Below are 57,671 nucleotides of genomic sequence, written 5' to 3'. Positions count from 1 at the left end.
TCTCACCGACCAGAAGGCGGGCCGCGTTGCGCGCACTGTGCCGGCGCGTGCCGGAGCAGGACTTCGGGCGCGCCGCGCCGGGGCCGTCGCCCACATGCGGCGTGCGCGCCACATTAGCCATTCGGCTTATGGGCTCGCACGCGCCGACTGGCGTACATTGACGGCTTCGAAGGCAGATCAGGGCACATCGCGGCGCGCATGCGTCCACACAGCCAAGGGCAAGGCCTTTTGAGCAGGCCGGATTCGAGATGAAAACTTCAATTGCGATTGTTGACTATGGAATGGGCAACCTGCGTTCGGTGGCCCAGGCGCTGAGGCAGGCCGCGCCGGAAGCGGACGTGGCCATCGTCGAGCGTCCCGAGGCGATTCGTGCCGCCGACCGTGTGGTGCTGCCGGGGCAGGGTGCGATGCCCGACTGCATGCGCAGCCTTGCCGAGTCGGGCCTGCAGGACGCCGTGCTCGAAGCCTCGCGCACGAAGCCGCTCATGGGTGTGTGCGTGGGCGAGCAAATGCTGTTCGACTGGAGTGCGGAAGGCGACACGAAGGGCCTCGGCCTGTTGCCCGGCAAGGTCGTGCGCTTCGATCTGGAAGGCCAGCTGCAGGACGACGGCTCGCGCTTCAAGGTCCCGCAAATGGGCTGGAACCGCGTGCGCCAGGCTCGCGCGCACGCGCTGTGGGACGGCGTGCCGGACGAAAGCTTCTTCTACTTCGTGCACAGCTACTATGTGGTTCCGGCGGATGACGCGCACACCGTGGGCGAAACGCCGTACGGCGCGCCCTTTACCTCGGCAGTGGCGCGGGATAACATCTTCGCCACCCAATTCCACCCGGAAAAGAGCGCCGCTGCGGGCTTGCGCGTCTATCGCAACTTCGTCCACTGGAACCCCTGATTTCCTGCGGCGCTGACGCTCGCTGCCGTCTTCGCGCACGAGGATTGCGGCATTCGATTTGCGACAGCAAGGCCGCCGAAAGAGTTGTACTAAACTAGCGAAACGGCGTCGGATCGGGCCTTTTTTCCGCCGGCGCTGCAGACTTCAACCTCATTCCCAGATACACCCGAAGCTATGCTGCTGATTCCGGCCATCGATCTCAAAGACGGTCACTGCGTGCGCCTCAAACAAGGCGATATGGACCAGGCGACGATTTTCTCCGAGGAACCGGCGGCTATGGCCCGACACTGGGTCGAGCGCGGCGCGCGGCGCCTGCACCTCGTCGACCTCAACGGCGCGTTCGCCGGCAAGCCGAAGAACGAAGACGCGATTCGCGAGATCATCCGCGAAGTCGGCGACGAGATCCCCGTGCAGCTCGGCGGCGGCATCCGCGACCTCGACACCATCGAGCGTTATCTCGACGACGGCCTGTCCTATGTGATCATCGGCACCGCCGCCGTGAAGAATCCGGGCTTCCTCCAGGAAGCGTGCACCGCATTCGGGGGCCATATCATCGTGGGCCTCGACGCGAAAGACGGCAAGGTCGCGACCGACGGCTGGAGCAAGCTCACCGGTCACGAAGTCGTCGACCTCGCGCGCAAGTTCGAGGACTACGGCGTCGAGTCGATCATCTACACCGACATCGGCCGGGACGGCATGCTTCAGGGCATCAACATCGAAGCGACGGTGCGCCTCGCGCGCGCGGTGAAGATTCCGATCATCGCGAGCGGCGGGCTTTCCAATCTCGGCGATATCGACGCACTGTGCGAAGTCGAGGACGAAGGCGTGGAAGGCGTGATCTGCGGCCGCGCGATCTACTCGGGCGACCTCGATTTCGCCGCCGCACAAACGCGCGCAGACAGCCTGCGCGAATCGGACGACGCGTAAAGCGTCGAATGCCGGCCTCCGTCACTGGAGGCCTTTTGTTTTTGGCGCTGCGCCGCCATCTCGATGGGGACTGGCGCTCGCGCGGGATAATTTCGCCTCGAGGCGCAAGGCAGGGCGCAAAGCGCGCGACAATGGGCTGCGCGCCACGCCCGAACCGGGGCCGGCAGCCTTCTCGCGAAAGGTGCTCGCCGCACACACACCGACTGGCAACTTCGGCAAGATCATGGCTCTACCCAAACGCATCATCCCCTGCCTCGACGTCACCGCCGGGCGCGTCGTCAAGGGCGTCAATTTCGTCGAACTGCGCGACGCGGGCGACCCCGTCGAAATCGCGCGCCGCTACGACGACCAGGGCGCAGACGAACTCACGTTCCTCGACATCACCGCGACCTCCGACCAGCGCGACCTGATCCTGCCGATCATCGAGGCGGTGGCTTCGCAGGTCTTCATTCCGCTCACCGTGGGCGGCGGCGTGCGCGCCGTGGCGGACGTGCGGCGCCTGCTCAACGCCGGCGCGGACAAGGTCAGCATGAACTCGTCGGCGGTCGCCAATCCGCAGCTCGTGCGCGATTCCGCCGACAAATACGGCTCGCAGTGCATCGTCGTCGCCATCGACGCGAAGCGGACTTCGGCACCGGGCGAACCCGCGCGCTGGGAAGTGTTCACGCACGGCGGGCGCAAGGCCACGGGCATCGACGCCGTGGAATGGGCGCGCAAGATGGCCGAGCTGGGCGCGGGCGAAATCCTGCTCACGAGCATGGACCGCGACGGCACGAAGAGCGGCTTCGACCTCGACCTCACGTGCGCGGTGTCCGACGCGGTGCCGATTCCCGTAATCGCCTCGGGCGGCGTGGGCGGCCTGCAGGATCTCGCGGACGGCATCGTCAAGGGCCATGCCGACGCCGTGCTGGCCGCGAGCATCTTCCACTATGGCGAGCACACGGTGGGCGAGGCGAAGCGCTTCATGGCCGACCAGGGCATTTCGGTGAGGATGTAACGCGATGAGCAACACTCAAACCGGCAAACCCGACAACGACCTTGCCAATGCCAACTGGCTCGACAAGGTCAACTGGGACGCCAACGGCCTCGTGCCCGTGATCGCGCAGGAAGCCACCACGGGCGACGTGCTGATGTTCGCGTGGATGAACCGCGAAGCGCTCGCCAAGACCGTCGAGCTGCGCCGCGCCGTGTACTTCTCGCGCTCGCGCCAGCGCCTGTGGTTCAAGGGTGAGGAGTCGGGCCACGTGCAGCACGTGAGCGACATCCGCCTCGACTGCGACGAAGACGTCGTGCTGCTCAAGATCGAGCAGGTCTCGGGCATCGCGTGCCACACGGGCCGCCACTCGTGCTTTTTCCAGCAATTCGAAGGCACCGTCGACGAAGGCCGCTGGGTGGCCGTCGACCCGGTGCTGAAAGACCCCGAACACATCTACAAATGACGCAACTGAACACCAACGACACCCTGCTGCGCCTCGCGGCGGTGATCGACAGCCGCAAGGGCGGCGATCCGGACGCCTCCTACGTCGCGCGCCTCTTTCACAAGGGCGACGACGCGGTGCTCAAGAAAGTCGGCGAAGAGGCGACCGAAGTCGTGCTGGCCGCGAAGGACGTGCGGCAAGGCGGCGCACCGAAGGCGCTGGTCGGCGAGATGGCCGACCTGTGGTTCCATTGCCTCGTCACGCTCTCGCACTTTGATCTGAGTCCCGCCGACGTGCTCGCTGAGCTGGAACGCCGCGAAGGCCTTTCGGGTCTCGAAGAAAAGGCGCTGCGCAAGAGCCGCGAGCGCGAAGAGAACGGCGACTGAGGCACTGCGCCGCGTACATCGTTCTACAGAGGGAGATGAACCACATGTCCACGTCTGGCGACTATCCGCCCCCTTCGTACCGCAACGGCGTCGACGCGGACCGTTTGCGCAGCCTGCGCACTTTCACGCACGTGCTGTACGCGCTCTATGCGGTGTACTGGCTGACCGGCGGCATTTCGGTGCTGGTGGCGATCATCCTGAATTACCTCAAACGCGACGAAGCGCTCGGCACGCCCTATGAGCAGCACTTCACGTGGCAAATCCGCACGTTCTGGCTCGGACTGGCCGGCCATCTGATCGGCGGCGTGCTCATCTTCGTGCTGGTCGGTATTCCAATTTTGTGGGCTGTCGCAATCTGGACGTTGTACCGTATCATCAAAGGCTGGCTGTACTTGTACGACAACAAGCCGCTGCACAACCCGCGCGCCTGGTTTTGAGGGCAACGGGCGCGCTTGCGGCTTTGCTCACCAGGAGCACCATGAGTCACGACCGCAGCACCTGTCTCTTCTGCAAGATCGCCGACGGCCATATTCCAAGCACGCGGGTGTACGAGGACGACGAGTTCGTCGCCTTCCGCGACATCCGCCCAGCAGCCGAAACACACGTCCTCGTGATTCCGCGCCAGCATATTTCCACCCTTGCCGATTGCGGTGAAAACGACGCACCGCTGCTTGGTAGAATGTTTGTATTGGTCGCACGGCTCGCCAAGGAGTTGGGCGTTTCGTACACGGGCGGCGAAACCGGGTTTCGCACGGTGGTGAATACGGGGCCGGGCGGCGGGCAGGAGGTCTACCATCTGCACGCGCATTTGCTGGCTGGGCCGCGTCCGTGGCACCGCATGGGCTGAGTGCCGGCGGCGGTGAAAGTCGGTATAAATGACGGATGGCGTGAGTTTCACTAGAGCGTCGCGCTAAAGGGTTGCACTAAAGGGTCGCACGCCACGTCCATGCAACATCGAACAGGCACAATTTATCGCGTCGCGCACCTCGCGCGGCGGCGGGGTTAAGGAGAGAGTCAATCATGGGTTCGTTGAGCATTTGGCACTGGCTGATCGTCTTGTTGATCGTTGCGCTCGTCTTCGGCACCAAGAAGCTGCGCAATATCGGTAGCGATCTGGGCGGTGCGGTGAAGGGTTTCAAGGAAGGCATGCGCGAGAGCGAAGGCGCCGGTGCCGACACGCAGAAGCGCGAACTCCCGGCCGACGGCGGTGCAGTCGACGTCGAAGCCAAGGACAAGACGCAGCGCTCGAACGACTACCGCTAAAACGCGTGGCGGCCGTTTTCTTCGCCGCCACGTGTTTTTCCGCTTGTTTCCCGCTTGTTTCCACCAAGGCAGCCAAGGCTGACGGAAAACTCCATTCATGCTCGATCTCGGCTTAACCAAGATGGCGCTGATCGGCGTCGTTGCGCTGGTCGTTCTCGGGCCGGAGCGGCTGCCGCGTGTCGCCCGCACGGCGGGCGCGCTGTTCGGACGCGCGCAGCGCTATATCAACGACGTCAAGGCGGAAGTCACGCGCGAGATCGAACTCGATGAGTTGCGCCGCATGAAGACCGAGTTCGAAGCGGCGGCGCAGAACGTCGAGAAGAACGTTCAGGACAATCTGCGCAAGCATGAAACCGAGTTGAACGACGCGTGGAACGCGGGTACGTCGGTGTCGCCGAGCATCGCAGGCGGCGCGGATCCTGCCAGCCTGGAAGGCGCTGCCGCCAATGCCATGGACGGCGTCGCCACGCAATCGGGATGGCGCTCCGGCAACGCGGGCGCGAGCGGCGCGAAACGCAAGAACTGGCGCGTGAAGCAGAGCGCCGCGCCTGTCTGGTACAAACGCGCCACGCTGCGCCGCATGCGGGTGCAATCGGGCGCTGCACGCGTGGCACAGCACACGCCGGCGAGCTTGCGCCGGCCCACGCGGTTCTTCTGACGCGGATCCGCCTTTGCGCATGTCCATTTCCAACAGAGGGCCGGTGTGAGCGACCCCCAGCAAAAACTGGAAGAAGGCTCCGAAGAGACCTTCATTTCCCATCTCGTCGAGCTGCGCGACCGTATCATTCGCGCAGGCATTGCCGTGATCGTCGTGTTCGTCGGGCTCGTCTACTGGGCGCCCGACATATTCCGTCTGCTTGCGCGTCCGCTCATGCAGAACCTGCCGCGCGACGGCAAGATGATCGTCACCGACGTGACCGGCTCGTTCTTCGTGCCCATGAAGGTCACGATGCTCGTGGCCTTCGTGATCGCGCTGCCGGTCGTGCTCTACCAGATCTGGGCGTTCGTGGCCCCTGGCCTATACCAGCACGAAAAGAAGCTCGTCGCGCCGCTCGTGGCGAGCAGCTACACGCTCTTCCTGTGCGGCATGGCGTTCGCGTATTTCGTGGTGTTCCCGACCATCTTCCGCGTGATGGCGCACTACAACGCGCCGCTCGGCGCGGAGATGACGACCGACATCGACAATTACCTGAGCTTCGTGCTCACCATGTTCATCGCGTTCGGCGTGACCTTCGAGGTGCCGATCATCGTCGTGCTGCTCGTGCGCATGGGCGTGGTCACCGTGAAGAAGCTCAAGCAGATCCGCCCCTACGTGATCGTCGGCGCGTTCATCGTCGCGGCCGTGGTGACGCCGCCGGACGTGTTCTCGCAACTCATTCTCGCGCTGCCGCTCATCCTCCTCTACGAGGCGGGCATCATCGCGGCGCGTATCTTCATCGGTACGGGCGAGAAGAAGCCCGCGGACGAGAGCCAGGCGGCGAGCTAGCCCCGCTGGCTTGGCGGAGAAAAGCCGCAGGAAAGCAAAAGGCCGCGAACCCACGTTCGCGGCCTTTTCGTTTTTCCGGTTGTGAGCCCAGACGCGGGCAGGGCGCGATGCCCTGCCCGCGGTGAGATATCAACCGCCGTCGTCGTCGCCTTCGCCGTCTTCCTGTGCCGGCTGCTTCGGCGGCGGCGGGCGCTTGCCGATCAGCACGTCGAGATCCATGTCCCTGTTCTTGCGCACGAGGTGGATCTTCGCGTCCGTGCCCGGCTTGATCTGCGCGATGACGTTCAAAAGGCGCGTGGTGTCGGTGATGGCCTCACCGTTCACCGAGGTCAGGACGTCGCCCGGCTTGATGCCGGCCTTGTCGGCGGGGCCGCCCTGCAGCACGCCCGCGACGATCGCACCCGACTTCTCCTTCAGCCCGAACGAATCGGCGATCTCCGGCGTCACGTCCTGTGGCTCCACGCCGATCCAGCCGCGCGTGACCGAACCCGAAGTGATGATGCTCTCCAGCACGCTGCGCGCCGTGGAAACGGGGATCGCGAAGCCGATGCCGAGCGAGCCGCCCGAGCGCGAGTAGATGGCCGTGTTGATGCCGAGCAGGTTGCCGTTCACGTCGACGAGCGCGCCGCCCGAATTGCCCGGATTGATCGGCGCGTCCGTTTGGATGAAGTTCTCGAACGTGTTGATGCCGAGGTGATTGCGGCCCAGCGCGCTGATGATGCCCATCGTGACCGTCTGGCCCACGCCGAACGGGTTGCCGATGGCGAGCACGACGTCGCCCACGCGCGTCTGGTCCATGCGGCCGAGCGTGATGGTGGGCAGGTTCGGCAGATTGATCTTGAGCACCGCGAGATCGGTTTCCGGGTCGATGCCGATCACCTTGGCGTTGGTGGTGCGGCCGTCGGAAAGCGCGATTTCGATCTGGTCTGCGCCGTCGATTACGTGCTGGTTCGTTAGAATGTAACCGTCCGGACTGACAATGACGCCCGAACCGAGGTTGGCGGCAGGCTGCTCCTGCTGCTTCTGGTTTTTGTTGCGATCGCCGAAGAAGTAGCGAAATAGCGGATCGTTCTGGCGGGGGTCGGGCGGCAGCGACCCATCCTTGCTCGAGAACACGTTGACGACCGCGGGCATTGCCTTCTGGGCGGCGTCCGCATAGGAGCCCTGGGCGGCGCCTCCACCGATGCCTGGCGCCACTTCCCGCAGTGCAACGATCGGCTCGGCAAGCTGTTTGCCGAACTGCCCCTGGTGCTGCAGCCACTGCGGTTTGAGCGTGGCGATGATGAACATCAACGCCAGCAGGACCGTCACCGCCTGGGCGAAGAACAGCCAAAAGCGTCTAAGCATCTGAAGATTAGAGGATTATATGGATCGGATCGAACTGGAATTGTATCTGAACAATCTTCTGGAATCCGCGCGGTTCAAGGACTACTGCCCCAATGGCCTGCAGGTCGAAGGGCGGCGTCGCGTGGAGAAGATCGCCACGGGCGTGACCGCTTCGCTCGCCTTCCTCGAAGCCGCGCTCGAGTGGGGCGCCGACGCCGTGCTCGTGCACCACGGTTACTTCTGGAAGAACGAAGCACCGCAAATTACGGGCCGCAAGTACCGGCGTCTGAAGACGCTGCTCGCGAACGATATCAACCTGTTCGCCTACCATCTGCCGCTCGACAGCCATCCCGAACTGGGCAATAACGCGCAGTTGGGCGCGAGATTCGGCTGGATCGGCGAACAACGCTTCGGCGAGCAGGATCTTGGCTGGATGGCGACGCTGCCAATGCCGATCACGCTCGCGCACTTCACTGCCGAGGTCGAGCAGACGCTCGGCCGCACGCCGCTCGTGCTCGGCGACCCCGATTGGCAACTGCGCCGCGTGGCCTGGTGCACGGGTGCGGCGCAAAGTCTCTTCGAGGCCGCGATCGACGCCGGCGCCGACGTCTTCCTCACCGGCGAGATCTCCGAGCAGATCACGCACACGTCGGCGGAAAGCGGCGTGGCATTCCTCGCCGCGGGCCATCACGCAACCGAGCGCTTCGGTGTCCAGGCGGTCGGCGCGCACCTCTCGGAGGCCTTCAATATCGAGCATCTTTTCATCGATATCGACAATCCCGTTTGATTGCGAATTCGGCGCAAATTGTCGTGGCGCAGCATCGTTTTATTCATGAGGCATTTACAAACTGAAAAGAAAGTGGCCCTCTTTTCTGCGGGAAAACCCCGAGATATCAAGGACTTCCGAGGCTTTTTCGAGAACGCCCCTTGTAAATGCCAACTCCATTCGAGCAAACTAGCGTTCGGCAGCACCGCGGGTAAGCTGGCGTGACGGAAAAATCCAACTCAGAAGTGGGGCGATGTGATGCGAGACAACGAGAATGACCGCGTCGATGGCAGCCGCCGAACCTGGCTGATTGCGACGTCCGTAGCAGGTGGCATTGGAGGCGTGGCCACTGTCGTACCTTTCGTAGGGTCCTTTGCACCATCCGAAAAAGCCCGCGCCGCCGGCGCGCCCGTCGAAGCCGATATCACGAATCTGCAGCCCGGCTCGATGATGACCGTCGCCTGGCGCGGCAAGCCCGTGTGGATCCTCAACCGCACGGATCGCATGATGGCCGACGTCAAGAAGGCCGATCCCGATCTGGCCGATCCGAACTCCGAACATCCGTTCTCGATGCCGATGCCGGAGTACTGCATGAACGAATTCCGTTCGCGCGCCGAGCATCAGAACATTCTCGTGGCGGTGGCCGTCTGCACCCATCTGGGCTGCACGCCGACACCGCGCTTCCAGGAAGGCCCGCAGCCGAACCTGCCCGACAGCTGGCCAGGCGGCTTCCTGTGCCCGTGCCACGGCTCCACCTACGATCTCTCCGGCCGCGTGTTCAAGAACAAGCCGGCGCCGCAAAACCTCGACATTCCCCGCTACATGTTCGCGTCCCCGACGCAGATCGTGATCGGCAAGGACGAAAAAGGAGAAGCGTAATGGCGACGGGAACCGAAAAGGAAGTGGTGGAGACGGCCGGGCTGCAAGGCTGGATCGACAAGCGCTTTCCAATGACGGCGAGCTGGCGCGCTCACGCTTCCGAGTACTACGCGCCGAAGAACTTCAACTTCTGGTACTTCTTCGGCTCGCTCGCATTGCTCGTGCTGGTGAACCAGATCATCACCGGCATTTTCCTCACCATGAACTACAAGCCCGATGCGACGCTCGCGTTCGCGTCGGTCGAGTACATCATGCGCGAGGTGCCGTGGGGCTGGCTCATCCGCTACATGCACTCCACGGGCGCTTCGATGTTCTTCGTGGTCGTGTATCTGCACATGTTCCGCGGGCTTCTGTACGGCTCGTACCGCAAGCCGCGCGAGCTCGTGTGGATCTTCGGCTGCGCGATCTTCCTGTGCCTGATGGCCGAAGCGTTCTTCGGCTACCTGCTGCCATGGGGCCAGATGTCGTTCTGGGGCGCGCAGGTGATCGTGAACCTGTTCTCGGCGATTCCCTTCATCGGCCCGGACCTCTCGCTGTGGATTCGCGGCGACTACGTGGTGTCGGACGTCACGCTGAACCGCTTCTTCGCGTTCCACGTGATCGCCATTCCGCTGGTGCTGGTCGGGCTCGTGATCTGTCACATCATCGCGTTGCACGAAGTGGGCTCGAACAACCCGGACGGCATCGAGATCAAGGCGAAAAAGGACGCGAACGGCGTGCCGCTCGACGGCATCCCGTTCCATCCGTACTACTCGGTGCACGACTTCATGGGCGTGTGCATCTTCCTGATGATCTTCGCGGCGATCGTGTTCTTCGCACCGGAGATGGGCGGCTACTTCCTCGAGGCGAACAACTTCGTGCCGGCCAACCCGCTGCAAACGCCGCCCGAAATCGCGCCGGTCTGGTACTTCACGGCTTTCTACGCGATGCTGCGCGCCACCACCGACCCGTTCAAGATCGTGCTGATGATCGTGATCGCGCTGCTCGGGCTGCTCGCGCTGGTGCGCGCCCGCGGCAAATGGCGCGCCGGGCTGCCGGTGCTGGCGGTGCTCGTGATCCTCGCCATGTACTTCACCGAGTCGAAGTTCTGGGGCGTGGTGGTGATGGGTACGGCGGTGATCTCGCTCTTTTTCCTGCCGTGGCTCGACCGCTCGCCGGTGAAGTCGATCCGTTACCGGCCGTTCTTCCACAAGGTATTTCTCGGCATCTTCGTGCTGGCGTTCCTGACGCTCGCGTTCCTTGGCACGAAGCCGCCATCGCCGGCGGCCACGCTGATCGCCCAGATCTGCGCGCTCGTCTACTTCGCTTTCTTCCTCGGCATGCCGTTCTGGACGCCGCTTGGCACTTTCAAGCAGCCGCCCGAGCGCGTGCGGTTCAAGCCCCATTAATTGACGAGCGAGGAAGATATGACGAAACGTTCTCTTTTTTCGACGCTCGTGAAGGCGAGCGTCCGGGCCGGCTTGGCCGCGCTGGCGCTCTCATGTGCCTTTGGGGTCGGATCAGTGGCGGCGCAGGAAAACATTCCGCTCGACCGCGCTCCCGATAACGGCGAAAATCTTGCTTCGCTGCAACACGGCGCCAAATTGTTTGTAAACTATTGTCTGAATTGCCATAGTGCGAACTTGATGCGCTACAGCCGGTTGCAGGTTCTAGGCATTCCGCAGAAGCAAATCGAAGATAATCTGTTGTTTACGACCGACAAGGTCGGCAACACGATGTCCATCGCGATGCGCCCGGACGACGCGAAGGCGTGGTTCGGCGTAGCGCCGCCGGACCTCTCCGTGGAAGCGCGGGCGAAAGGGCGCGACTGGCTGTACACGTACCTGCGCAGCTTCTACCGCGACGATACGCGGCCGACCGGCTGGAACAATCTGGTGTTCGAAAACGTGAGCATGCCGCACGTGCTGTGGCAGTTGCAGGGCATACGCACGGCGAAGTTCGAGGACACGACGGACGAGGAAACCGGGGAAAAAGTCCGTCGCTTTGCGGGGTTCCAGCAGGTCACGCCTGGAACGCTATCGCCTGTGGATTATGATGCCGACGTGGCCGACCTGGTGGCCTACCTCGGCTGGATGGCCGAACCCGAGCAGAAAACCCGCAGGCAGCTTGGCGTGTGGGTGCTCCTGTTCCTCGGCGTCTTGAGCTTTTTCGCGTGGCGATTGAACGCCGCGTACTGGAAAGATATCAAATAGGCACGTCCTGACCGACGTGGGGCCGGTGCGACGAGATGCCGTCTGACGGTTCAGGGACCGTCAGGCGGTTTTTTCGCCCGCTGGCCTTTTGGGTTTATTGAGGAAATGTAAATCATGATGGTTCTGTACTCCGGCACTACCTGCCCGTTCTCCCAGCGCTGCCGGCTGGTGTTGTTCGAAAAGGGCATGGACTTCGAAATCCGCGACGTCGACCTGTTCAACAAACCGGAAGACATCGCCGTGATGAATCCGTACGGTCAGGTGCCGATTCTGGTCGAGCGCGACCTGATTCTGTACGAGTCGAACATCATCAACGAGTACATCGACGAGCGCTTCCCGCATCCTCAGCTGATGCCGGCCGACCCGGTCCAGCGCGCCCGCGCGCGTCTGTTCCTGCTCAACTTCGAGAAGGAACTGTTCGTGCACGTGAGCACGCTCGAAAACGAGAAGGGCAAGGCGGCCGAGAAGAACCACGAGAAGGCGCGCCTCGCGATCCGCGACCGCCTCACGCAGCTCGCGCCGATCTTCCTGAAGAACAAGTACATGCTGGGCGAAGAGTTCTCGATGCTCGACGTCGCAATCGCGCCGCTGCTGTGGCGCCTCGACCACTACGGCATCGAGCTGTCGAAGAATGCCGCGCCGCTCATGAAGTATGCTGAGCGCATTTTCAGCCGTCCGGCGTATATCGAAGCGCTGACGCCGTCTGAAAAGGTCATGCGCCGTTAAGCAGTATCCTGGCAGTTGCAGGTAACAGAGGCGGCGTACGCAGCGTGGGTGTGGACGCCGCCTCGTGAAAGGATTGTTGATGCAAGAGATTTCCACCAAGCCGTATTTGCTGCGCGCGCTGTACGAGTGGTGCACCGACAACGGCTTCACGCCGCACATCGCGGTGCGGGTCGATAACCGCACGCGCGTGCCGCGCCAGTTCGTGCGTGACGGCGAGATCGTGCTGAACATCAGCTTCGAGGCGACGAGCCAGCTGCAGATGGGCAACGAGATGATCGAGTTCCACGCGCGCTTCTCGGGCAAGTCGCACAAGATCGAGGTGCCGGTGTCGAACGTACTCGCGATCTACGCGCGCGAGAACGGTCAGGGCATGGCGTTCCCGGTCGAGTCGCCGCCTGGCGACGCGGACGACGTGCTGTCCTCCGAGGACCACGAAGAAGCCGAAGCGCATGAGGCACAAGCAGTGCGCGACGAGCCTGCCGAGGAACCCGCTGCGCCGGTTGTGACGCGCGCTGCCGACAAGGATGACGACGGCGGCAACAAGGGCGGCAAGGGCCACCTCAAGATCGTGAAATGAAGTAGAATAGCGGGCTACGCCGGCTTAGCTCATCTGGTAGAGCAGTTGATTTGTAATCATCAGGTGGCGGGTTCGAGTCCTGCAGCCGGCACCACATTCAAGACAAAGGGTTACGTGAATCTCACGTAACCCTTTGTGCTTTCTGCGCCCGCCCGCGCCAGATTCATCACTCCGCCCATTCCGGATCGCTCGTGAACATGATCGTGAGCCAGCGGTGCGATTCGTCCCCGCCTATGGCCCGGCCAATTTCGTCACGGATCGCGTCCCATTCGGCGATGCGCTTCGCCGGCATGTCGGGCGGCACGACGAAATACAGCTCGATTTCGCGGGAGCGGCCCACCTTCGCGACATAAGCCCGGTAATACTCGAAGGCGTAGCGCTCGACGAAGCGTTTCGCGACGGCATCGACATGCTGCTTGAGATCCGGGGGCGCGACGAGCAACACGTCCAGCAGGGCCTGGCGGATTTCCGCGAGCGGAATCGGAATGATCACGACGCACACCACCACGAGCGCCGCCGGGTCGACATAGGGCGTGAGGTGCTCCCACGCGGTTCCCTGAATCGCATAGCCGACGCTGAAGGCGACGAGCAGCGCCGCCGTGATGCCTGCGGACATGATCCACGACTTGATATCGAGGCGCACGAAATCCGAGTGGATCCGGCGGTTCGCGCGCGATTCGAACACCGCCATCGCAACGCAGGCGCTTACGGTGAGCACGGCGTAGACCAGCGCAGGGCCGAAGTGCAACTCGTGGCCGCCGGAGAGCAGGTTGGTGACGCCGTTGATCAGCGCATAGACGGCCACGCCCACGAGCAGCGTGCTGTTGAGCCCGAGCACCATGGGTTCGAGATGCCAGAAGCCCATAGTGAAACGCTCGCGCCATTTGCGCGGCAGGTCGACGTTGACAGCATAGGAAGTGATCAGGCGCACGACGGCGAGTGCGAGCGCGCTCATGCTCGCGTCGACGAGCGAATAGACGCCGTCGAACACAATGGAAAACGAGCCGGAGATCAGGCCGAACAGAATGCCGATGAAGGCGATCACCAACGTCGTGGCGATCGATAGCGTCAGCACGCTGCTCTCGTCGGAAGCACTGAAGAATCGAAGCCGTTCCATGATGTCTGCTCTGCGCGAGGATGAGCAAGACTAGCCGACTCGCCGGGACGCCGTCGCCGGGCTGCCCGGTCAGTTTGCCTCGCGCACGATCGAGCCAGTGTGGCCTTCCACGAGGTCGATCTCCTCTGGCGACAGGCCAAAGGCCTGGTAAAGGCGTCGATCTATCTCGCGCGCGATGTCGTCGACTTCCGGCGCGTTGCATCCGGACTGCTCGGCGTGCAGCAATCGGGTCACGCAGTCGGCGACCTCGCTGCGCACCGAAGCGCAGCTCGGCACAGGCAAGGCGTCGATCATCGCTTTCGTGAACGCCACGCCGCCGTTGTAGCTCGACGCGCCGTACTGCGCGCGGATCAGGAAAACCGAGAGCGGGCAATTGAGCAACGCCGCCGCGAACTTCAGCAGGTTCTCGTCGTCCGAGCGCAGGATCAGCGTGGTCTTGCCGGGGATCGTGTCGCCTGCGAGATCGAGTGTCGCGTCGAGCCGCGTGAGGCCTTTCACGATCACCTTCTTTGCCCTGGCTTTCGCGCCGTAGCCGTTCGCGAACGTCGACGCGAAGCGCTCGCGCTCGACCACGGGCGCCTCGTAGCGTCGCCCGAGATAGGTCATCGGCTTGCTGCCCCAGCGTGAGACGTAGCGGCCAAGCGTACCGGTGTTCACCACGCGGTAGTGGTGGTCCGGCTGGAATCGGCCGTCGGCCGCTTCGACGAGGGGCGCGAGCCGGTACGCGTCCGACGTCGCGCAGGCGTTTTCGCAGGGCAGCAGCGAACCGAGCGTCACGTGCGCACCGGCGAATCGCTGCACGAACGCGGCGTGCGGCGAGAGCAATGCATCGAGCGGCCATGGCGTCTCGAGCGTGCCTTTGTCGGTTTGCGCAAGCTCCGTGAGCGTCTCACCATCGATGCGCGCGGTCGCGATGGCGGGCGTGCCGGACTCGCGAAAGAGCGTGATGATCGAATCCACGCGCGCCTGCTCGAACACGTCGCGCCCGAGCCTGACGATGCGCTCGATCTTGCCCAGATGCCGTGCGCGCAACGCATTGCCGAAGGGCTTCGAGAGCCACTTGTCGGGCGTGAGATACGCCATCGCGCCGCCTGGCCTCAGGAGCGTGAGGCCCAACTCGATGAACACGATATAGAGGTCCCAGTTGCCCCTCGCACTCGGCCAGCTCCGCGCCAGCCTCTCGCGCAGCGCGCGCTGGCCCTCATTGATCATGCGCTCGGAGTCGATATAGGGCGGGTTCGCGATGACGGCGTCGAAGCGCTCGAAGTCGCCGTCGTCGGTGAGGAGGTCGGCGAATTCGATGCGCCATTCGAACGCCGTGGCTTCTTCGGGCGGCGCTTCGGCCTGGTTCTTCGCGAGGGCGTTTTGCAACGCGTCGCGCAGTTGTGCGTATCGGGTGATTTCGGCGCGCCTTGCGTCGGGTGTGGCTGTCGCCCGCAGTCTTGCCGCGCTCGCGCGATAGTTCGCCACCAGCTCAGCGTGGTCGCGCAGGGGCGTATCGAAGTCAAAACGGCTGAGCGCCGCGTTGCCCGCTCTGAGGTTGGTCTCGAGGTTCGGCAGCGAAACCGTGAAGTCAGCGTGTTCGAGCAGTTCGATCCACAGCCGCAGGCGCGCCATGCCGACAGAATCCGCGTTGATATCCACACCGAAAAGCGAGTGCTCGGCGATGTCTCGCTTCACGCGAAAGAGCGCGGCTTCGATCGTGCTGATGGTCGTGCCATCGCGCTCGCGGCTGAGCGGTTCGCCATTCGCGTGCGTGACGCAAAGACGGTCCGCGGTGACGTCGATGCGGCACGCACTCAGAGCTTCGCGGTCGTGCGCGTTCAGCAAGCCAAGGCGCACTTTCAGCGCCAGCAACTCGTTGAGCGCTGAAACGAGCAGATGCCCCGAACCTACGGCGGGATCGCAGATGCGCAGCGAGTCCAGAATCGCGCGAGCTTCGTCACGTTTTTCGCTCGATTCGCCGATGAATTCGCCGATCAGTTCGGATAGCTGATCGATGTTCGTGCAGCGCCAACCCATGGTGCGATTCAAGCGATTCAGCGCTGCCTGCGTGATGGCGGGACGGGCGAGCTGCATCGCGACGCTGCCCGGCGTGTACCAGGCGCCGTCGCGGTAACCGTTGAGCTTTTCGAAGACGAGCCCGAGCGCCCAGGCGTCGAGGCAACGCCTGTTCGCCGCGGTTGGCTCTCGCGCAACCAGACCGGCGGAGAAGTCGAACGCGGCGAGAAAATTGAGCAGATACGCAAGCGTGTGCCGCTCGCCGCTCGCATGGGGGAGTACCGTCGCCCGGAAAAGCGGCAGCGTGGCGCTTTCGTCGAGCGCGCTCATATCGAGCAGGCTTCGGTCCAGGTCTTGCGGCTCGAAAAGCGAACCGTCAAAGCGGGGAAGGTGAGCGAAGCGAGCCGGTGGCGTGTCGTCGGCGGCGCCTAGTACTGCGTCGCACAGCGCGTCGAGATCGCTGAATGTGCGGATGTGCTCTGCGTTCAAAAACGCGTAGGTCGAATCGCCATCATGGAGTGTCAGCAGACGCGTTTCGAGCACCTTGAGAAAAACGAGGCGGCTGATCCATGCGATGCAAAGCCGAAGCGCAAGTTCGAAGTGGTCGGACTCCGTCCGCGCGCTTTGGCTCTCGCCATCGCAGGTGGCCAGGCGCGACAGCGCGAGTTCGATCAGCGCGCCGCGCAAGCGCTCGTGCGGCGCGAGTCGTGCGACGGTACGCCTGACACCTGACACGCTCTCCCGCAACCCCACGATGTGCAGCAGTTCGGCGTAAAAGCCTTCGTCGAGCCCACCGCCGGCGCTGGCGCGGCGCGTGCGCGGTTCGCGCGCGCGGCGTGTCTGCTGGGTGGTTTCTGGCATGGTCTCGGCGGATGGGCGTGGCCTGGCGGGGCACGGTCGGCGCACATTTTACTGCCGGGCGCGCGCGTTTCGTCTTACGCCGTCTGGCCGAGTCGACGCGACCGCCCGTCTGAGCGATCATCGTTGCGAAGGCGATGGGGCGGAACGCGCCGCATCGCTGTGCTATATGATGGCGCCGCGCGAGGCGCCCCGCTGCGCCCACCCGCGGGTCGGGTGTGAATCGACGAACTGGCCCGCCGCACCGAATATCCAACCTATGACCGAACATCCCACTCTTACCTGGCCCGACACCGAAGGCCCACGCACGGTGCGCTGGCGCTCCGAGGCTGGCGTGCCGGCGCCCAAACGCGTGGTTATCGCCGACGACCGCACGACTGCGGACACCGCGTACCGCCTGGCCTGCGAAGGCACCGCGCTGCTGTGGCGCGGCGACTATCAGAACGCGCGTCAATTGCTGCAGGCCATGGCGCGCCGTGCCGAGCGCAAGCCGCACAAGGCCGCCCCCCCCAAGGCGCCCGTTTCACCGCTCGAAGCGTTTCATCTGCATCGCCAGGCGCAGGCGCAGCGCGCCCGCACGCTCGGCATGGTGTTGATTCCGCTCGAAGGCGATTACGGCATCAACCTGCGCCGCGCACCCGACGTCCGGCTCGCGTGCGAAGAGGCGTGGGGCGCGGCAGATGGCGAAGCGTCTGCGGTGTCACTGCGTGAAATTCTCGGTCTCGTCGGCGCGCACGAATGGCGCAAGAAGGGCGTCGAGATCGCGGCGCTGAACGGGGCACGCATTCATCCGTACTACGGCGTGTTCTCGCCGGTGCGCGGCGAATACGTCGACCTCGTGGCGCGCACGGCGCTCCCGTCGCTCGAAAAGGCCTTCGACATCGGCACGGGCACGGGCGTGATCGCGGCCGTGCTCGCCTCGCGCGGCGTGAAGCGCGTGGTCGCTACCGATCAGGACACCCGCGCGCTGGCCTGCGCGCGCGAAAACCTTACCCGCCTCGGCTACGCCGCGCAGGTCGAGGTCGTCGAGGCGGATCTGTTCCCGACGGGGCGCGCTCCGCTCATTGTTTGCAATCCGCCGTGGGTGCCGGCGCGTCCCGCGTCGCCCATCGAGTACGCCGTGTTCGATCCCGAGAGCCGCATGCTGCGCGGCTTTCTCGGCGGTCTCAAGGGTCATCTCGAGCCGGGCGGCGAGGGGTGGTTGATTCTGTCCGACTTCGCGGAGCATCTCGGGCTGCGTACGCGCGAAGCGCTCGTCGAGATGATCGTGCAGGCGGGACTCGAAGTGGTGGGCCGCGAGGACATTCGTCCGCGCCACCCGAAAGCGTCTGATCCCAGCGATCCGCTCTATCGTGCGCGCGCGGCTGAACTGACGTCGCTGTGGCGCCTCAAGGTGCGTGCAGAATGAACCGGCGGCGGGAAAAGGCGTTGGCAAAAAAGAAGAAGCCGGGCCGCTAACGGCCCGCATGGGTATCGAGTATCGGCGTCGGCGGCCTGGCTGCCACGCCGGGAGTGCGTCAGATTTACATCGGCTTCACCCCGGATAGGCCTCGTCGACCTTGAGGCCTGCCAGCTTGAAAATCACACGCAGCGTTTGTGGCTTGATATCGCGGCGCGACGCCAATGCCGACATCACGAAATCGAGCACCTTCGCGTACTTCAGCAGAATCAGGCAGGTCTCGAGATCCGAAGGGCCGTCGCGCATGCTTTCCGCGACCCGCAGCATCTCCACCGAGATGTCGCGCGCCATTTCCAGCTCCAGTTGCTGCTTTTCCGTCCAGTCGGGAACCGTGACGAGTTTGGTAAGCAGTTCCTGGAATTTTTGCTCTGCGTTTCCGTCAGGTATCGTATTCATTGCATGCCCCATGCAAGGCCGTTCAGCGTCGTGCGCTCTTCGCGCAGCGAGGACTGCGCCAGCCTGATTCATCGCAACCGGCACTCCCGGTGCGACCTCCCAATGCGCCCCTGTCGATTCGTTGCCGACCGGTCGCGCTGCGTTTTGGTCCTTTTTGGGCATCGGGGACGAAAAAATCCTCGTGTCTCTTCTATTCAACCCCTCCCTCCTGTCCGCACGTGGGTCAGCGTGCCTGGACGCTATTACGACACTGGCTGCTCTTATGGGTTCGGCAGCCTGGACTAGCTTTTTTCGTAAAATGACAGAAATACTGCAACCCATCTGTCGCCTGTCGCACGTTTCGCGACATACCACGCCTTTCATCTGACCACGCCGATGTCCAGCAAGACTTACGAAGTCCGTCCGAACCAGTCCGTCGAACTCCTCAAGGAGCTCCACATCCTGACGCGCGACGGCAAGATGAACCAGGACAGCCGCCGCAAGCTGAAGCAGGTCTATCACCTGTTCCAGTTCATCGAGCCGCTGCTCAAGGACCTCAAGCAGGATGGCCGCGACGTGACCCTCGTCGATCACGGTGCAGGCAAGTCCTATCTGGGCTTTATTCTCTACGACCTGTTCTTCAAGGATCAGCGCGACAGGTCACACATTTATGGCATCGAGACGCGCGACGAGCTCGTGCAGCACTCGGAGGAGCTTGCCAAACGGCTCGGCTTTGGCGGGATGTCGTTCCTGAACCTGTCGGTCGCTGATTCGATCACCTCGCCGCAACTGCCGCCAACGGTCGATATCGTGACGGCGCTGCACGCCTGCGACACCGCCACCGACGACGCCCTGCGCTTCGCACTCAAGAAGCACGCACGCTACATCGTGGTCGTGCCGTGCTGCCAGGCCGAGGTGGCGGGGGTACTGCGCCGCAACAAGGGCAAGTCGCTCGGCCAGGCACTCACGGAGATCTGGCGCCATCCGCTGCATACGCGCGAATTCGGGAGCCAGATCACCAACGTGCTGCGCTGTCTGCAACTCGAGGCGCACGGCTATCAGGTGAGCGTGACGGAACTGGTGGGCTGGGAGCACTCGATGAAGAACGAACTCATCATCGCCCAGTACAAGGATTTGCCGCGACGCCGTCCGGCGGCGCGGCTCAACGAGATTCTCGATACGTTCGGGCTCGCGGATCTGCGCGAGCGCTTTTTCGCTGATGAGGGCGAGGCGGAGCCCGAAGCGGCAACCGAAAGCTGAACCTGCGGGCAGCGCGGCGTCAGTCGCGCTTGCTCATCCAGTCTTGCCAACCTTCGAACCCGAGCTTGCGCAGCGTTTCCTGGTTGCGTTCGTAGATGTCGGCGGCGTCGGGGAACGCCTCGACTGCGCGCTCGATGCTCGCTTCGCGCAGCAGATGCAGGATCGGATACGGCGCGCGGTTCGTGTAGTTCTCGATGTCGTCGGGCTCGGTGCCTTCGAACTGGAATTGCGGGTGAAAACTCGCGACCTGAAGCGTGCCTTCCAGCCGCAGCTGCTGCACGAGACGCTCGGCAAACCAGGTCGCATCGTTGAAATCGGCGAAGTCTGCCAGCGCGTGGGGCAGGATCAGGAGCGTCGTGTCGATTTCCGCAGCATCCGCCTCGGCCAGCGTTTGCAACTCGCGTTCGAGATCGGTGAGGACACCTTCCAGATCGGTCGCCTCGCTGATCACATAGCGAATCTGGTTCTTCACGTGCACGCTTTTCGCGAACGGGCAGAGGTTCAGGCCGATCACGGCGCGCGTGAGCCAGTGGCGGGTCGCTTCGAGAATGGCGGCGTGTTCGGGGGACGGAGCAGCGGTTTCGTTCATCGTGTCATTTTACGGGCGGCTAGCGCCCGGGACATGCCGCCTCGATCAACAGCTTTGCCATGCGTGGCGCGGCGAGAATCGCGCCGCACCCGGGGCCGTAAGTCTGGCTGGCGGCATAGACGCCTTCCACGAGCAGCGCGAGTTCCTCGGCGAGCGCGACCGGATCTTTGGCCCCGGCTTCCTGCGCGAGCGCAGTGAGCCGCGCCATGAGCCGCGTCTTGTTGTTGTCGACGCTGCGCCGTGCGGGGTGCGTGGCGTCGGGAAATTCGGTCGCGACGTTGACGAACGGACAGCCGCGATAGTCCGGCACCGAGGCGCGGCGCGCGAGGTCCTCGAAATACTGCACCAACTGCTTTGCTGGTTCACCAGGGTGCTTCGCGAGGCTTTCGTCGAAGCGCTCGAAGAAGCGCACATCGCAGCGCTGCAGGTAGGCGACGACGAGATCGTCCTTCGACGAAAACTGCCGGTACAGGCTCATCTTGTTGACGCCGGCGCGCTCGACCACGGCCTCGATGCCGACCGCGCGCACGCCCTCGCGATAGAACAGCTCATCGGCGGCGCGCAGCAGATGCTCGTGCGCGCGCGCGCCGGCCGTCTGTGCGCGGGGGCGGGGCGTGCGCGCGGCGGCGGTGGACGTTTCGTCGTGGCCTTCGTGTTTCATGAGGGCATCTCGCGATCAGGGTGATTGCTTGACATGTTACCGAGCGGTAACTACTATCGCAACACACTTGTGACCGATCGGTAACAATCCAGCGATGGCGAATCGTCGCAGCGAGTGGTCATACCAACGAAGACATCGGCGTGTCGAAGCCGGCGCGGCGCAACTGGAGCACCAATGAACTGGGCAGCGAGACGAATAAGCGGGCGTTTCCACTACGGATGGCTCGTCGTGGCGGTGGTGTTTCTGGTGCTGCTGGCGGCGGCCGGCACGCGCGCGACGCCCAGCGTGATGATGGTGCCGCTCGAGCATCAGTTCGGCTGGAGCCGGGCGACGATCTCGCTCGCCATCTCGGTGAACATCGCGCTCTATGGCCTCATGGGCCCGTTTGCGGCGGCGGCCATGCAGCGCTTCGGCGTGCGGCCCACGCTGCTCGCGGCGCTCGGCACCATGGCGGCAGGCGTGGCGCTTTCCGCGCTGATGACGCATCCATGGCAAATGATCCTCATCTGGGGCGTGATGGTGGGCGGCGCCACCGGCGTCGCGGCGCTCTCGCTCTCGGCCACTGTCGTCACGCGCTGGTTCCACTCTCACCGTGGGCTTGCCATGGGCATCCTCACCGCGAGTTCGGCCACGGGCCAGCTCGTGTTCCTGCCGCTCCTTGCGGCCATCGTGGAGAAGCACGGCTGGCAGTCGGTGGTGCTCGTGGTCGCCGTGGCCGCCGCGGCGGTGCTGCCGCTCGTGCTGTTCCTGCTGCCCGAGCGGCCTGCGAGCGTAAGTCTGCGTCCGTTCGGCGAGGACGAGAGCACCCCCGTCGCGCCGCCCGCTCCGCATCAAAATCCGCTGAAGATTGCGTTCGACGCGCTCTTCACGGCGAGCCGCACGCGCGACTTCTGGCTGCTCTTCTTCAGCTTCTTCATTTGCGGCGCGAGCACGAACGGCTATGTGGGCACGCACCTCATCGCCATGTGCGGCGACTACGGCATGACCGAAGTGCAGGGCGCCTCGCTGCTCGCGACGATGGGCATCTTCGACCTGTTCGGCACGACGCTCTCGGGCTGGCTCTCGGACCGTTTCAATAGCCGCCTGCTGCTGTTCTGGTACTACGGGCTGCGCGGACTCTCGCTGATCTATTTGCCGCACGCGTTCGGCATCGACTTCTTCGGGCTGCCGATTTTCGCGGTGTTCTACGGCCTCGACTGGATCGCGACGGTGCCGCCGACCGTGCGGCTTGCCACCGATGTCTTCGGCAAGGAGCGCGCGCCGATCGTGTTCGGCTGGGTCGTGGCGGGGCATCAGCTCGGCGCGGCATTCGCAGCGTTCGGCGCGGGCCTGCTGCGCTCGAGCCTCGGCACCTATACGGTGGCGTCGATGATCTCGGGCGGCTTGTGTCTCGTGGCGTCCTTCCTCGTGCTGCGCATCAACCGCGGGCCGCGCGCCGTGGGCGTTCAAACGGCCTGACGAGGCGCCAGGCCTCCGCGACTTCACGGCGCCGGTGCGCATTTCGGCGCACCCCGACGGGCGACGCATCAGCGTCGCCCGTTGCGTTTGAGCGTATTTCACACGCTGCGGTTATTCTAGTGACCCCCGGGCATGCCGCCCGACACCCCAAGGACACACAAGGCATGACGAAGCACAAACCCGCACCGACAGCCGTGCCCATTCACGAACTCATCGCCGGCCGCTGGAGCCCGCGCGCCTATTCGAGCGAGCCGGTGAGCCGCGAGGCGCTGCACGCGGTGATCGAGGCGGCGCGCTGGGCGCCCTCGGGCTACAACCTGCAGCCGTGGCGCTTTATCGTGTTCGACCGCAGCGCCGACGAAGTCGCGTTCAAGCGCGCATTCGCGACGCTCGTGCCGTTCAATCAGCAGTGGAACGCGCCGGCGTCGGTGCTGATCGCGGTGACGGCACACACGCTCAACGCGAAGGGCGAAGTGAATCGCACGGCGCAATACGATGCGGGCGCCGCGGCCATGTCGCTCGTGCTCCAGGCGCATGCGCTGGGTCTCGCGGCGCATCAGATGAGCGGATTCGACGTGCAGGCGTTCCGCACGGAATTCGCGCTGCCCAACGACGTGGAGCCGCTCTCGATCATTTCGATCGGCCACTATGGCGAAGCCGAGAAGCTGGAGCCCGTACTGCGCGACCGTGAAAAGGCGGAACGTACGCGCTCGGCGATGGGCGACATCGCCTACGCGAACGCCTGGAAGCAGCCGTTCAAGGGCTGAGTCGGGGCAAGCCACGCACCCATGAAGGGTTGCGAGCTTTAGCGAAAACGCGCGGCATGGCCCGCGCGTTTTTTTCTTGCGGGGCCGCATCATGGGCCCGCGGTTGCCCCGCGCGGCGCTTTCGTGCTACAAAGCCGATCCCCCCGACCTTTCCTCTCTTGCGCGCGCATTCGCTGCGGCGCGCTCTTGCCATGACCAGCTTCTGCGCGATTGACTTCGGAACCTCCAATTCGGCGGTGGCGCTCCCGGCAGCGGCCGACGGCGCAATGCGCCTCGCGCCGGTGGAAGGCGCACACACCACGTTGCCCACGGCGGTGTTCTTCAACGTCGACGAACACACGCGCGAATACGGCCGTGCGGCGCTGGCGTCCTATATCGACGGCTTCGACGGCCGGCTGATGCGCTCGATGAAGAGCATCCTCGGCTCGCCGCTTGCCGAAAGCACGACCGATCTGGGCGACGGCAGCGCGATGCCCTATACCGAAATCATCACGATCTTTCTGGAGCACCTGAAGCGCAGCGCCGAGCGTTGCTCGGGCACGCCGATCTCGCGCGCGGTGCTGGGCCGTCCGGTGTTCTTCGTCGATGAAGACCCGCGCGCCGATCAGCTCGCCCAGGACCAGCTCGAAGCCGCGGCGCGCCGGGTGGGTTTTCGCGAGATCGAGTTCCAGTACGAGCCGATCGCGGCGGCGTTCGACTACGAGTCGCGCCTCGCGGAAGAAGGGCTCGTGCTCGTCGCCGACATTGGCGGCGGTACGTCGGACTTCTCGCTCGTGCGCGTGGGGCCCGATCGCATGACACGGCTCGAACGCAAGGACGACGTGCTCGCGCACCACGGCGTGCACGTGGCGGGCACCGACTTCGACCGCCGCGTCGAACTCGCGACCATCCTGCGCGAGCTGGGCTACCAGTCGCTCGATGCCGAAGGCCGCGAGGTGCCGAACCGCATCTATTTCGATCTGGCGACGTGGCATCTCATCAACACGATCTACACGCCCAAGCGCGCAACCGAGCTGAAGCTCATGCGCCATCTGTACACCGACACGCGCCATCACGACCGGCTGATGCGTGTGGTCGACGAGCGTCTGGGTCACGCGCTCACGGCGCGCGCCGAGGAGGCGAAGATCGGCGTTTCGGCGGGCGGGGAGACGATGATCGACCTCGAGGCTGTAGAGGCAGACTTGCGTCTCGCATTCGGCGACACGCAACTCGTCGAGGCGGGTCGTGAAGAGACGCGCCGCATCGTGCAGGCTGCGCGTGAAACGGTGCAGGCGGCGGGTGTCGCGCCGGCTCAGGTGAGCGCGCTGTACTTCACTGGCGGCTCGACCGGCCTCTTGTTCCTGACGCAGGCGCTGGCCGAGGCGTTTCCGCAGTCGCAGGCCGTGTTCGGCGACCGTCTCGCCAGCGTGGCGACGGGTCTCGGCATTCACGCGCAGCGCCTTTTCGGCTAAACGCGCGGGGCGCCTAAACTCTGTTGAAAAGCGCCAGGCAAGAAAAAACCCCACCTTCCGGAAGAAGCGTGGGGTTTTTCGGTAAGCTTGCTAGTCAGGAACTTCGCAGAAGCAGCGTTCAGATCCTGTAAGCCGTAGCAGACCAATGAGCGCAGTACTTAGACCGGCTTGATGTTGGCAGCTTGCTTGCCCTTCGGGCCCGTGCGGACTTCGAATTGAACCTTTTGGTTCTCTTGCAGCGTCTTGAAGCCGTCAACCTTGATTTCCGAGAAGTGCGCGAACAGATCTTCGCCGCCGCCGTCCGGGGTGATAAAGCCAAAGCCCTTTGCGTCATTGAACCACTTGACGGTACCGGTTTCCATATTACTTTCCTAAAAATGAATGAAGGCCGAAGCCCGAGAGGTGCACGAAAATCAAGGAAGGGGTATGGGACCAGCCGGAGTACCGTTGATGGGCGAACTACGAAAGACCTATTCACACTCGCCGCTTGAAATCCTGCCCGAACTTTATACGGCTAAATGGCAGGAAGGTCAACTGGGTCCCCGGGAAAGTTCGTATTTTTTTGCTACAGGGTCGAAACGAACCCTTACAAAGCTTGATAAGCAAATGACTTTTTCGTATTAGGAGGTCGTTTTTGACGCCCTTCCGTGGTGCAACCGGTTAAACTACGCGCCGCGCAGGAGTTGCGCCTACAGGCGCAATCTTTTGTGTGGAGGTACGACAACCGCAGCAAACCCGCCCGCACAACAGACGGGATAAACGCGGTGTCGATCTGCTCTTGAAACAGGAGAAGACGTGAAAAGTTCTATTCAACGGAACATCGGCCCGTTCGCGCTGATGTTCACCGGCCTCGGCTCGATCATCGGTTCGGGCTGGCTGTTCGGCGCGTGGAAGGCGGCGAAAATTGCAGGTCCGGCGGCGGTTTGCGCCTGGGTCATCGGCGCCGTGGTCATTCTGGCCATTGCGCTCACCTACGCCGAACTCGGTGCGATGTTCCCGGAGTCGGGCGGTATGGTCCGCTACGCCCGCTACTCGCATGGCGCACTGGTAGGCTTCATCAGCGCGTGGGCAAACTGGATCGCCATTGTCTCGGTGATCCCGATCGAAGCCGAAGCCTCGATCCAGTACATGAGCACCTGGCCCTATGAGTGGGCGCATGCGCTCTTCGTCGACGGGTCATTGACGCATTCAGGGCTCGGGCTCTCCGCGATTCTCGTGATCATCTACTTCATGCTCAACTATTGGGGTGTGAAGCTGTTCGCGCGCGCCAACAGCGCGATCACGATCTTCAAGTTCATCATCCCGGGTCTGACGATCATTGGCCTGATGGCTGGAAGCTTCCACCACGAGAATTTCGGCGAAACGACCACATTCGCACCGTATGGCTGGTCGGCGGTGTTCACGGCGGTGGCCACGAGCGGCATCGTGTTCGCGTTTAATGGCTTCCAGAGCCCGATCAACCTCGCGGGTGAAGCGCGCAATCCGGCCAAGAGCGTGCCGTTCGCAGTGATCGGCTCGATCCTCTGTGCACTCGTCATCTACGTGCTGCTGCAGATCGCCTATATCGGTGCGGTCAATCCGGCCGACGTCGCGAAGGGCTGGAACACGTTCAACTTCAAGTCGCCGTTCGCGGAACTCGCGATCGCGCTGAACCTGAACTGGCTCGCGATCCTGCTCTACGTCGACGCATTCGTGAGCCCGAGCGGCACCGGTACGACCTACATGGCGACGACCTCGCGCATGATCTACGCGATGGAGCGCAACAACACGATGCCGAAGATGTTCGGCAACGTGCACCCGTTCTACGGCGTGCCGCGYAACGCGATGTGGTTCAACCTGCTCGTCTCGTTCATCTTCATGTTCTTCTTCCGCGGCTGGAGTTCGCTCGCGGCGGTGATCTCGGTGGCGACGGTGATTTCGTACCTCACGGGTCCGATCAGCCTGATGGCGCTCAAGCGCGCCGCCACGGACATCGAGCGCCCGCTYTCCGTGCCGTTCATGAAAGTGATCGCGCCGTTCGCMTTCGTCTGCGCATCGATGATCCTGTACTGGGCGAAGTGGCCGCTGACCGGCGAAATCATTCTGCTGATGGTCGTCGCGCTGCCGGTGTACTTCTACTTCCAGAGCAAGCAGGGCTTTGAAGGCTGGGGGCAGGATCTGAAGGCCGCATGGTGGCTGTGTGCATACCTGCCGATCATGGCGCTCCTCTCGCTCGTCGGCAGCAAGCAGTTCGGCGGCGCCGGTCTGCTTCCGTACGGCTGGGACATGCTGGTCGTCGCGCTGGTCTCGCTCGTATTCTATTACTGGGGCGTGAATTCGGGCTACCGCTCGCCGTACCTCGCGGAACGCCAGGAGCACGACGAAGTCCTCGAAGGCATCGCAGTCCATTGAACGTCGACCGCCTGTTGCACGCGCCGTACAAAGGCGACCTCAGCAGGCAGATTTGCTGGTCGTTTTCTGTCAACGCACCCAGGCCTTGCGCCTGGGCCGGATAGTAGCCTTTGTCTCGGCGGTAGTTATTCGGTGGCAGCATGACTATGGCAATGTCGCGTTTCGCCTGGCCGCGTCGGCTTCCGTATGTTCTTCGCGACGATCAGCGCGATCAGAAAAACGAGGAATCGCAACCCTCGGCAACGACCCTGACGCCCGTATCAGGCCGGTACGTCGACGTTCGTGCCATCTCATCGCTATCCGACTCGTCGGCATCGTTTCTGTGCTCGCCGGTGCGGGAGGGACTGACGTCCCGTTGCGTTGTGCAAGAAGTAGACGCCAAAGAAGTATCGATATTCGTCTGGAATAGATAGATGCGTTTTGTCAATTTTGCATCCATCGGACGGCGATAGCCTGAACCATGTCTCAACGCACCTGGCGCGCCTTCACGCGCGCCAGCGTAACGTTCTGTGGACTCCCGGCCCAGACCGCCAGCGCGGAGTAGTTGTCGGCGTGCGATGCGTTGCCCGAACGACGCATCGCCTCGTGCTCGATCAGCACGGCCCAGTCATCGACGGTATGAACGACGCGCAGGCGATCTTCGAGTGCATCTTCCGCGACGGATTGCCAGAGCCCATCCGTGCACAACAGGAACACATCGCCATCTTCCAGCACGCGCGGCGGGCTGATTGCGGGCGCGATCTGGCCGCGCATGCCGAGCGCCATATGCAGCCAGGCGGGATTGACGCCGTCGCCTGGCAGGCCCGCGTCCAGCAGTTGCTGCCGCACGCTATGATCGCGCGTCTGTTCGATCAGCGCGCCGCGTGCGAACCGGTAGAGCCGGCTGTCGCCGAGATGAGCCCATTGCGCAACGTTGTGCCGCCGGTCGATGATGAGTGCGACGACGGTCGCACTCATGCGCCCGCGCTCGCGCTGCTGCATCGCGAGAATCGCAGCGTGTGCTTCCTCGATGCACTCGAGCAACGTCTGCGCGAGCGTGAGGCCGGTGCACTTCGCGCGGTGGAGGATGCGCTCGACCGCGCAACGCGAGGCGATCTCGCTGCCAGGATCGCCAGAGACGCCGTCGCTCACGACAAAGCAGGCGTATTCATCCGTGATCGTGTAGCCAAGCGCATCCTGGTTGGTGTCCCGCTGACCCACGCGCGAGAACTGGGCACACGAGAGATTCATGCGTCGGCACGCGCCGGGCGGCGTCGCGCGTGATAGTTCCTCACCTCGTCGTCGTACGCGCGCAGGAAGGCCCTGCCAAATACGGCGCTGAAGTCATCCTCCACGGCGAGCATCGTCTCGTGGTGCATGCGTTCATAGCGATTCCACAAGCGCACCTTGCGCAGCATCGGCACGAGCTGTTCGTAGCGGGTCGGTTCGCTTCGTTCGGCGAGACGTGAGGGCGAGAAGCGCTGCAGCAGGTCGTTCAGGGCGGCGCGCATGCCCGCGACCATGGCGATCTGGTGCGCCTGCAGGTCGTGGAACGCGTCTTCCACGGCGCCGGGCGGCGTCATGAAGCCTGGAAACGGCAGGCCGAACATCTGCCGCAGCGCCGCGCTGCCGTCGGGCAGCAGCTTCAGCGGATTGTTCTCGCGGTCGAGCAGCACGGTCATGTCGGCTTTCACTTCGCGTTTGAGGATGCTGCGCGAGGAGAGCAGTGCGACTGTGCCATTGGCGAACAGCGCGAGCAGTTGCCCCGCGGTGTGCAATTGTTCGGTTGACCAGTCGCAGGTGGCCTTGTCGAGACCCGCGCCGCGCAGGAAGGCGGAAAGCAGGGCGTCGGCCGAGTCGGGCGCTGTGGCAGTGTCCGCATCCGCCGAAGCGGTGCTGGATGATGGCGGCACGTACGCGCTTTTTGCGTCGCTTTTGTCGTTTGCGGCAGCCGGTTTTTGAGGTGCCGGTCGCGGCGTGCGCGAGAGTGCATCGCGCTCACGCCCAGCGTCCGGCTTTGCGAACGCGCTCGTGTGCAAAGGCGTATCGGCCGCACGCTCGATGGCGCTGCGCAACGCGAATTGCGCCGCCTGCGTCGTCACGGGTTGCGCCAATGACGAGTCGGCACCGCCCGAACGTGCGAAAAGCGCGAGGGGATCGGTGGGGATCGGCGGCGTGTCGTTGAGCGCGGCGGTGTCCATGCCTTGCCTCGCGACTTTTTGCACGACAGGCGTAGCGGCCGCGCTTGCGGTCGTAGCGCCAGCGTCGCCGCCAACGCCCGCCTGCGCACGCAACACATACGGGCCGATGCGGATCGCGTCGCCGGATTCGAGCGCATGCTCCTCGGTGTACTCGAGCGGCGTGTCGTTGATCTCCACCACCGAGACGCTGCTCAGATTCTTCAGCACGCAGTGATCGCCGTCGATCTGCAGCAGCGCCTGCAGCCGCGAAACTTGACGCGTTTCGTCGGGCAGCACCAACTGGTTGTCGGCGTTGCGGCCGATCGTGCCGCCCGGCGGACGAAACTCCACGCTCGTTTCGGCGTGGACCGGTTCTCCTGCGTACTCGATGACGGTCAATTGCATGATGCAGACTGAATCACAGTAAGACGGATAAAAAGGCGCGCAGCGGAACAGTCCATCAGGACGGTGCAACCTTGCGGCGCGCGGCGTCGAACGCGGGGCCCCAGATCGGGTGTCCCTTCTCTGCGGCGGACAACTCGAAATGCGGATCGATCCGCAAGATCGCCTCGAACTCCGAGCGGCATTGCGCAACGCGGTTCGTCACGCAGTAGCTGAACGCCATCAGCTTGTGCGCGTCGATCTGCGTGGAGCGGTCGCCGTCGACAGTGGCGTTGCTGTTGCGCAGCAGCTGGATGGTGCGCGGGTAGTCGCCCGCAGCGTACGAGTCCTGTGCGGCAGCAACGGCATTCGCGGCGGCGCGTTGCGCGGGGGACAGGCTCGTACATCCGCTCGCGGCAAGAAGCGTTGCGGCGACGGCCAGTAAAAATGCGCCAGCGAGGGCAGCCCGCGTACGACTCGCGCGTAACAAGTTCCACGTAATCGGCCAGGTCATTTTCGGCGATCCGGTATTTACTTCTTCATGTGAGCCGTGGAAGTAAGTTCTACGGCCCGTGAAATTTTTTATAGAGGTGGCATTCGGAGAGCGTTGCGATCACGAATCGTACGAACTATAGTCTAGTCACCTGAATTTTCATCATATGAATTATTACTCGTGAGATTCGACCGGCGATAGATTAATTTAATTCCGCGGATATTCAAAAGGCATTGCCCAAAGTCCGTTTGTAGCCGTAGAAAATTTCGGGCAAGCGTTCCGGGAGCAGAGACTTACAACCCCTGAATTCAGGCGTGAATGCAGGGACGTGGGACGTTTTTGCCTTTGCATTTGGAATGTGAATTCGCGCTGATTCAGAGGGTTTGGACGGTATGTACGGAGTGCCATTTAAGCGCGTGCATAATCCACGCGAGGGGGTTTATTTTGCCCTTATATTATTATGCGGATGCGCATCGACAGAGAAAGATCTGCCGGTCCCTTATGCCGTCACATTTCAGGTGGCGGCTGACGTTAATCGTGACACGCAAAACCGGCCAGCTCCTGTTGCGTTGCAAACATTTCAGCTCAAATCCGATAATAATTTCAGGAAGGCGGATTATTTCTCTCTGCAGAACAAGCCCGAAGATGCGCTGGGCCCGGAGCTGGCGGGCACGGACCGGATCGTCCTGAGGCCCGGCGAGTCGCGCACGCTCCACTACACCGGCGGCGAATCGGTGCGCAGTCTGGGCATCGTGGCGGGCTATCGCACGCTCGAAAAACGCCGCTGGAAAATTACCGTGGCGCTGCCGCAGCCCGCCAGCACCAATCTGTTCAAGTTCTGGCAGGGCAAGCCTTCCGAAGCGCATTTCGTGATCGTGGTGCAGGGCGACGGACTCGTCGCGACGCCGGCCAGCGGTGACGCACGATGAACGACCGCATGAATCCTCCTGTCGCGCCTGCCACGGGCAGTGCCGGACTGCGCGAGCGCGTGGTGTGGTCCGAAGGCATGTTCTTGCGGCCGCAACATTTCCAGCAGCTCGAGCGCTATTTCGAGCGCTATGTGCACTTGCGCTGCGCGCCGCTGCAGCGCTTTCTGTGGGGCTTCGCATCGCTGCAGATCGACGAGGAGGCGCTGGCGCGTGGCAAGGTGATGCTGCGCGCGGCAAGCGGCATCCTGCCGGACGGCACGCCGTTCGACTTCTCGCATCTCGACGAGGCGCCCGAAGCACTCGAGGTGAGCGCCGATGTACGCGACGCCACGGTGGTGCTCGCGCTGCCGGCGTCGCGCAGCAGCAGCGCACAGGTGACGTTCGGCGGCGGCGATCGCGCGCTGGCGCGCTATGTGGCACACGAAGCCGAGATCGCCGATGTCAACGAGGTCCGGCTGGAGCCCGCGCTGGTTCAGTTAGGACGACTGAATCTGAAGCTCGCGCTCGCCGCCGAGGTGGATGACGACTGGTACGCAATGGGTGTGCTGCGCGTGGTGGAGCGGCGCGTCGACCGTCAGCTGGTGATCGAGGAAACGTATATTCCGCCGCTGCTCGATGCACATGCCCACCCGCAGCTCGCGGGCTATGTGCAGGAGCTCGACCGGCTGCTTTCGCAACGCAGCGAGCTGCTGGCGGGGCGTCTCGCGCAGGCGGGGCGCGGCGGCGTGTCGGAAGTCGCCGACTTCCTGCTGTTGCAACTCGTTAACCGTTACCTCGCGATCGCGTCGCACACGGCGCAGTCGCCGGGCATTCATCCGGAGCTGCTGTTTCGCGACTGGCTCAAGCTGGCCGCCGACTTCGCCACCTTCACGGCGGCTTCACGGCGGCCCGAGGTGCTGCCCGTGTATCAGCACGACGACCTGCGCGCGACCTTCGGCGCGCTTTTCGCGGAGCTGCGCCGCTCGCTTGCGACGGTACTCGACCAGCACGCGCTGCAGATCGCGCTCGAAGAAGCGGGCAACGGCGTGCGGGTCGCCGTGATCGCCGACACGTCGCTACTGCGCGATGCGGGCTTCGTGCTGGCCGTGCGCGCCGATATTCCCGCCGAGAGCGTGCGTGCGCGCTTTCCGTCCCAGATCAAGCTGGGCCCGGTGGAGCGCATTCGCGATCTGGTGCAACTGCAGTTGCCGGGCATCGCCGTGCGGCCGCTGCCGGTCGCGCCGCATCAGATTCCCTACCACGCGGGCCACAGCTACTTCGAGGTCGACAAGGGCGGCGACCTCTGGCGCCAGCTCGAACGCTCAGGAGGCCTCGCGCTTCATCTTGCGGGTGACTTCCCGGGCCTTGCGATGGAGTTCTGGGCGATCCGCGAGATGCGCGCAGGCGGCATGCGCGCAGGCGACGCGCGTGAGCGAGACATCCGATGAATCCGCTCAACGATCCCGTCTCCGCCGAACGCGCTTCCGGACACGGCGCCTTCACGGCCTCGCGTTCCGGATTCGGCCCGGCGCCTGGCGACGAGGCATGGCAGGCGGACGCGCTTCACGAGCAGGCGCACGGGTTCCCGGGTCCGGCGGCTTCCGGGGACGGCGGCAATCCGCTCGTCGCGGCGGCCAACGCGCTGCTGAACCTGATCCCGCAGATCCGCTACACCGTGCACCACCCGAATCCGGCGTGGCTGCGCGAGCATCTCGCCAATGAGATCCGTCAGTTCGAGCAGCGCGCGCGCGACGCGCTCGCCTCGCCCGAGCAGATCGGCGCGGCGCGTTATTGCCTGTGCACGGCCCTCGACGAAGCCGCGGCGCTCACGCCATGGGGCGGATCGGGCGACTGGTCGGCGAACAGCCTGCTCGTCGCCTTTCACAACGAGACGTGGGGCGGAGAAAAATTCTTCGAACTCCTCAATCGTTTGATGCAGCAGCCGCGCGAGCAGCTGAATCTGCTCGAACTGCTTTACTACTGTCTCGTGCTCGGCTTCGAGGGACGCTATCGCGTGCTCGACAACGGCCGGGCCCAGCTCGACGATCTGCGTCACACGCTTGCGCGCACGATCCGCAGCGTACGCGGCGACTACGATGCGGCGCTGTCCACGCACTGGCGCGACGAGATCGCGCGCGAGGACTCGCAGCGCTTTGCCGTGCCGCTCTGGGCCTGCGCCGCGTTGACCGTTCTGCTGGGCTTCGGCGTCTATGTCGGGCTCGATCTCGCGCTGGCCGGCCGCTCCGACAAGGCGTTCGCGATGATTGGCCGTCTCCAGGTGCCGGGCGTGCGCCTGCAGGCGGCCGAGCCGCAGTCGGTGCGCCCCGTGCCGCCGCCGCGCCTTGCGGGCTTTCTCGCTCCGGAGATCGCCGAAGGTCTCGTGGAAGTGCGCGATCTCGCCGACCGCAGCGTGATCGTGCTGCGCGGCGACGGGCTCTTCGAGTCCGGATCCGCCAGCGTGATCGACCGTTATCAGCCGACGCTCGCCCGCGTCGCGGCGGCGCTCGCGCAGGTGCCTGGCGCAGTGGTCGTGGCCGGGTACACGGACAACGTGCCTGTGCATAGCGCGCGCTTTCCGTCGAACTGGGATCTCTCGGTCGAACGCGCGCAGGCCGTCGCGAGCATCCTTGCCGCGCGTCTTGGCGACAGCACCCGCGTGCGCGCCGAAGGACGCGGCGCCACAGATCCCGTCGCGCCGAACGACACCGCGGCGAACCGTGCGCGCAACCGGCGCGTCGAGATCACCTTGCGCGCCGCGCCGCCGAAGCTCGCGACGCCGGGCTCGGGAGACGCTCCGTGAGCCGCGTCGCGAAAATCGCGCGTCTGGGCGCGCGCGTCTGGGCCGTGATCGGGCTGGTCGCGTTCGCGGCGCTCATCTGGCTCGTCGGACCGTTGATCGCGGTGGGTGCGTACCGGCCGCTCGACAGCGCCGTGGCGCGCGTGCTCGTCATCGTGCTGCTGTTCGCGGTGTGGACCGGCCGCGCGGGGTATCGGCACTGGCGCGCCGCACAGCTTAACGCGCAGTTGCTGAGCCAGTTGCGCGAGCCCGTTGAAGAACGCCCTACGCATGCGGAGGAAGCACCGCACGCCCAGGAGCTGCGCAGCCGCTTCGACGAGGCCGCGCGCCTGTTGCGCAACGCACGGCTCGGCGCCGCGCAGGGCGGTCAGGGCACACAGGTCGCTCAGGGCCTGCGGGGACGCACCCGGCGCTGGTTCGAACGGTTCACGCGACAGTATCTTTACCAACTGCCGTGGTACGTCTTCATCGGCGCGCCCGGCTCGGGCAAAACCACGGCGCTCGTCAACTCGGGGCTGACGTTTCCGCTCGCGGAGCAGTTCGGCAAGGCCGCGATCCGCGGCGTGGGCGGCACGCGCCACTGCGACTGGTGGTTCACCAACGAAGCGGTCCTGATCGACACGGCCGGCCGCTATGCGACGCACGAAAGCAATCGGGCGCTCGATCAGGACGAATGGTCGGGCTTCCTCTCGCTGCTCAAGAAGTATCGTGTGCGCCAGCCGCTGAACGGGGCGCTGCTCACGATCAGCGTATCGGATCTGCTGGGCGCGACGGAGGTCGAGCGCACCGCGCACGCCATGGCGCTGCGCAAGCGCTTGCAGGAGTTGCGCACGGAGCTCGGTATCCAGTTGCCGGTCTATGTGCTCGTGACGAAGGCGGACCTGCTGTCCGGCTTCAACGAGTACTTTGCGCGCTTCAATCGTACCGAGCGCGCGCAGGTGTGGGGCTTCACGATCGCGCTCGCCGAGACCGAGGCGCGCGACTTCAGCCTGCGTAGCGTGTTCGATCGCGAATACCGGCTGCTGCACCGGCGCCTGAACGACGCGCTGCCGGAACTCTTCAGCGCCGAACCCGACGCGCGCAGGCGCGAGCTCATCTACTCGCTGCCGCAGCAGTTCAGCGGCCTGCAGGAGGTGCTCGGACAGTTCGTCGAGCAGGTGTTCTCGAGCTCGCAATTCGATTCGATGCCGCTCCTGCGTGGCGTTTATTTCACGAGCGGCACGCAGGAAGGCACGGTCTTCGACCGCGTGATGGGCGGCATCAAGCGCTTCCTGAAGATCGACGGCGTGCCGCCTGCGCCTCATGCGGCGGCGAGCGGGCGCAGCTTTTTCCTCAAGGACCTGCTGCAGGAGCTCATCTTCAAGGAGGCGCGGCTCGCCGGCACCGATCTGCGCTGGTACCAGCGCCAGCGCATGCTGGCGCTCGTGGGCTACGCGCTCCTCGCCCTCCTGCTGGCGGGCGCGCTGGCGGCGTGGGTGGGCAGTTACGCCCGCAACCGCGCGTACCTCGCGGCGATCGAGGCGAATGTGCCGCAGATCGATCACGCGCTCCAGGGCGTGACCATCACCGACGCCGACAACATTGCGCGCGTGCTGCCCATGCTCGACGCGATTCGCAACATCGCGCACGTGGATGGCGTCGATCCGGCCAACCCGTCGCTCGCGTACCGCTGGGGCCTCTTCCAGGGCGACAAGGTGCAGTCCGCCGCTGAGAACGTCTATCACCGCGCGCTCGACGAACTGCTGCTGCCGCTCGCTGCGCGGCGCCTCGAAACGGCGGTGCGCGACGCGCCGCCCGACGACCCCGCCTATCTCTACGCGGCCCTCAAGGCGTATCTGATGCTGCACGACACCGCCCATTACGATCCGGATTTCGTGCAGGCGGTCCTGGATCTCGAGATTGCCGCGGCTCCGGGCGCGAATCTGACGTCCGCGCAGCGCAACGATCTGCGCGCGCACGTGGCGGCGCTCTTCGCGGGCCGCGTGGTGGTGTCGCCATTTGCGCAGAACGAGCAGATGGTGGCCGGCGCGCGCGAGAAACTCACCCGCCTGACCTTCGCGCAGCGCCTCTATGCGCAGCTTGCGCGTACGCTGCGGCCCGCCGCGGCGGCCTGGGACGTGAGCGCGGCGCAGATGGCGGGCCCCTCGGGCGCACTGGTGTTCCGGCGCGCGAGCGGCGCGAGCCTGAGCGACGCCGTGCCGGGTCTGTTCACCTACGACGGCTACTGGAAGGTCTTCGACCGGCGGCTCGCCGCGGCGGTCGATGCGTTCGGCCGCGACGAAGTCTGGGTGCTCGGGCTGGGCGTGCCGGAAGCCGCGACACCAGCGGAGGTGAGCGCGCGCGCGAAGGACGTGCGCTCGCTCTATCTGGACGACTACATCCGCCGCTGGGACGACTATCTCGGCGACCTGCGCTTGCAGAGCACGTCGACGCTCGCGCAGACAACTCAGATCGCCCGCGTTCTCTCGTCCCAGGACTCGCCGCTCGCGCGGCTCGCCGATGCGGCCGCGCGGCAAACGACGCTCTCGCAGAGCGTGAACACGCCGGGCGGCGCGAGCGGACTCGCCGCGAACGCGCAGGACAAGGTGAATCAGGCGCGCGAATCGCTGGCGCAGATCCTGGGGCAGCCGCAGGGCGGCGGCGATGCAGCGGGCGAACCAGGCCGCCCCGAAGCGGTGGTCGACGCCCACTTCGCGGACCTGCGCGAGTTCAGCAGCCTCGAGGCGGGCGGCGCCGGCGGCGCGAATGGCGCAAGCGGCACGAGCGCGGCGCTGGCGGCCGTCCTCAAATCGATCGACGGACTCTATACGTGGCTCACGGCAGCCGACGCCGCACTGCGCGGCGGCGGGACCCCGCCGCAGTCGGACAGCGCCGACCAGATCCGCGCCCAGGCGGGCCGCATGCCCGCGCCGTTCCGGCAGATGCTGGGCGACCTCGCGAACGCCGCGCAGAGCAACGTGACGCGCAACGTCGACCAGAATCTCGCGCAAAACGCGTCGGTCAATATCGGCGACTTCTGTCGCCAGGCGATCGCGGGGCGCTATCCGTTCGCGCACGCTTCGACACGCGACGTGGCGCCAGGCGACTTCGCGCGCGTGTTCGCGCCGGGCGGCCTGATGGACGACTTCTTCCAGAAGAACCTGCAAAGCCGTGTGGACGCGAGCGTCCAGCCGTGGCGTTTCATCGGCGGATCCGGCGCGTCCGGTGACAGCGCGCTGCTCGCTTCGTTCGAGAAGGCTGCGGTGATACGCGATGCGTTCTTTCCTGGCGGTGCGCGCGAGCCGACCATCAAGGTGGAGATCAAGCCGCTCGACATGGACCCGGAAATTTCCGAGTGGACGCTCGACGTGGACGGCCAGCAGGTGCGCTACGCGCATGGGCCACAGGCCCCCGTGACGGTGCAGTGGCCGGGGCCGCGCGGCATGAACCAGGTGAGCCTGCAGATCACCGAGCAGTCGGGCGCGACCGATGGCTTCACGATCCAGGGGCCGTGGGCGCTGATGCGCCTGTTTGATCGCGGCGCACCGGCGCGTGCTCAGGCATCCGAACAAATGGTGGTTGGCTTCAACGTGGATCATCACGCGCTCGCCATGCAGGTGACGGCGGACAGCGTGCGCAATCCCTTGCGTCTTACCCAACTGGAGTCGTTCTCGTGTCCTGGGAAATCATGAACGGTCCCTGCATCGGCACTGAATTCGCGTTGCCAGCCTGGTACGGCAAGTTGCCGGGGGCGGGCGACTTCGTTGGCCGCCGCATGCCGGGCCAGCTCGCGCGCACCTGGGAGCGCTGGCTCGCGCAGGGCATGGCCTCGGCTCGCGCGGGCCTCGACGTACGCGCGCCGGTCTGGCGCTTCGCGATTCCCGCCGGCAGCGGCGACGGCTGGGTGCAGCTCGGTTGCGTCGCGCCGAGCCACGATCGCGTCGGACGGCGCTATCCGCTCGTCGTCTCGCAGGCCATCGCACCGTCCGCTCACGCGGGCTACGGGAGCCCCGGCGAGCCGGCGCTCGCTTGCGTCGACGCGCGCATCCGGGCGATGGACGCCATCGTTCAGGACGCGATCCGCCGCGCGCATGGGCCGGAGGAGTTCGATCTCGCGCTGGCCGAGGGACTACGCGACGGCGCGTCGCGCGGCCCGGGAGAAGGCGCGCGCGACGGCGCTCACGAGGCCACGGCGGCGGATGGAGGCTGGCCGAACCTGTGGGAGTACTTCGACCCGAACGGCATGACGAGCTTCTGGTGGACCGATGCCGGAGACGGCGCGCCGCGCACCGACGTCCACACGGGCGGGCTCGACACCGCGCTGTTCCAGCGGCTCTTCGGCGAGCCGGGCAGTGGCGAGCGATGACAAACGCCGCCCCGAAGAACGTGCGGCGCGGCGGCGCGCGCGCCGCGCACGGAGGAGGGACATGACCGAATCGCACTACGCCGAAGCGGCGGCGCACGCCGCGCCGCCTGGCACCGATGGCGTGCGGCCGTTGCCGAACGGCCACCGCCTCGCCGGGTTCGAGCTCGACTCGGTGCTGGGAAAGGGCGGCTTCGGCATCGTCTATCGGGCGTTCGACCGCACGCTGCAGCGTGCGGTCGCGATCAAGGAATACATGCCCGCGATGCTTGCCTCGCGCGCCGGCGACTTCACGGTCGCGCTGCGCGCGGCGCGTTTTTCGCAGGCATTCGACGCGGGCCGCGCCGCGTTCCTGAACGAGGCGCGGCTGCTCGCGCAGTTCGACCATCCGGGGCTCGTGAAGGTGCTGCACTTCTGGGAGAGCCACGGCACCGCCTATATGGTGATGCCGTTCTACGAGGGCCAGACGCTCGAGCAGCTCCAGAAGCGCGGCAAGCAGATGAGCGAAGCGGCGCTGCGGCGCATGCTCGCTTCGGTGCTGGGCGCGCTGGACGTGCTGCATCGCGCGCAGTGCTTTCACCGCGACATCTCGCTCGACAACATCCTCATGCTGCCCAACGGCAACCCGGTGCTGCTGGACTTCGGCGCGGCGCGCAAGCTGATCGGCGACATGGTCGACGAGACCGCCATGATGCTCAAGCCCGGCTACGCGCCGATCGAGCAATACACCGACGATCCCGCGTTCAGGCAAGGACCCTGGACCGACATCTATGCGCTGGGTGCCCTCGCGTATGCGCTGATGACCGGCGAACTGCCGCCGGCAGCGGTGGTGCGCAGCATTCAGGATCAGTACCGGCCGCTGGCGGGCCGTGAAGCCGCTGGCCATGACGGGGAGCACTACGGCGAGCGCCTGCGCGCCGCAATCGATCACGCGCTTGCGCTGCGCATCGAGGACCGGCCCGATTCGGTCGGCGCATTTGCCCAGGCGCTCGACTTGCACGAGGTTTCGCCAAGCGTGTTCGTGCCCGCGGGCTACGACGCGCCCGCCCGCGCGGCAGGCATTGCCGCTGACGTCGCGGGGGCGAGCGCGCAAGACGACGCCACGCACGAAGCACCCGCGCGGCAAGGAGCAACACCCGCCGTAGAGGCGGCGCCTGCGCCTGTCGATGCCACTGTCACGAACGAAGGTGAGGGAGCGGAAACACCGCCGTCCGTCGAGGCCCCGTCGCATGACGGCGCGGCGCCGCAAGCGCAAAACGCGTCACCGCGAGAGGCCGCTCACGAGCAGGTTGCTCCACAACTGGCCGCAGAAGTCTCCAGGGAGACTGTGGAACGCCACGAAAGTACGGTATCCGAAGCTTCACATTGGAAGTTCAGTTGGCGCATGTTGCGCATCCCTGCGCTGGTCCTGCTGCTCATCCTCGTAGTGGGTGTTCCCGTTCTGCGGTTCGCGATTCATGCACGGCCCGTCCCCCGGCAGGCGGCCGCGAGCCGCAGTGCGCCGCCCGCGCCGGTGAGCCACGCGCCTGCACTCGCGCAGGCGCTTCCCGGCGCCAACGCGCCGGGTCAGTCGACCGCGCAGCCGCAGCAGCAGCCAGGCGCGTCGGGGTTGAGGCCCGCTGCGCCTGCGATGACCACCGACACGACGGTGGTGGAAGTGCACGCCGGCAAGGACAAGCCCGTCAATGCGACCGACGCGGGCGTCGCCCCCGCTGCTGTGCAGCCAGCCCAAACGAACGCAGCGGCCCAGCCGCCCGCTGAAGCGCAAGCCTCGCCTGCGGTGTCCGACGCATCCGCGCCTGTCGTCGCGCAGGCGCCACGTTCTTCGGTGCGTACGCCCGCGCCGCTGCCGCCCGTGCGCGTGCACTTCCAGATCGTTCCGTGGGGCGAGGTCTATGTCGACGGCGTGCGGCGCGGAGTCAGTCCACCGTTTCGCACGGCGAGTCTGGCGCCGGGCACGCATCGCATCGAGATCCGCAACGGCTCGTCGAAACCGTACGTGCGCATGGTGACGCTCGATGCGGGCAGCGCGCCGCTCGAAATCAGCCATACGTTCGAGTAATTTCCGCAAGGAGACCGCACGATGATCGACACCCTGCTCGCACCGATCAGCGCCGACGCGCCGTGCGGACCGGAACTCGAATACGACGCCGACTTTCTCGCGCTTCAGCGCAGCGCGGCCGGCAAGCCGGACGAGCAGTACGGCGAAACCCGCATCGCCGCGCAACCGCCCGCGTGGCGTGACGTGGAGCGCATCGCGCTCGCGCTGCTCGCGCGCACGAAGGATCTGCGCGTCGTCGTGCCGCTCACGTATGCGTGGATCGACAGCCGCGGTCTGGAAGGCTATGCCGACGGGCTGCGTCTCACGACGTCGCTGCTCGACGCGTACTGGGAACCGCTGCACCCCATGCTCGCCGTGGACGGCACGCCCGATCCGCTGCCGCGCTTCAACGTTCTCGCCGAGCTTGCGGGCCCGCAGGGCTGTGCGCGCGCCGCACGCGAGCAGCCGCTGCTCGGCGCACTGAGCGTGAGCGCGGCGCTCGACGTGCTGCAGCAAGGCGACAGCGTCGATGGAGGGCACGCAAACACCTACGCCGGCGGACGCGAGCGACTCGTGCGCGAGTGGCGCGACGCGTTCGAGTCGGCCAGCCCGGCTCTGCACGCGGGGCTCACGATTCGGGAGCATCTCGCGCATTTGCGGCGCAGCGTGAGCGAGCGTCTCGGCGACGCGTGGACGCTCGATGCGAGCGCGCTCGAGCGGCAGCTCGCCACCCTGGCCGCGGCGCTGCCTTCCCGCAGGACAACGGAGGCGGCGCAGGAAGCCGCGCCGGGAGCAGGCGGCCAGGAACCGCAACCCATGTCGCAGCAGCGGGGCGCTGCGCCGCCGCCCGCCGCCAGCACCGCCAATGGCGCCAATGGCGCCAACGGCGCAAACGGCGCCGCATGGCGCGACGCCGAGATATCGAGCCGGTCCGACATCGACGTCGGACTCGAAAAGATGTGTCGCTACTTCGAGCTGCACGAGCCGAGCCATCCTGCGCCGATCTTTTTGCGCCGCGCGCAACGCCTGCTCTCGCTGAACTTCTACGAGATCTTCCGCGACATCGCACCGGAGAGCGTGCGAGAGCTCGACCATCTGAGTGGTCATCGCAACGAATCGCCGCAATGATGCGCGGCGATGCACGACAGCGCGCGACCCCGGATGCGCAAGGGCCGCGCACGGATCAACGCAGGGATCGATACGGTAATCGACCCCGTGAAGCGCACGGGTTGCGCGGGAGCTGACTCACATGTCTCGACACAAGTCATCGGCAGGAGCCCAGAAGTTCATCGGACGCAATCGCGCGCCCCGCGTGCAGATCGAATACGACGTCGAGCTCTATGGCGCCGAGCAGAAAGTGCAGTTGCCGTTCGTGATGGGCGTGCTGGCCGATCTCGCTGGCAATCGCGGTGACGCGCTGCCCGAGCTGGCCGAGCGCCGCTTCGTGGAGATCGACGTCGACAACTTCGACGACCGCATGAAGTCGATTGCGCCGACGCTCGCGTTCGAGGTGCCCAACACGCTCACGGGCGACGGCGTGCTCGGCGTGGAGATCGCGTTCAGCAGTATCGACGACTTCTCGCCCGCCGCGCTCGCGCGCAACGTCGAGCCCCTGCGGCGCCTGCTCGAAGCGCGCACCCAGCTCGCGAACCTGCTCTCGTACATGGACGGCAAGCGCGGCGCGGAAGCGTTGATCGCGCGAGCGCTCGGCGATCCGGCGCTGCTAGCCGAGCTTTCCAGGCCGAGGGCACTCGCCGGGCCGAAAGATGCGGACGACCCGCCGCAACACGGCAATGATCCAACGCACGAACCCAGGCACGACTAAAAGAAGGAGGACGAACATGAGCCGGACCGAGCCGCAAAACGCGCTGCAAAGCCCAGTCTCCACCTTGCCCGCAACCACGCTCGACGGCGACCAGTTCGCCGTGCTGCTGGAGCGCGAAATCAGCCCCAAGACCGAACTTGCGCGCGAGACGGTGCAGCATGCGGTGCAGACGCTCGCGCGCGAGGCGCTCGAGCACAGCGGCAGCGCGACGCTGTCGTCGGACGCTTACGAGGGCGTACGGCAAGTGATCGCCGCAATCGACCAGAAGCTTTCCGCGCAGATCAACGCGATGCTGCATCACCCCGAGTTTCAGCGTCTGGAGGCCTCGTGGCGCGGGCTGCACTATCTCGTGAACAACACGGAAAGCGACGAGATGCTCAAGATCCGCGTCATGCCCGCAAGCAAGAAGGAGCTGGCGCGCATGCTCAAGCGCCACAAGGGTATCGCGTGGGACCAGAGCCCGCTCTTCAAGAAAATCTATGAAGAGGAGTACGGACAATTGGGCGGTGAGCCGTTCGGTTGCCTCGTGGGCGACTATTACTTCGACCACAGTCCGCCCGATGTCGAAATGCTGCAGTCCGTCTCGAAGATCGCGGCGGCGGCGCACGCGCCGTTCATCGGCGGGGTATCGTCCGCGCTCATGCAGATGGACTCGTGGCAGGAACTCTCGAATCCACGCGACCTCACGAAGATCTTCCAGAACACGGAGTACGCCGCCTGGCGCAGCCTGCGCGAATCGGAAGACTCGCGCTATGTCGGGCTCGCGATGCCGCGGTTTCTCGCGCGGCTGCCATACGGCGCGCGCACCGACCCCGTCGACGAATTCGAGTTCGAGGAGGAAACCGACGGCGCGCGGCACGATCACTACACCTGGACCAACGCGGCCTATGCGATGGCGGCCAACATCAACCGCTCGTTCAAGCTCTACGGCTGGTGCTCGGCGATTCGCGGCGTGGAGTCGGGCGGCGCGGTCGAGAATCTGCCATGCCATACGTTCCCGACCGACGACGGCGGCGTCGATCTCAAGTGTCCCACCGAGATCGCGATCAGCGACCGGCGTGAGGCGGAGCTTGCGAAGAACGGACTGATTCCGCTCATTCACCGCAAGAACTCCGACGTGGCGGCTTTCATCGGCGTGCAGTCGCTCTACCAGAGCGCGGAGTACCACGACCCCGATGCGACGGCCAACGCCCGGCTCTCCGGCCGGTTGCCGTACCTGTTCGCGTGCAGCCGCTTCGCGCATTACCTCAAGTGCATCGTGCGGGACAAGGTGGGTTCGTTTCGCGAGCGGCCGGACATGGAGCGGTGGCTCAACGACTGGATCATGAACTACGTGGACGGCGACCCGGCGAACTCGTCGCAGGAGACCAAGGCGCTCAAGCCGCTGGCCGACGCGAGGGTGGAAGTGGAGGCCGTGGAGGACAACCCCGGCTACTACTCGGCCCGCTTCTTCCTGCGGCCGCACTATCAGCTCGAAGGCCTCACGGTGTCGCTGAGGCTGGTGTCGCGACTGCCGGCGGTGCCGGCTGGAAGTTGAAGAGGATGACTGACCAAAAGAACCGGGCAGCGTGATTCGCTGCCCGTCTCGACAGGCAAACAGGAAGGCAGACGGGAGAACCGCAATGGGCGTGGCGATGTTTATGAAGGTGGACGGCGCGACCGGCGAATCCGCCGACAAGCAGCACACCGGCTGGAGCGACATCCAGTCGTTTTCGTGGGGCGCGACCCAGCCGGCGGCGATGGCGACGGGTGGTGGCGGCAACGCGGGCAAGGCGAACTTCGATGACCTGGTCGTGAGGGCATACATGGACAAGGCGACGCCCGCGATCATCAAGCATTGCGCGAGCGGCAAGCATCTCTCGAAGGTGGAGATATCGTCGTGCAAGACGGGGGGCGAGCAGATCGAGTTTTCGCGGGTCACGCTCGAAGAGGTGATCGTCACCGCGGCGCGCGTGGTGGGCGCCGATGCGAGCGACGCCACCGACCGTCTCCTGATGCAATACAGCTTCCAGGCCGCGCGCGTGAAGAAGCAGTACTGGGAGCAGAACGCGAACGGCGGCAAGGGGCCCGAGGTCACGATGGGCTGGGACATCAAGAAGAACAGCGAAATGTGAGACCCGCATGCCGAGTACCTCCCATCTTCTGGACCTTTCGCGGGCGCCAGCCGACAGCGCCGCACGCAGGCGCCCGGCGGCGCCCATGTTGTTCGACCGCCTGAGGGAAGGCGCGCCGCAGCGCGGCGCCGCTCACGCCGACGCGCTGCTCGATGCTGTGTTGCGCGATCTCTCGTGGCTGCTCAACACCGCCTGCGCGCTCGACGAGCGAACCGCGCGGCGCTATGCCGAAGCCGCACGCTCGGTGCTCAACTTCGGCGTACCTGCCCTGGCGGGCACGCCGCTCTCCGGCATCGATACGCAATATCTGGAAGACGCGCTGCGAGAGGCCATCGTGTGCTTCGAACCGCGCCTGCAAGGCGGCAGCGTCGAGGTGCGCTGCGTGAGCGACGCGCCGCGCGCAAGACGGCACAACGTGCTGACCTTCGAGATTGCCGGGCGCCTCGCCTGTTGCGACCCGCCGCCTGCCATGCTGGTGCACACGGAGCTGGACCTGGATTCCGGCGTCGCGCTGCTGCGGCCGCTGGGCGGTGCCCCGCAAGCCGCGACCGACGATGCCCGCCCGCGACGCTAAGGAAACGCTGCCCTATGGATGCACGCTTTCTCGACTACTACAACCGTGAGCTTGCCTGGTTACGCGAATCCGGCGCGGAGTTCGCGCGCCAGTATCCGAAGGTTGCGGGCGGCCTCGGCATGCACGGCATCGACGTGGCGGACCCGTTCGTCGAACGGCTGCTGGAGGGCTTCTGCTTTCTCACCGCGCGCGTGCAGCTGAAGATGGACGCGGAATTTCCGCGCTTCTCCGAGCGGCTGCTCGACGTGGTGTACCCGGATCACCTCGCGCCCACGCCGGCGATGGCGGTCGTCCAGTTCGAGGCCGATTCCGCGCAAGGCTCGCTGAGCCAGGGATTCACCGTGCCGGCGGGGACCAGTCTGATGGCGGCTGCGGCTGGCACGGCGACGGCCTGCGAATTCCGCACCGCGCAGCCGGTCACGATGTGGCCGCTCACGCTGCGCGCGGTCGAACTCGCACCCGCGCCCGCGGGCGTGCCGCCGCTTCCCGGCATGCCGCGTGCGGTAGCGGGTAACGGCGGGGGTGGCGGCGCGAGCCGGGGTGCCGGCCCGCTGCGGGCCTTGCGCATCACGCTGGCTGCGCGAGGCGGGGCGCGGCTGAGCCAGTTGCCGCTCGACCAGTTGACGTTCTTCCTCAGTGGCCCGGATCGTCAGGCGATGCGTTTGCTCGAACTCGTCTGTGCTCGCTCGCTCGGTGTCGCGCTGCGCGAGGGCAACGAGGGCAAGTGGCTCGGCGTACTGGGGCCGCAATGCGTCGTACACGAAGGATTCGATGCGCAGCAGGCGCTCTTTCCGCCCGGCGCGCGCAGCTTCGAAGGCTACAGGATTCTGCGTGAGCATTTCGCGTTCGCCGCACGCAACCTCTTTTTCAGCGTGTGCGGTCTGCGCAGCGCATTGGCCAATGCGGGCAGCGAGAGCGTCGACCTCTTCGTGCTGCTGGACGGCGACGACGCCGATCTCGAACGTAGCATCGACGCGACGCACCTTGCGCTCGATTGCACACCCGCGATCAACCTGTTCCCAAAGCGCACAGAGCGCGTCCCTGTAACGCCCGGCACGAATGAGTACCGGCTGATGGTCGACCGCACGCGCGCGCTGGACTACGAGGTGTTCGCCGTGAAGCGCGTGATCGGCCATCGCGCGGGCGCCGACGGCGACTGCGATTTCCTGCCGCTCTACACATCGGCCGCCAACGACGCGCAGGAAACCGGCGCCTGGTTCAGCCTGCGGCGGGAGGCGCGGCTCGTCGGCACGCAGGCGCGGCGCAGCGGCACACGCTCGAACTATGTGGGCTCCGATGTCTATGTTTCGCTCGTCGACCGCCAGCGCGCACCGTTTGACGAGCGTATCGCACTGCTTTCGGCCGACACCCTTTGCACGAACCGCGACCTGCCGCTGCATCTTGCGTCTGGCAGCGCCGGCGATCTCACGCTGAGAATCTCCGCGCCTGTGAGCCGCGTGTGCATCGTGCGCGGTCCTTCGCCGCCGCGCCCGCCGCTCGCGCACGACGACGCGACGTGGCGGCTCATCGCGCATCTGGGGCTCAACTATCAGCCGCTCGCCGACGTCGAGGACGAGGCCGGCGCCCAGCGGCTGCGCGAGCAACTGGAAATCTACGCCGATCCCGCCGACGCGCCGCTCGCGCAGCGAATTCGCGGCATCCGGGGTCTCGCGTGCCGGCCGGTGTTCAGGCGCCTGCCGGTGGCCGGGCCGCTCGTCTACGGGCGCGGCGTGCGCGTGGAGATGACCGTCGACGACCATGCGTTCGCGGGCGACAGTCCGTATGCGCTCGGCGCGGCGCTCGAGCAGTTCTTCGCGCGGCATGCGTCGATCAACGCCTTCGTCGAATTCGCGCTGTACTCGGCGCAGCGCGGCGAGATCGCCGAATGGCCCACGCGGATCGGCCGCAGGCCTGCGGTATGAATCGATCATCAGGATTACGGGACATGAGCCAGCAAGCGCCGATCTCCGCCGGCCAGGACCGGTACCAGAGGTTTTGGCGGCAGCTACGGGCCGCGCCGCACGAGCATGACCTGTTTCATCTGCTGCGCTGGATCGACGCGCTGGCAGGCGGCGAAGCGCCGCTCGGCGAGGCGCAGCATCCTGCGGGCGAGCCGGTGCGGCTCGGGCAGACGCCGTCGCTGTCGTTTGCGCCTTCGATGGTGGCCGCCGTCGATGGCGAAGAAAACGGACACGCGCCGGACGGACCGCCGCGCGTGCATATATACGGCTTCGGGCTGTTCGGGCCGAACGGTCCGCTGCCGCAGCACGTGACGGAGTATGCGTACGAGCGCGTCCACAGCTTCGGCGACAACTCGATGGGCGCGTTCGCCGACCTGTTCCACCATCGGCTGATCGTGCTGCTCTATCGTGCGTGGGCCGACGCGCAGCCGGTGGTCGGCCTCGACCGGCCCGGCGAGTCGCGCTTCGACCGCTACGTTGCGAGCCTGATCGGCCTCGCCGGCGCGCGCAACGCCGCGCCGCCGTTGCATGCTCGAGACGCGCCGGGGCGCCACGCGAAGTCCTTTCAGGCGGGTCACTGGGTGCGCCAGACGCGCAACCCCGAAGGGCTCGCGCAAATACTGCGCCACGACTTCGGCGTGCAGGTGCGCATCGTCGAACATGCCGTGCGCTGGATCGCGCTGGGCGAGCGTCAGCGCAGCGCGATCGGCGCCGTGCGAGGCCCGCGGCGCGGTGGCGGACAAGTCGCGCGCCAGCGCGCAGCGGGCGCGGCGCTCGGCGAGGGCGCGCTGCTCGGGCGTGCGGTGCGCGACGCGCAGGGCAACTTTCGCATCGTGCTGGGGCCGCTGCCACTCGCGCGCTACCAGGCTTTCCTGCCCGGTGGCGCAGACTCGGCCCGGCTCGTGCATTGGGTGCGCGAGTACATCGGCGCCGAGTTCGGCTGGGACCTGCAACTCGAACTGGCCGCGTCCGAGGTGCCGTGCGCAGCGCCCGGCGGTGCGGGCAGGCTCGGTTTGTCGACCTGGCTCGGGCGGCGCCTGAGCCGTGAACCTGCGCGCGACCTCGTGGTCGATCTGGTTGCGCGTGCACAAGGAGGCTGACGCGTGGCGCGCATCTTCACCCTCGCAAGTCCGTCAGGCGACGATCTCAAGTTCTACCGCCTGAACGGCGAAGAGGCACTCGGGCGTCCGTTCGAGTGGCGCATCGAGGCGCTTGCCGCGAGTCACAACGTGTCGCTGCGCGAACTGCTCGGCAAGGCGGTGACCGTGCGCGTCGAACTGGCCGGGGGCGGGGAGCGCTACCTGAACGGGATCGTTTCGCGCGCCTCGTTAGTCGGGCGCCATGCCGGGCGTTACTACGCGTACGAGCTGATCGTGCGGCCGTGGCTCTGGCTCGCGAGCCGCAGCGCCGACTGCCGCATCTTCCAGGAAATAAGCGTGCCGCAAATCGTGCAGCAGGTGCTCTCGCCCTATGGTTATCCCATAGAGAACCGGCTGACCGAAACCTATGCGCTGCGCGAGTACTGCGTGCAGTACAACGAGACCGATCTCGACTTCGTCTCGCGGCTCATGGAGGCGGAAGGCATCTATTACTTTTTCCGCCATGAGGCCGGGACGCACACACTGGTGCTGTGTGACGCAATGGCTTCGCACAGCGATCTGCCTGGCTACGCGACGATTCCGTATATCGGCCGCGACCGCGCCGCGATTGCCGACGAGGAGCACATCGACAATTGGCAGCCGGTTCAGGAGGTGAGCGCGGGGCGGCGCGAGGCGAGCGACTACGACTATACGAAGCCGCACGCCGACCTGGGCGTGCGGCGCGCCGAGCCGCGCGGCCACGATCACGACGACTATTCGGTCTACGAATGGCCGGGTGGCTATCGCGACGATGCGCACGGCGCCCAGCGCAATCGCGTGCGCCTGGAAGAGCTGCAGGGTCTCTACGACCGCGCACAAGCGCATACCGACGTACGCGCCAGCGCGCCGGGGTACCTTTTCGAGCTGGAACGCTGCCCGCGCGCCGACCAGAATCGCAAATACCTGATCGTGCGTTGCACCTACCGCTTTCAGGAGAACCCATATGCAAGCCACACGGGCAACGAGCCCGTGCTGCACGAGGCCGATCTGCTCGCCCAGCCCGACAACCTGCCGTACCGTACGCCGCGCACGACGCCGGTGCCGCACACCAACGGCCCGCAGACGGCGGTCGTGGTCGGCCCGCCCGGTGAGGAGATCTGGACCGACCGCTATGGCCGGGTGAAGCTGCAGTTCCACTGGGACCGCTACGGCCGGCGCGACCAGGACTCGTCGTGCTGGGTGCGCGTATCGAGCCCCTGGGCGGGCGGCGGTTTCGGCGGCGTGCAGATTCCGCGCGTCGGCGACGAAGTGATCGTCGATTTTCTGAATGGCGATCCCGATTATCCGATCGTGACCGGACGCGTTTACAACGCCGCTAGCATGCCACCCTGGAACCTGCCGGCGAGCGCGACGCAAAGCGGGTTGCTCTCGCGTTCGACGCCAGGTGGCACGGTGGAGCACGCGAACGCGCTGCGCTTCGAGGACCGCAAAGGCTCGGAGCAGTTCTGGATGCATGCCGAGCGCAATTTCGACGCGGAGACGGAGCTCGACCATACGCTTTCCGTGGGACACGACCACACACACACGGTCGGCAACGACGAGACGATGCAGGTGAAGAACAACCGGCAGAGGAGTGTCGGACAGACCGAGACGGTCAACATCGGGCAGCATCGGGTTGCGCAGATCGGCGGGGATGAGACCACGAGCGTAGGCGGAAGCCATAGCGTCACTGTGAAGGGCAACAGCACGCATACGGTCACCGACGGCAATCACAGTTTCACCGTGGCCAATGGCACGCATACCGTGCAAGTCGAGCAGACCAGCACGCATATGGTGGCCGCTGGCTCGCGCATCGTCGATGTGGCCGTAGGCGACTACAGTGTGACCGCGGCGAACGCAGTTCTCGTGTATGGCAAAAAGCTGGGTGTAGGCATCACCGGCGACGGCGGCGTCGGCATCACGGGCAGCAAGCTCGGCGTCGACGTGAACGGGAACGACGGCGGTGTCGGCATTACCGGCGATGGCAAGGGCCGGGGCGTGGCGGTCACCGGTACGGGCAAGGGCGTCGTCATCACCGGCACCCCTTTTACGGAAGTCTATGGCACGACCAACGTGGACATCTCGGCCCCCACCGTCAACGTGGGCGATCAGGACGTCAAGCAGGTCAACATCAACGCGAAGAAGATCGTCATCTCGACGCAAGGCGCGAGCATTGAGCTCGACGCGTCAGGGATCACGATTCAAGGGACCATCGCCCATATCAACTAGTCGCGCAGGAGAACAGAGAGGATCTTATGGACGCTCACGCAGGTCAGACCGATGAAGCGATGGTAACGCAAGCCGCGTCCATCGATCCCGACACCATCGACGACGCTACACGCGCGAAGCTGCGCGCCCTGTTCGACGCGGGCACGGTCCCCGGTCCGGCAGCGCCCGCGCGAGGGCCCGCCATCGAGGGGCTGCTCGCAGGCGAGGTGACCGACACCCATCATCCGGACAGCCCCGGCCGGGTGCGGGTGCGGTGGCACTCCGCCCAGGGCGACGCCGTGGAGTGCTGGCTGCAATGCCTGCGCTGGCAACGGCCGCGCAGGGGCGATCGCGTGCTCCTCGAGCAGCCGTCAAACTGGCCGGAGCCGCTGGTCACGGGGATTCTCGCGCCTGCGGCGGCTGGGGGCGAGGCGCCCGACACGCACGCGAGCCAGACCATGAAGCTCGCGCCCGACGAATGCGTACAGATCGACGATGCACATGGCAAACCGCTGGTGCAGATTCTCGCTTCGAGCGCGGGACCGGTGGTGCGCCTCATGAGCCCGAACGTCAACCTCGAGGCCGCGGGCAAGCTCAGCCTGCGCGCGCAAGCGCTTGAGCTGGAGGCGGGCCGCGGCGGCGTCGATATCCGCACCGAGGCCGATACCGTGGTGCGCAGTCGCTACATTCGGCTGAACTGAGGCACGAGGGCATCGGGAGATGCAGCGTGAATTTGCCGCCACGGATGCTGCGCTGGGCGCGTTCATCGAGCAGCCCGACTATCCGACGCTCGTGCTCGGCGCGACCGATCTCGACGTCGTGTTCGCGTTCAGGATGCTGCAGGAACGTGACCGGCGCGACAGGCAGCGCGTCTACCTGCTGTTTCCGTTCGAATGCGCCGCCTCGGGCGGCTTTGTTCAGCAGTGCATGGCATCGCTCGCCGCGCAGATTGACGCAGAGAACCAGGTGCGCGCGCAAGAGGGCGTGATGCCGTGGGCCGAGCTCCCGCTGCTTTGCACCGATCCGGCGCAGCACCCGGCCCAGCGGCTAAGAGCGGCGATCGGGCATGTGCGCACACTGGTTGCGGAAGGTGTCGATATCGTCTGGGGGCTCATGCCATCGACCCTCGAGGACGCCGCCGGCTATCGCGAAACGGTGTTGCCGCTGCTCGCGCTCGATGGCTTCGAGGCGTGGATGGACGGCCACCGCTTCTGCGTTCGCGACGATTGTTCGCGACGCTTCCTGTTGCCGCAGGCGTTGCGTGCGAAAGCGCAACACGTGCTCACGCTTGACCTCGACTTTTCGCCCGAAAAAACCGCAGACGCCATGGTGGGCGCGATGAACGACGCGGCCCGCCCGCTGGCCGAGCGCATGCAGGCGGCGATGCAACTGGCCGCGCTCGATCTCACGCACGGTCGGCTCGCCCAGGCGCTGGAGAAGTATCGCCTGCTGTATGGCTGGCATCGCGAACAGTGCAACCCGCTTGGGCAGGCGCTGGCGCTGGGCGGCATCGGCGATGTCGCCACGCGCAGCGGCCAGCACGCCGATGCAAGCCGCTGGTATGCGCATGCACTCGATGCCGCGGCGGACAGCGGCAACCTGGGCGTGACGCTCAATATTCTCATGGCGTCTGGAGAAGCTTGCCTGCGCCTGAAACAGCCCGCGCGCGCGGTCGAATTTTTCGAGCTCGCGAGCCGCGGTGCGGACAAGCTGATGTTCCCGCACGCGAGCGTCGCCGCACTGGAGAAGCTCGGCGTGGCCCTGCTGGGTGCGCATAAGACTGCCGAGGCAGCACGCGCGTGGACCGAGGCGAAAACGCTATGCGAGCGCTTCGGTTGCGAGCATCAGCGCCGCTCGCTGCTCGAACGGCTGGCCGCCCTGTATGCGCAAGCCGGCTTGATGAAGCAGGCGAAAGCCTACGAGATGGAGAAGGATCGGATTCCTGCATATCGTGAGGGAGCGCAACGCTAGATGAGCACCCCGCCAGGAAATCCGGCCAGCCCGGCTAACGAGCCGCCCCCGCCGCCTGCGCCGTTGATCTCGCCGACCGGCAACACGTCGGTCGACGCGCTTGCCAGTGCGGTCAACGCCGGCGCACAGCCGTTTCAGCAACTCGGTAACCCGAAGGCCAATACGCTTGACCGCGTCACTAACGTCGTGAGCGGCGCGGTGGGCAGTCTCGGCGCACTCGATCAGCTGCTCAATACGGGCATGGCGATGATTCCCGGCGCGAATCTCGTGCCCGGCATGCCGGCGGCGTTCATCGGCGTGCCGCATCTCGGGGTGCCGCATGCACACGCGCACCCGCCGAGCGACGGCGTGCCGATGCCGAGCTGCGGCGTGACGATCGGAAGCGGCTGCCTGAGCGTGCTGTATGGGGGCATGCCCGCTGCACGGGTGCTCGACATCGGCCTCGCGCCCACCTGTGGCGGCTTGGCGCCCATCTTCGAGATCTGCACCGGATCGAGCAATACCTTCATCGGTGGCGCGCGCGCGGCGCGCATGGCGCTGGACCTGACGCGTCACTGCAATCCGCTCGGCATGAGCGGTGCCGGGCATGCCGAACAGGACGCTGAGAAGGCGAGCGCACTAAAGCGTGCGATGCACATTGCCGGAATGGCGGCGCCGGTGGCTTCCGGCGGGCTGACGGCCGCCGACCAGGCCGTGGATGGGGCCGGGGCGGCCGCCGTCGAGATGACGGCGGCGCAGACTGCGGCAGACGCGATCGCGATGGCGATGAGCAATCTGATGGGCAAGGATCCGGGCGTTGAGCCAGGAGTGGGAACGTTGATCGATGGCGACGCGAGCGTCCTGATCGGCGGATTCCCGATGCCCGATGCGCTTGCCATGTTGATGCTGGGTTGGGGGCTACGCAAGAAGGCGCACGCCCCCGAAGGTGCCGGGGAACCCAAGCGTACGGAGCAAGGGGAATGCAAGGGAGGACACCCCGTCGACGTGGTGAGAGGCACGGCGGAGAATCAGTTTACCGACTATGCGACCCTCGACGCGCCCGAATTCAAATGGGAACGCTACTACCGTAGCGACTGGAGCGAGCGTGACGGCGCGCTGGGCTTCGGCTTTCGTCACAGCTTCCAGCATGAACTGCGACTGTTGCGCACGCGTGCGATTTACGTAGATGGGCATGGTCGTGCCTATGCGTTCGGGCGCAGCGCCTCGGGGCGTTACGAGGATGTATTCGCAGGCTACGAACTTGAGCAGCAGGGCGAGAATCGTTTCGTATTGCTTCAGGCCACGCGTGGCGAATTCACATTCGAGCGTGCGAGTGCGGCGCAAGCATCGGCGCGGCTCGTACGCCATGTGCACGAGGGTGTCGAGAGCGCGTTGCGCTACGCAGGCGACGGCACGTTGCGGCACATCGAGCAAACGGCCCAGCGTGAGCAGCGCCACCGGATGATCGACCTGCTTTACGATGCACGCGGCCATGTCGTGGAAATGCGTGTGACCGACCCTCGAGGCGCGGTTCTGTGCGCCGCCCGCTATCGCTACGACGCCACTGGGTGCCTCGTGGCGTCCACCGATGCCCTCGGCGCCTCGATGACCTACGGCTACGACGCGTGGCGACGCATGATCCGCGAAACGGATGCCAATGGCTATGCGTTTTCCTACCGTTACGACAGCGACGGCCGTTGCGTGGAAAGCGCGGGGCAGGACGGCCTGTGGCGGGTGCTGCTCGATTATCAGCCTGGCCGCACGGTGGTTACGCAGGCCGACGGCGGCAGATGGACCTACCTGTACGACGCGGCGCGCACGGTCACACGTATCGTCGATCCCTATGGCGGCGCGACCGAGCGCGTGATTGGCGACGACGGACGAATTGTCGAGGAAGTTGATTCGGGTGGGCGCGTCATGCGCTGGCTCTATGATGAACGAGGTGAAAATACCGGCCGCCAGGATCGCTGGGGAAATCGCTGGCCCACGCGTGACGAGGCCCCAGTGTTGCCCAATCCCCTTGCGCATGTTGTCCCTGCGAGGCCGCTGGAACTGCTCTGGGGGGATGCCAGACCCGAGGACTTTACGGACAGGTTGCTGCTGCCACCGGAAATCGAAGCAGTCGCGGCGGCCGCTTTCGCACCGAGCGCCGCAGTGCCGAAGCCTGCCGAGCAGCGTGATGGAGCGGGACGCGTGATCAGACGCACGGACGAATCTGGGCACGCTGAATGCCTGCACCGTGACGCGGCCGGCAATGTGGTGCAGCTGCGCGACAAAGATGGACGCTACTATGGCTACGCTATCGCATCGTGGAACCTGCGTGAAAGCGAAACCGATCCGCTGGGCAACACCGTCCGATACCGGTATTCATCCAAGCAAAACATCACGGCCGTCGTCGATGCGAACGGCAACGAGAGCCGGTACACGTATGACTACAAGAGCCGGCTTACCCGTGTGGCACGACACGACACGATACGCGAATCATACGTATACGACACGGGTGACCGGCTGATCGAAAAACGCGATGGTGCTGGCAACACATTGCTGCGTTTCGAGGTAGGCGAGAACGGCCTGCATAGCAAGCGCATCCTCGCGAGCGGCGAAACCCATACCTACGAGTACGACCGTCGCGGCAACTTTACCAGAGCGTCGACGGATAAATTCGAAGTCACACTGACATACGACGCATTCGGTCGGCGCACAGGCGACAAACGCGATGGGCGCGGTGTCGAGCACAGTTTCGTCGGTCAACGTCTTGAGAGCACGACCTGGTTCGGGCGCTTCGTCGTCCGCTACGAAACGGGCCCAAGTGGCGACGTGATGATTCATACGCCGGGAGGGGATGTCCACCGGCTTCAACGCGCCGCGGACGGCACGGTACTGCTGCGGCTCAGTAACAGCACCAACGTGTTGTACAAGTTCGATGAAAACGGCCGATGCGCGGGGCGGCTGACCTGGCCCGACGGGCACACGTCGGCCAACCGTTGCGTCCAATACCGGTACAGCGCTGTGGGCGAGTTGCGGCAGGTGATCGACAGCAAGGGCGGCACCACCGAATACCAATACGACGACGCGCACCGGCTGGTCGGCGAGAGCCGTGAGGGATGGGCCTTTCGACGCTTTGAGTACGACCGAGGCGGAAACCTGCTGTCGACGCCGACATGCCAGTGGATGCGCTATACCGAGGGCAACCGGCTTTCGGGCGCCGCGTGTGGTGCGTTTTGCTACAACAGTCGCAATCACCTGGCCGAGCAGATCGGCGAGAACAACCGTCGCACAACCTGGCACTACAACAGCATGGATCTGCTGGTGCGGGTCCAATGGAGCGATCGTCAGGAGAATTGGAGCGCGGAATACGACGGCCTGTGCCGGCGTATCGCGAAAGCGATGGGGCAAGCGCGCACGCAGTACTTCTGGGATGGGGATCGGCTTGCCGCCGAAGTGGCTCCGAATGGACAGCTAAGGATCTACGCCTACGTGAACGAGACATCATACCTGCCGTTCATGTTTATCGACTACGACGGTTGTGATGCCGCTCCGGAGTCTGGTCGGACCTACTACGTCTTCTGCAATCAAGTCGGGCTGCCCGAGTGGATTGAAGATATTTCGAGAGGGTGCGTATGGGGTGTGAACGAGATCGATCCTTATGGGGCGATATGCGTCGCACCAGACAACGAACTTGAATACAACCTTCGCTGGCCGGGTCACTGGTTCGATCCGGAAACAGATCTTCACTACAACCGGTTCAGGTCGTACAGCCCGGTGCTGGGAAGATACTTGCAGTCAGACCCGGCAGGGCAAGCCGGCGGGATTAACCTCTATGCGCATACCGCTAACCCACTGGTTTTCATTGACGTTTTGGGCCGTGAATGCCCACATGGTAACGAAAGTTCGAGCGAGTGTTCGCAGTGCGCGGACAGGGAGGAGGCGGAGCGAATTAACGCGAAGATTCTGCAATTAATATCGAAAAAGATGAGTATCGAGGACGCCGTTACTGGCCATCCAGGTGAACTGATCCCACTGCCTCACTTCGAGATAGACAAGGAATATAGTCACTACGCGAAGGAATATAAGCAGCTTCTTGCGGATATCGACGCGTTGGCAGAGGCCAGAGAAGATGCCTTGCTCAGAGAGCAGTTCCCGTCCATGGACGCTGTCACGCTCCCACCGTTCGATGGAAAGACCACTATTGGCTATATGTTTTACACGGACGCAAATGGGCAGTACCACGTTAGAAAGCTGTACTCGGGAGGCAAGGTGCTATCGAACTACGACTCGTCGGGTCACGTTGAAGGCATGGCGGCATTGATCATGCGAAAAGGGAGGATCACCGAGGCTGTGGTGATGCACAATCACCCGAGCGGAACATGCCATTATTGCAATGGGCAAGTGGAGACTCTGCTTCCGAAGAATGCGAAACTGAAGGTCATTCCTCCAGCGAACGCGAAAGCGCCGACGAAGTACTGGTACGATCAGCCTGTGGATTACTTGGGAAATTCAAACGATCCTAAGCCACCGTCGTAAAAGTAGGGGGTACACGCAGGTGATTGAAGCTCTGAAAATGCAATATTTTGGTGGTGCGTGCGAAATGCACGCGCGTCAGGAGTTGGAGGCCGCGCTTGCGCAGTGGAGCGGCGTGGCGAACGACTACTGGCTGTCCCACGGCAACGCCAAATTTCCAGCCTTGGCGGTCATGGCCAATGGGCCGTTGGCCACTGCGCATTACTTTCCCGACGCACGTCATCCTGGGTTCATTTCCATAGGCAATGTAAATGGATTGGATCCCGAAGGTACCAGCACGTTTTTCCTGACTGACACGGAAACGACGGACGTAGCCAACTATCGAGTCATACCCATTGAGGTTGCATGGGAGGCTGCGCGAGAATTCGCCGAATGCTCGCGTCGACCGAACTGCATCGAGTGGATCGAGCTTTAGAGTCGCTAACACGACCGCGACATGAGGCCATGACGGCAATATCCTGGCAGCATGTCCAGGTTGTGTTAGCGACTCTTAGTCGGCTTCTCGATAGAAACCTTGCGGTCAATTCCTCCGCCGGCGGGACGCAAACCACGTTAAGGACAAAAGAGACGAATCGTGGTGGGTGTGCCATCCGAACGTGCATCGGGACGCCTTCCATCCGGCCGAGATCGACCGAGATGGAATGGATACCGCCCTCCCTTTGGGGGCGTAGGGTCTGGCAGGAGAGTGGAGGCCCTCCAAAACGGAACGGCATCAATATGTCAGAGTGGAGTTTCGACACGCCCACTTGAGGAACGGAGAGAGGTGGCCGCGCAAAATCGGACAGCGGGATAAGTGGAACGACCGGGGCCTGAGCCAGCGATAATGCAGGCAAAGGAACCGAGAAAATGACGAAACGAACCCGACGCACGCACTCAGCGGCGTTCAAAGCGAAAGTGGCCCTGGCGGCAGTCAAGGGCGAGCGCACGCTCGCCGAACTGGCGCAGCAGTTCGATGTGCATCCGAACCAGATCACGGAATGGAAGCGGCAGTTGCAGGAGCGCGCGGCCGACGTGTTCGGTGCGGCCGGCCCGGTGTCGAGCGAGCCACCGGTAGAC

51 protein-coding genes and 1 tRNA gene are annotated in these 57,671 nt (G+C 65.0%); 42 read left to right on the top strand and 10 right to left on the bottom strand.

The window, feature by feature from the left end; genetic code table 11:
* The first annotated feature begins 248 nt into the window (after positions 1-248).
* From hisH to tatC, 10 genes are all read left to right on the top strand, one after another.
* The gene (gene hisH, locus E1N52_RS28610; protein WP_133186216.1) at positions 249-890 is read left to right on the top strand and encodes an imidazole glycerol phosphate synthase subunit HisH; all 642 of its coding nucleotides are present in this window, start codon (positions 249-251) and stop codon (positions 888-890) included.
* A gap of 174 nt (positions 891-1,064) precedes the next feature.
* Entirely contained in the window at positions 1,065-1,817 is a 753-nt protein-coding gene (gene hisA / locus E1N52_RS28605) for a 1-(5-phosphoribosyl)-5-[(5-phosphoribosylamino)methylideneamino]imidazole-4-carboxamide isomerase (protein WP_069268257.1), read from the top strand.
* Positions 1,818-2,040: 223 nt separating this feature from the next.
* Positions 2,041-2,814: an imidazole glycerol phosphate synthase subunit HisF gene (gene hisF, locus E1N52_RS28600; protein WP_110388502.1), complete on the top strand. Its 774-nt coding sequence runs from the start codon at positions 2,041-2,043 to the stop codon at positions 2,812-2,814.
* Positions 2,815-2,818: 4 nt separating this feature from the next.
* Positions 2,819-3,256 carry a phosphoribosyl-AMP cyclohydrolase gene (gene hisI, locus E1N52_RS28595; protein ID WP_028206577.1) on the top strand — a complete coding sequence of 146 codons (438 nt, stop codon included), beginning with the start codon at positions 2,819-2,821 and terminating at the stop codon, positions 3,254-3,256.
* Entirely contained in the window at positions 3,253-3,621 is a 369-nt protein-coding gene (locus E1N52_RS28590) for a phosphoribosyl-ATP diphosphatase (protein WP_110388464.1), read from the top strand. Before hisI ends, E1N52_RS28590 begins: the two co-directional genes overlap by 4 nt.
* A 44-nt stretch (positions 3,622-3,665) precedes the next feature.
* Positions 3,666-4,058: a DUF4870 family protein gene (locus E1N52_RS28585; RefSeq protein ID WP_028206579.1), complete on the top strand. Its 393-nt coding sequence runs from the start codon at positions 3,666-3,668 to the stop codon at positions 4,056-4,058.
* A 41-nt stretch (positions 4,059-4,099) separates the two neighbouring features.
* The gene (locus tag E1N52_RS28580) at positions 4,100-4,468 is read left to right on the top strand and encodes a histidine triad nucleotide-binding protein (protein ID WP_133186214.1); all 369 of its coding nucleotides are present in this window, start codon (positions 4,100-4,102) and stop codon (positions 4,466-4,468) included.
* 173 nt (positions 4,469-4,641) lie between these two features.
* The gene (gene tatA / locus E1N52_RS28575) at positions 4,642-4,884 is read left to right on the top strand and encodes a Sec-independent protein translocase subunit TatA (RefSeq protein WP_042269645.1); all 243 of its coding nucleotides are present in this window, start codon (positions 4,642-4,644) and stop codon (positions 4,882-4,884) included.
* 97 nt (positions 4,885-4,981) lie between these two features.
* Positions 4,982-5,542 carry a Sec-independent protein translocase protein TatB gene (tatB, locus tag E1N52_RS28570; protein ID WP_133186212.1) on the top strand — a complete coding sequence of 187 codons (561 nt, stop codon included), beginning with the start codon at positions 4,982-4,984 and terminating at the stop codon, positions 5,540-5,542.
* Positions 5,543-5,587: 45 nt separating this feature from the next.
* Positions 5,588-6,370 carry a twin-arginine translocase subunit TatC gene (tatC, locus tag E1N52_RS28565; protein WP_110388460.1) on the top strand — a complete coding sequence of 261 codons (783 nt, stop codon included), beginning with the start codon at positions 5,588-5,590 and terminating at the stop codon, positions 6,368-6,370.
* A gap of 129 nt (positions 6,371-6,499) precedes the next feature.
* Here the strand turns inward: tatC and E1N52_RS28560 are convergent, their stop codons facing one another.
* Positions 6,500-7,717 carry a Do family serine endopeptidase gene (locus E1N52_RS28560; RefSeq protein ID WP_133186210.1) on the bottom strand — a complete coding sequence of 406 codons (1,218 nt, stop codon included), beginning with the start codon at positions 7,715-7,717 and terminating at the stop codon, positions 6,500-6,502.
* 19 nt (positions 7,718-7,736) lie between these two features.
* Between E1N52_RS28560 and E1N52_RS28555 the strand changes: the two genes are divergently transcribed.
* From E1N52_RS28555 to E1N52_RS28525, 7 genes are all read left to right on the top strand, one after another.
* Positions 7,737-8,483: a Nif3-like dinuclear metal center hexameric protein gene (locus E1N52_RS28555; protein WP_133186208.1), complete on the top strand. Its 747-nt coding sequence runs from the start codon at positions 7,737-7,739 to the stop codon at positions 8,481-8,483.
* A gap of 237 nt (positions 8,484-8,720) precedes the next feature.
* On the top strand, positions 8,721-9,341 hold the full coding sequence (petA, locus tag E1N52_RS28550) for a ubiquinol-cytochrome c reductase iron-sulfur subunit (RefSeq protein WP_133186206.1): 621 nt from the start codon (positions 8,721-8,723) through the stop codon (positions 9,339-9,341).
* On the top strand, positions 9,341-10,729 hold the full coding sequence (locus E1N52_RS28545; RefSeq protein WP_133186204.1) for a cytochrome b: 1,389 nt from the start codon (positions 9,341-9,343) through the stop codon (positions 10,727-10,729). The genes petA and E1N52_RS28545 overlap by 1 nt, the downstream gene beginning before the upstream one ends.
* Before the next feature lie 18 nt (positions 10,730-10,747).
* Complete coding sequence (locus E1N52_RS28540) at positions 10,748-11,533, top strand: cytochrome c1 (protein WP_133186202.1); 786 nt, start codon at positions 10,748-10,750, stop codon at positions 11,531-11,533.
* Positions 11,534-11,647: 114 nt separating this feature from the next.
* Positions 11,648-12,259: a glutathione S-transferase N-terminal domain-containing protein gene (locus E1N52_RS28535; protein WP_027797364.1), complete on the top strand. Its 612-nt coding sequence runs from the start codon at positions 11,648-11,650 to the stop codon at positions 12,257-12,259.
* A gap of 79 nt (positions 12,260-12,338) precedes the next feature.
* Positions 12,339-12,836 (top strand): ClpXP protease specificity-enhancing factor, encoded by a 498-nt coding sequence (locus tag E1N52_RS28530; protein ID WP_133186200.1) that lies wholly within the window; start codon positions 12,339-12,341, stop codon positions 12,834-12,836.
* An 18-nt stretch (positions 12,837-12,854) separates the two neighbouring features.
* Positions 12,855-12,930 (top strand) — tRNA-Thr (locus tag E1N52_RS28525).
* A 72-nt stretch (positions 12,931-13,002) separates the two neighbouring features.
* On the opposite strand, the gene E1N52_RS28520 is transcribed toward E1N52_RS28525, so the two are convergent.
* Positions 13,003-13,953 carry a cation diffusion facilitator family transporter gene (locus E1N52_RS28520; protein ID WP_133186198.1) on the bottom strand — a complete coding sequence of 317 codons (951 nt, stop codon included), beginning with the start codon at positions 13,951-13,953 and terminating at the stop codon, positions 13,003-13,005.
* A gap of 69 nt (positions 13,954-14,022) precedes the next feature.
* Entirely contained in the window at positions 14,023-16,815 is a 2,793-nt protein-coding gene (locus tag E1N52_RS28515) for a type IIG restriction enzyme/methyltransferase (protein WP_133186196.1), read from the bottom strand.
* A 256-nt stretch (positions 16,816-17,071) separates the two neighbouring features.
* Here E1N52_RS28515 and E1N52_RS28510 point away from each other — a divergent pair, with 256 nt between their 5' ends.
* Complete coding sequence (locus E1N52_RS28510) at positions 17,072-18,220, top strand: methyltransferase (protein WP_133186194.1); 1,149 nt, start codon at positions 17,072-17,074, stop codon at positions 18,218-18,220.
* Between the two features lie 126 nt (positions 18,221-18,346).
* Here the strand turns inward: E1N52_RS28510 and E1N52_RS28505 are convergent, their stop codons facing one another.
* On the bottom strand, positions 18,347-18,667 hold the full coding sequence (locus tag E1N52_RS28505) for a type II toxin-antitoxin system HicA family toxin (RefSeq protein ID WP_028206633.1): 321 nt from the start codon (positions 18,665-18,667) through the stop codon (positions 18,347-18,349).
* A gap of 375 nt (positions 18,668-19,042) precedes the next feature.
* Between E1N52_RS28505 and E1N52_RS28500 the strand changes: the two genes are divergently transcribed.
* Positions 19,043-19,906, top strand: coding sequence for a class I SAM-dependent methyltransferase (locus tag E1N52_RS28500; RefSeq protein ID WP_133186192.1), 864 nt, complete (start codon positions 19,043-19,045; stop codon positions 19,904-19,906).
* 19 nt (positions 19,907-19,925) lie between these two features.
* On the opposite strand, the gene E1N52_RS28495 is transcribed toward E1N52_RS28500, so the two are convergent.
* Positions 19,926-20,495: a DUF1415 domain-containing protein gene (locus tag E1N52_RS28495; protein WP_133186190.1), complete on the bottom strand. Its 570-nt coding sequence runs from the start codon at positions 20,493-20,495 to the stop codon at positions 19,926-19,928.
* A gap of 19 nt (positions 20,496-20,514) precedes the next feature.
* Positions 20,515-21,156: a TetR/AcrR family transcriptional regulator gene (locus tag E1N52_RS28490; protein ID WP_133186188.1), complete on the bottom strand. Its 642-nt coding sequence runs from the start codon at positions 21,154-21,156 to the stop codon at positions 20,515-20,517.
* A gap of 174 nt (positions 21,157-21,330) precedes the next feature.
* Between E1N52_RS28490 and E1N52_RS28485 the strand changes: the two genes are divergently transcribed.
* The 3 genes from E1N52_RS28485 to E1N52_RS28475 all read left to right on the top strand — a co-directional run bounded on the left by E1N52_RS28485 (position 21,331) and on the right by E1N52_RS28475 (position 24,832).
* Positions 21,331-22,614: an MFS transporter gene (locus E1N52_RS28485; protein ID WP_133186186.1), complete on the top strand. Its 1,284-nt coding sequence runs from the start codon at positions 21,331-21,333 to the stop codon at positions 22,612-22,614.
* 164 nt (positions 22,615-22,778) lie between these two features.
* Entirely contained in the window at positions 22,779-23,381 is a 603-nt protein-coding gene (locus E1N52_RS28480; RefSeq protein ID WP_069268276.1) for a nitroreductase family protein, read from the top strand.
* Between the two features lie 191 nt (positions 23,382-23,572).
* On the top strand, positions 23,573-24,832 hold the full coding sequence (locus E1N52_RS28475) for an Hsp70 family protein (protein WP_133186184.1): 1,260 nt from the start codon (positions 23,573-23,575) through the stop codon (positions 24,830-24,832).
* A 158-nt stretch (positions 24,833-24,990) separates the two neighbouring features.
* Here the strand turns inward: E1N52_RS28475 and E1N52_RS28470 are convergent, their stop codons facing one another.
* Positions 24,991-25,194 (bottom strand): cold-shock protein, encoded by a 204-nt coding sequence (locus E1N52_RS28470; RefSeq protein ID WP_027797379.1) that lies wholly within the window; start codon positions 25,192-25,194, stop codon positions 24,991-24,993.
* A gap of 433 nt (positions 25,195-25,627) precedes the next feature.
* On the opposite strand from E1N52_RS28470, the gene E1N52_RS28465 reads away from it, so the two are divergent.
* Entirely contained in the window at positions 25,628-27,223 is a 1,596-nt protein-coding gene (locus E1N52_RS28465; protein ID WP_133186182.1) for an APC family permease, read from the top strand.
* A 465-nt stretch (positions 27,224-27,688) separates the two neighbouring features.
* Here the strand turns inward: E1N52_RS28465 and E1N52_RS28460 are convergent, their stop codons facing one another.
* From E1N52_RS28460 to E1N52_RS28450, 3 genes are read right to left on the bottom strand one after another with little or no spacing between them, the layout of a single operon-like run.
* On the bottom strand, positions 27,689-28,453 hold the full coding sequence (locus E1N52_RS28460; RefSeq protein WP_133186180.1) for a PP2C family protein-serine/threonine phosphatase: 765 nt from the start codon (positions 28,451-28,453) through the stop codon (positions 27,689-27,691).
* Positions 28,450-29,787 (bottom strand): type VI secretion system-associated FHA domain protein TagH, encoded by a 1,338-nt coding sequence (gene tagH / locus E1N52_RS28455; RefSeq protein WP_133186178.1) that lies wholly within the window; start codon positions 29,785-29,787, stop codon positions 28,450-28,452. The genes E1N52_RS28460 and tagH overlap by 4 nt, the downstream gene beginning before the upstream one ends.
* Positions 29,788-29,842: 55 nt before the next feature.
* On the bottom strand, positions 29,843-30,277 hold the full coding sequence (locus E1N52_RS28450; protein WP_165979464.1) for a TssQ family T6SS-associated lipoprotein: 435 nt from the start codon (positions 30,275-30,277) through the stop codon (positions 29,843-29,845).
* Positions 30,278-30,672: 395 nt separating this feature from the next.
* On the opposite strand from E1N52_RS28450, the gene tssJ reads away from it, so the two are divergent.
* From tssJ to E1N52_RS28355, 19 genes are all read left to right on the top strand, one after another.
* On the top strand, positions 30,673-31,185 hold the full coding sequence (gene tssJ / locus E1N52_RS28445; RefSeq protein WP_165979463.1) for a type VI secretion system lipoprotein TssJ: 513 nt from the start codon (positions 30,673-30,675) through the stop codon (positions 31,183-31,185).
* An 8-nt stretch (positions 31,186-31,193) separates the two neighbouring features.
* Entirely contained in the window at positions 31,194-32,612 is a 1,419-nt protein-coding gene (tssK, locus tag E1N52_RS28440) for a type VI secretion system baseplate subunit TssK (protein ID WP_133186174.1), read from the top strand.
* A complete protein-coding gene (locus E1N52_RS28435; protein ID WP_133186172.1) occupies positions 32,609-33,964 on the top strand; it encodes a DotU family type VI secretion system protein in 1,356 nt (451 codons plus the stop codon). The genes tssK and E1N52_RS28435 overlap by 4 nt, the downstream gene beginning before the upstream one ends.
* Entirely contained in the window at positions 33,961-37,632 is a 3,672-nt protein-coding gene (gene tssM, locus E1N52_RS28430) for a type VI secretion system membrane subunit TssM (protein ID WP_133186170.1), read from the top strand. The genes E1N52_RS28435 and tssM overlap by 4 nt, the downstream gene beginning before the upstream one ends.
* Entirely contained in the window at positions 37,614-38,306 is a 693-nt protein-coding gene (tagF, locus tag E1N52_RS28425) for a type VI secretion system-associated protein TagF (protein ID WP_425468148.1), read from the top strand. The genes tssM and tagF overlap by 19 nt, the downstream gene beginning before the upstream one ends.
* A 61-nt stretch (positions 38,307-38,367) precedes the next feature.
* A complete protein-coding gene (locus tag E1N52_RS28420; RefSeq protein ID WP_133186168.1) occupies positions 38,368-40,365 on the top strand; it encodes a serine/threonine-protein kinase in 1,998 nt (665 codons plus the stop codon).
* Between the two features lie 21 nt (positions 40,366-40,386).
* On the top strand, positions 40,387-41,472 hold the full coding sequence (tssA, locus tag E1N52_RS28415; protein WP_133186166.1) for a type VI secretion system protein TssA: 1,086 nt from the start codon (positions 40,387-40,389) through the stop codon (positions 41,470-41,472).
* Positions 41,473-41,593: 121 nt separating this feature from the next.
* Complete coding sequence (gene tssB, locus E1N52_RS28410; protein WP_133186164.1) at positions 41,594-42,169, top strand: type VI secretion system contractile sheath small subunit; 576 nt, start codon at positions 41,594-41,596, stop codon at positions 42,167-42,169.
* A gap of 16 nt (positions 42,170-42,185) precedes the next feature.
* On the top strand, positions 42,186-43,706 hold the full coding sequence (gene tssC, locus E1N52_RS28405; protein WP_133186162.1) for a type VI secretion system contractile sheath large subunit: 1,521 nt from the start codon (positions 42,186-42,188) through the stop codon (positions 43,704-43,706).
* 85 nt (positions 43,707-43,791) lie between these two features.
* On the top strand, positions 43,792-44,283 hold the full coding sequence (locus E1N52_RS28400; RefSeq protein WP_133186160.1) for an Hcp family type VI secretion system effector: 492 nt from the start codon (positions 43,792-43,794) through the stop codon (positions 44,281-44,283).
* Positions 44,284-44,368: 85 nt separating this feature from the next.
* A complete protein-coding gene (tssE, locus tag E1N52_RS28395) occupies positions 44,369-44,857 on the top strand; it encodes a type VI secretion system baseplate subunit TssE (RefSeq protein ID WP_246089247.1) in 489 nt (162 codons plus the stop codon).
* A 14-nt stretch (positions 44,858-44,871) separates the two neighbouring features.
* Positions 44,872-46,779 carry a type VI secretion system baseplate subunit TssF gene (gene tssF, locus E1N52_RS28390; protein ID WP_133186156.1) on the top strand — a complete coding sequence of 636 codons (1,908 nt, stop codon included), beginning with the start codon at positions 44,872-44,874 and terminating at the stop codon, positions 46,777-46,779.
* Positions 46,780-46,802: 23 nt separating this feature from the next.
* Positions 46,803-47,918, top strand: coding sequence for a type VI secretion system baseplate subunit TssG (gene tssG, locus E1N52_RS28385; RefSeq protein WP_246089246.1), 1,116 nt, complete (start codon positions 46,803-46,805; stop codon positions 47,916-47,918).
* A gap of 3 nt (positions 47,919-47,921) precedes the next feature.
* Positions 47,922-50,165 carry a type VI secretion system Vgr family protein gene (locus E1N52_RS28380; protein WP_133186152.1) on the top strand — a complete coding sequence of 748 codons (2,244 nt, stop codon included), beginning with the start codon at positions 47,922-47,924 and terminating at the stop codon, positions 50,163-50,165.
* Between the two features lie 26 nt (positions 50,166-50,191).
* Positions 50,192-50,845 carry a hypothetical protein gene (locus E1N52_RS28375; protein WP_133186150.1) on the top strand — a complete coding sequence of 218 codons (654 nt, stop codon included), beginning with the start codon at positions 50,192-50,194 and terminating at the stop codon, positions 50,843-50,845.
* 19 nt (positions 50,846-50,864) lie between these two features.
* On the top strand, positions 50,865-52,115 hold the full coding sequence (locus tag E1N52_RS28370; protein WP_133186149.1) for a tetratricopeptide repeat protein: 1,251 nt from the start codon (positions 50,865-50,867) through the stop codon (positions 52,113-52,115).
* Entirely contained in the window at positions 52,116-56,618 is a 4,503-nt protein-coding gene (locus E1N52_RS28365; protein ID WP_133186147.1) for an RHS repeat-associated core domain-containing protein, read from the top strand.
* Positions 56,619-56,637: 19 nt separating this feature from the next.
* Positions 56,638-57,030, top strand: a complete 393-nt coding sequence (locus E1N52_RS28360; RefSeq protein ID WP_133186145.1) for an Imm1 family immunity protein — start codon at positions 56,638-56,640, stop codon at positions 57,028-57,030.
* Positions 57,031-57,461: 431 nt separating this feature from the next.
* Positions 57,462-57,671 (top strand): transposase (locus E1N52_RS28355; RefSeq protein WP_133185892.1); only part of this gene is annotated, 210 nt, incomplete at its 3' end.

Source organism: Paraburkholderia guartelaensis (assembly GCF_004353905.1).
Classification (GTDB): Bacteria; Pseudomonadota; Gammaproteobacteria; order Burkholderiales; family Burkholderiaceae; genus Paraburkholderia; species Paraburkholderia guartelaensis.
Note: the sequence above shows the minus strand (reverse complement) of the source record. Positions and strands in the feature narration are given on the sequence as shown.

What these genes read in the sequence shown, in the direction of transcription:
- hisH (WP_133186216.1), top strand. Translation starts at nt 249, where the DNA reads ATGAAAACTTCAATTGCGATTGTTGACTATGGAATGGGCAACCTGCGT.
- hisA (WP_069268257.1), top strand. Translation starts at nt 1,065, where the DNA reads ATGCTGCTGATTCCGGCCATCGATCTCAAAGACGGTCACTGCGTGCGC.
- hisF (WP_110388502.1), top strand. Translation starts at nt 2,041, where the DNA reads ATGGCTCTACCCAAACGCATCATCCCCTGCCTCGACGTCACCGCCGGG.
- hisI (WP_028206577.1), top strand. Translation starts at nt 2,819, where the DNA reads ATGAGCAACACTCAAACCGGCAAACCCGACAACGACCTTGCCAATGCC.
- E1N52_RS28590 (WP_110388464.1), top strand. Translation starts at nt 3,253, where the DNA reads ATGACGCAACTGAACACCAACGACACCCTGCTGCGCCTCGCGGCGGTG.
- E1N52_RS28585 (WP_028206579.1), top strand. Translation starts at nt 3,666, where the DNA reads ATGTCCACGTCTGGCGACTATCCGCCCCCTTCGTACCGCAACGGCGTC.
- E1N52_RS28580 (WP_133186214.1), top strand. Translation starts at nt 4,100, where the DNA reads ATGAGTCACGACCGCAGCACCTGTCTCTTCTGCAAGATCGCCGACGGC.
- tatA (WP_042269645.1), top strand. Translation starts at nt 4,642, where the DNA reads ATGGGTTCGTTGAGCATTTGGCACTGGCTGATCGTCTTGTTGATCGTT.
- tatB (WP_133186212.1), top strand. Translation starts at nt 4,982, where the DNA reads ATGCTCGATCTCGGCTTAACCAAGATGGCGCTGATCGGCGTCGTTGCG.
- E1N52_RS28560 (WP_133186210.1), bottom strand. Translation starts at nt 7,717, where the DNA reads ATGCTTAGACGCTTTTGGCTGTTCTTCGCCCAGGCGGTGACGGTCCTG.
- E1N52_RS28555 (WP_133186208.1), top strand. Translation starts at nt 7,737, where the DNA reads ATGGATCGGATCGAACTGGAATTGTATCTGAACAATCTTCTGGAATCC.
- petA (WP_133186206.1), top strand. Translation starts at nt 8,721, where the DNA reads ATGCGAGACAACGAGAATGACCGCGTCGATGGCAGCCGCCGAACCTGG.
- E1N52_RS28545 (WP_133186204.1), top strand. Translation starts at nt 9,341, where the DNA reads ATGGCGACGGGAACCGAAAAGGAAGTGGTGGAGACGGCCGGGCTGCAA.
- E1N52_RS28540 (WP_133186202.1), top strand. Translation starts at nt 10,748, where the DNA reads ATGACGAAACGTTCTCTTTTTTCGACGCTCGTGAAGGCGAGCGTCCGG.
- E1N52_RS28535 (WP_027797364.1), top strand. Translation starts at nt 11,648, where the DNA reads ATGATGGTTCTGTACTCCGGCACTACCTGCCCGTTCTCCCAGCGCTGC.
- E1N52_RS28530 (WP_133186200.1), top strand. Translation starts at nt 12,339, where the DNA reads ATGCAAGAGATTTCCACCAAGCCGTATTTGCTGCGCGCGCTGTACGAG.
- E1N52_RS28520 (WP_133186198.1), bottom strand. Translation starts at nt 13,953, where the DNA reads ATGGAACGGCTTCGATTCTTCAGTGCTTCCGACGAGAGCAGCGTGCTG.
- E1N52_RS28515 (WP_133186196.1), bottom strand. Translation starts at nt 16,815, where the DNA reads ATGCCAGAAACCACCCAGCAGACACGCCGCGCGCGCGAACCGCGCACG.
- E1N52_RS28510 (WP_133186194.1), top strand. Translation starts at nt 17,072, where the DNA reads ATGACCGAACATCCCACTCTTACCTGGCCCGACACCGAAGGCCCACGC.
- E1N52_RS28505 (WP_028206633.1), bottom strand. Translation starts at nt 18,667, where the DNA reads ATGAATACGATACCTGACGGAAACGCAGAGCAAAAATTCCAGGAACTG.
- E1N52_RS28500 (WP_133186192.1), top strand. Translation starts at nt 19,043, where the DNA reads ATGTCCAGCAAGACTTACGAAGTCCGTCCGAACCAGTCCGTCGAACTC.
- E1N52_RS28495 (WP_133186190.1), bottom strand. Translation starts at nt 20,495, where the DNA reads ATGAACGAAACCGCTGCTCCGTCCCCCGAACACGCCGCCATTCTCGAA.
- E1N52_RS28490 (WP_133186188.1), bottom strand. Translation starts at nt 21,156, where the DNA reads ATGAAACACGAAGGCCACGACGAAACGTCCACCGCCGCCGCGCGCACG.
- E1N52_RS28485 (WP_133186186.1), top strand. Translation starts at nt 21,331, where the DNA reads ATGAACTGGGCAGCGAGACGAATAAGCGGGCGTTTCCACTACGGATGG.
- E1N52_RS28480 (WP_069268276.1), top strand. Translation starts at nt 22,779, where the DNA reads ATGACGAAGCACAAACCCGCACCGACAGCCGTGCCCATTCACGAACTC.
- E1N52_RS28475 (WP_133186184.1), top strand. Translation starts at nt 23,573, where the DNA reads ATGACCAGCTTCTGCGCGATTGACTTCGGAACCTCCAATTCGGCGGTG.
- E1N52_RS28470 (WP_027797379.1), bottom strand. Translation starts at nt 25,194, where the DNA reads ATGGAAACCGGTACCGTCAAGTGGTTCAATGACGCAAAGGGCTTTGGC.
- E1N52_RS28460 (WP_133186180.1), bottom strand. Translation starts at nt 28,453, where the DNA reads ATGAATCTCTCGTGTGCCCAGTTCTCGCGCGTGGGTCAGCGGGACACC.
- tagH (WP_133186178.1), bottom strand. Translation starts at nt 29,787, where the DNA reads ATGCAATTGACCGTCATCGAGTACGCAGGAGAACCGGTCCACGCCGAA.
- E1N52_RS28450 (WP_165979464.1), bottom strand. Translation starts at nt 30,277, where the DNA reads ATGACCTGGCCGATTACGTGGAACTTGTTACGCGCGAGTCGTACGCGG.
- tssK (WP_133186174.1), top strand. Translation starts at nt 31,194, where the DNA reads ATGAATCCTCCTGTCGCGCCTGCCACGGGCAGTGCCGGACTGCGCGAG.
- E1N52_RS28435 (WP_133186172.1), top strand. Translation starts at nt 32,609, where the DNA reads ATGAATCCGCTCAACGATCCCGTCTCCGCCGAACGCGCTTCCGGACAC.
- E1N52_RS28420 (WP_133186168.1), top strand. Translation starts at nt 38,368, where the DNA reads ATGACCGAATCGCACTACGCCGAAGCGGCGGCGCACGCCGCGCCGCCT.
- tssA (WP_133186166.1), top strand. Translation starts at nt 40,387, where the DNA reads ATGATCGACACCCTGCTCGCACCGATCAGCGCCGACGCGCCGTGCGGA.
- tssB (WP_133186164.1), top strand. Translation starts at nt 41,594, where the DNA reads ATGTCTCGACACAAGTCATCGGCAGGAGCCCAGAAGTTCATCGGACGC.
- tssC (WP_133186162.1), top strand. Translation starts at nt 42,186, where the DNA reads ATGAGCCGGACCGAGCCGCAAAACGCGCTGCAAAGCCCAGTCTCCACC.
- E1N52_RS28400 (WP_133186160.1), top strand. Translation starts at nt 43,792, where the DNA reads ATGGGCGTGGCGATGTTTATGAAGGTGGACGGCGCGACCGGCGAATCC.
- tssE (WP_246089247.1), top strand. Translation starts at nt 44,369, where the DNA reads ATGTTGTTCGACCGCCTGAGGGAAGGCGCGCCGCAGCGCGGCGCCGCT.
- tssF (WP_133186156.1), top strand. Translation starts at nt 44,872, where the DNA reads ATGGATGCACGCTTTCTCGACTACTACAACCGTGAGCTTGCCTGGTTA.
- tssG (WP_246089246.1), top strand. Translation starts at nt 46,803, where the DNA reads ATGAGCCAGCAAGCGCCGATCTCCGCCGGCCAGGACCGGTACCAGAGG.
- E1N52_RS28375 (WP_133186150.1), top strand. Translation starts at nt 50,192, where the DNA reads ATGGACGCTCACGCAGGTCAGACCGATGAAGCGATGGTAACGCAAGCC.
- E1N52_RS28370 (WP_133186149.1), top strand. Translation starts at nt 50,865, where the DNA reads ATGCAGCGTGAATTTGCCGCCACGGATGCTGCGCTGGGCGCGTTCATC.
- E1N52_RS28365 (WP_133186147.1), top strand. Translation starts at nt 52,116, where the DNA reads ATGAGCACCCCGCCAGGAAATCCGGCCAGCCCGGCTAACGAGCCGCCC.